Source organism: Methylibium rhizosphaerae (genome assembly GCF_006386545.1).
Lineage (GTDB): Bacteria > Pseudomonadota > Gammaproteobacteria > Burkholderiales > Burkholderiaceae_C > Pseudorivibacter > Pseudorivibacter rhizosphaerae.
This window is the reverse complement of sequence record NZ_SWAR01000025.1, coordinates 1-56,382: the sequence shown is the minus strand read 5'-3', so window position 1 is coordinate 56,382 and position 56,382 is coordinate 1. Positions and strand designations below refer to the sequence as shown.

50 protein-coding genes and 1 pseudogene (1 of these 51 only partly in view) are annotated in these 56,382 nt (G+C 69.0%); 13 read left to right on the top strand and 38 right to left on the bottom strand.

Going from position 1 to position 56,382, the window contains the following annotated elements:
• The 6 genes from E8D38_RS17885 to E8D38_RS17860 form a co-directional block, all read right to left on the bottom strand.
• A protein-coding gene (locus E8D38_RS17885) for a helix-turn-helix transcriptional regulator (protein WP_181179212.1) crosses the window boundary here: on the bottom strand, positions 1-200 show its beginning. Its footprint begins 622 nt before the window's first position; the window shows 200 of its 822 coding nt (coding positions 1-200); it begins with the start codon at positions 198-200; the stop codon falls past the left edge of the window.
• Between the two features lie 52 nt (positions 201-252).
• Positions 253-1,302 carry an ABC transporter ATP-binding protein gene (locus E8D38_RS17880; protein ID WP_140633974.1) on the bottom strand — a complete coding sequence of 350 codons (1,050 nt, stop codon included), beginning with the start codon at positions 1,300-1,302 and terminating at the stop codon, positions 253-255.
• A 26-nt stretch (positions 1,303-1,328) separates the two neighbouring features.
• Entirely contained in the window at positions 1,329-3,563 is a 2,235-nt protein-coding gene (locus tag E8D38_RS17875) for an ABC transporter permease (RefSeq protein ID WP_140633972.1), read from the bottom strand.
• A 150-nt stretch (positions 3,564-3,713) separates the two neighbouring features.
• The gene (locus E8D38_RS17870) at positions 3,714-4,748 is read right to left on the bottom strand and encodes an ABC transporter substrate-binding protein (RefSeq protein ID WP_140633970.1); all 1,035 of its coding nucleotides are present in this window, start codon (positions 4,746-4,748) and stop codon (positions 3,714-3,716) included.
• Positions 4,749-4,851: 103 nt separating this feature from the next.
• Positions 4,852-6,249: a sensor histidine kinase gene (locus E8D38_RS17865; RefSeq protein ID WP_140633968.1), complete on the bottom strand. Its 1,398-nt coding sequence runs from the start codon at positions 6,247-6,249 to the stop codon at positions 4,852-4,854.
• A complete protein-coding gene (locus E8D38_RS17860) occupies positions 6,249-6,935 on the bottom strand; it encodes a response regulator transcription factor (protein WP_140633966.1) in 687 nt (228 codons plus the stop codon). The genes E8D38_RS17865 and E8D38_RS17860 overlap by 1 nt, the downstream gene beginning before the upstream one ends.
• Before the next feature lie 238 nt (positions 6,936-7,173).
• On the opposite strand from E8D38_RS17860, the gene E8D38_RS17855 reads away from it, so the two are divergent.
• Positions 7,174-8,271, top strand: coding sequence for a porin (locus E8D38_RS17855; protein ID WP_181179211.1), 1,098 nt, complete (start codon positions 7,174-7,176; stop codon positions 8,269-8,271).
• Positions 8,272-8,359: 88 nt separating this feature from the next.
• Here the strand turns inward: E8D38_RS17855 and E8D38_RS17850 are convergent, their stop codons facing one another.
• The 14 genes from E8D38_RS17850 to sctV form a co-directional block, all read right to left on the bottom strand.
• Entirely contained in the window at positions 8,360-17,617 is a 9,258-nt protein-coding gene (locus tag E8D38_RS17850; protein WP_140633962.1) for a DUF4781 domain-containing protein, read from the bottom strand.
• Positions 17,618-17,661: 44 nt separating this feature from the next.
• Complete coding sequence (locus tag E8D38_RS17845) at positions 17,662-18,693, bottom strand: EscU/YscU/HrcU family type III secretion system export apparatus switch protein (RefSeq protein WP_140633960.1); 1,032 nt, start codon at positions 18,691-18,693, stop codon at positions 17,662-17,664.
• A 4-nt stretch (positions 18,694-18,697) separates the two neighbouring features.
• Positions 18,698-19,480, bottom strand: coding sequence for a type III secretion system export apparatus subunit SctT (sctT, locus tag E8D38_RS17840; RefSeq protein ID WP_425462790.1), 783 nt, complete (start codon positions 19,478-19,480; stop codon positions 18,698-18,700).
• Positions 19,481-19,496: 16 nt separating this feature from the next.
• A complete protein-coding gene (locus E8D38_RS17835) occupies positions 19,497-19,982 on the bottom strand; it encodes a serine kinase (protein WP_140633958.1) in 486 nt (161 codons plus the stop codon).
• Positions 19,983-19,985: 3 nt separating this feature from the next.
• Positions 19,986-21,317 carry a FliI/YscN family ATPase gene (locus E8D38_RS17830; RefSeq protein WP_140633956.1) on the bottom strand — a complete coding sequence of 444 codons (1,332 nt, stop codon included), beginning with the start codon at positions 21,315-21,317 and terminating at the stop codon, positions 19,986-19,988.
• Positions 21,314-21,937 carry a type III secretion system stator protein SctL gene (sctL, locus tag E8D38_RS17825; RefSeq protein ID WP_140633954.1) on the bottom strand — a complete coding sequence of 208 codons (624 nt, stop codon included), beginning with the start codon at positions 21,935-21,937 and terminating at the stop codon, positions 21,314-21,316. The genes E8D38_RS17830 and sctL overlap by 4 nt, the downstream gene beginning before the upstream one ends.
• A complete protein-coding gene (locus tag E8D38_RS17820) occupies positions 21,919-22,605 on the bottom strand; it encodes a SctK family type III secretion system sorting platform protein (RefSeq protein WP_246099548.1) in 687 nt (228 codons plus the stop codon). The genes sctL and E8D38_RS17820 overlap by 19 nt, the downstream gene beginning before the upstream one ends.
• Before the next feature lie 140 nt (positions 22,606-22,745).
• On the bottom strand, positions 22,746-23,525 hold the full coding sequence (sctJ, locus tag E8D38_RS17815; RefSeq protein WP_140633950.1) for a type III secretion system inner membrane ring lipoprotein SctJ: 780 nt from the start codon (positions 23,523-23,525) through the stop codon (positions 22,746-22,748).
• An 8-nt stretch (positions 23,526-23,533) separates the two neighbouring features.
• Positions 23,534-23,947, bottom strand: coding sequence for a hypothetical protein (locus E8D38_RS17810; RefSeq protein ID WP_140633948.1), 414 nt, complete (start codon positions 23,945-23,947; stop codon positions 23,534-23,536).
• A gap of 77 nt (positions 23,948-24,024) precedes the next feature.
• Positions 24,025-24,228 (bottom strand): hypothetical protein, encoded by a 204-nt coding sequence (locus E8D38_RS17805; protein ID WP_140633946.1) that lies wholly within the window; start codon positions 24,226-24,228, stop codon positions 24,025-24,027.
• 150 nt (positions 24,229-24,378) lie between these two features.
• Complete coding sequence (locus E8D38_RS17800; protein ID WP_246099547.1) at positions 24,379-25,533, bottom strand: FHA domain-containing protein; 1,155 nt, start codon at positions 25,531-25,533, stop codon at positions 24,379-24,381.
• 1 nt (position 25,534) lies between these two features.
• Positions 25,535-27,247, bottom strand: a complete 1,713-nt coding sequence (gene sctC, locus E8D38_RS17795; RefSeq protein ID WP_140633943.1) for a type III secretion system outer membrane ring subunit SctC — start codon at positions 27,245-27,247, stop codon at positions 25,535-25,537.
• Complete coding sequence (sctS, locus tag E8D38_RS17790) at positions 27,244-27,510, bottom strand: type III secretion system export apparatus subunit SctS (protein ID WP_140633942.1); 267 nt, start codon at positions 27,508-27,510, stop codon at positions 27,244-27,246. Before sctS ends, sctC begins: the two co-directional genes overlap by 4 nt.
• Positions 27,511-27,523: 13 nt before the next feature.
• On the bottom strand, positions 27,524-29,605 hold the full coding sequence (gene sctV, locus E8D38_RS17785; protein WP_140633941.1) for a type III secretion system export apparatus subunit SctV: 2,082 nt from the start codon (positions 29,603-29,605) through the stop codon (positions 27,524-27,526).
• A 246-nt stretch (positions 29,606-29,851) separates the two neighbouring features.
• On the opposite strand from sctV, the gene sctQ reads away from it, so the two are divergent.
• Together sctQ and sctR are read left to right on the top strand one after the other, a co-directional pair.
• Complete coding sequence (gene sctQ, locus E8D38_RS17780; RefSeq protein ID WP_140633940.1) at positions 29,852-30,922, top strand: type III secretion system cytoplasmic ring protein SctQ; 1,071 nt, start codon at positions 29,852-29,854, stop codon at positions 30,920-30,922.
• A gap of 40 nt (positions 30,923-30,962) precedes the next feature.
• Complete coding sequence (gene sctR / locus E8D38_RS17775) at positions 30,963-31,622, top strand: type III secretion system export apparatus subunit SctR (protein ID WP_140633939.1); 660 nt, start codon at positions 30,963-30,965, stop codon at positions 31,620-31,622.
• Between the two features lie 150 nt (positions 31,623-31,772).
• Here sctR and E8D38_RS17770 read toward each other — a convergent pair whose 3' ends face one another.
• From E8D38_RS17770 to mltG, 7 genes are all read right to left on the bottom strand, one after another.
• Positions 31,773-32,027, bottom strand: a complete 255-nt coding sequence (locus E8D38_RS17770; protein WP_140633938.1) for a hypothetical protein — start codon at positions 32,025-32,027, stop codon at positions 31,773-31,775.
• Between the two features lie 189 nt (positions 32,028-32,216).
• Positions 32,217-32,774 carry an ankyrin repeat domain-containing protein gene (locus E8D38_RS17765; protein WP_246099545.1) on the bottom strand — a complete coding sequence of 186 codons (558 nt, stop codon included), beginning with the start codon at positions 32,772-32,774 and terminating at the stop codon, positions 32,217-32,219.
• A 152-nt stretch (positions 32,775-32,926) separates the two neighbouring features.
• Positions 32,927-33,730, bottom strand: coding sequence for a TatD family hydrolase (locus E8D38_RS17760; RefSeq protein WP_140633936.1), 804 nt, complete (start codon positions 33,728-33,730; stop codon positions 32,927-32,929).
• A 51-nt stretch (positions 33,731-33,781) separates the two neighbouring features.
• The gene (locus tag E8D38_RS17755; RefSeq protein WP_140633935.1) at positions 33,782-34,174 is read right to left on the bottom strand and encodes a PilZ domain-containing protein; all 393 of its coding nucleotides are present in this window, start codon (positions 34,172-34,174) and stop codon (positions 33,782-33,784) included.
• The gene (locus E8D38_RS17750) at positions 34,171-35,196 is read right to left on the bottom strand and encodes a DNA polymerase III subunit delta' (protein WP_140633934.1); all 1,026 of its coding nucleotides are present in this window, start codon (positions 35,194-35,196) and stop codon (positions 34,171-34,173) included. Before E8D38_RS17750 ends, E8D38_RS17755 begins: the two co-directional genes overlap by 4 nt.
• Complete coding sequence (gene tmk, locus E8D38_RS17745; protein WP_425462789.1) at positions 35,190-35,852, bottom strand: dTMP kinase; 663 nt, start codon at positions 35,850-35,852, stop codon at positions 35,190-35,192. The genes E8D38_RS17750 and tmk overlap by 7 nt, the downstream gene beginning before the upstream one ends.
• Entirely contained in the window at positions 35,849-36,850 is a 1,002-nt protein-coding gene (mltG, locus tag E8D38_RS17740; protein ID WP_140633932.1) for an endolytic transglycosylase MltG, read from the bottom strand. The genes tmk and mltG overlap by 4 nt, the downstream gene beginning before the upstream one ends.
• 48 nt (positions 36,851-36,898) lie before the next feature.
• On the opposite strand from mltG, the gene ygfZ reads away from it, so the two are divergent.
• Genes ygfZ through E8D38_RS17725 form a run of 3 tightly spaced genes read left to right on the top strand, consistent with a single transcriptional unit; the run spans position 36,899 to position 39,137 of the window.
• On the top strand, positions 36,899-37,864 hold the full coding sequence (ygfZ, locus tag E8D38_RS17735) for a CAF17-like 4Fe-4S cluster assembly/insertion protein YgfZ (protein ID WP_140633930.1): 966 nt from the start codon (positions 36,899-36,901) through the stop codon (positions 37,862-37,864).
• 32 nt (positions 37,865-37,896) lie between these two features.
• Positions 37,897-38,190, top strand: coding sequence for a DUF4936 family protein (locus E8D38_RS17730; RefSeq protein ID WP_140633928.1), 294 nt, complete (start codon positions 37,897-37,899; stop codon positions 38,188-38,190).
• Positions 38,181-39,137, top strand: coding sequence for an NRDE family protein (locus E8D38_RS17725; protein ID WP_140633926.1), 957 nt, complete (start codon positions 38,181-38,183; stop codon positions 39,135-39,137). Before E8D38_RS17730 ends, E8D38_RS17725 begins: the two co-directional genes overlap by 10 nt.
• Before the next feature lie 12 nt (positions 39,138-39,149).
• Here the strand turns inward: E8D38_RS17725 and ispF are convergent, their stop codons facing one another.
• From ispF to ispD, 4 genes are read right to left on the bottom strand one after another with little or no spacing between them, the layout of a single operon-like run.
• On the bottom strand, positions 39,150-39,641 hold the full coding sequence (gene ispF / locus E8D38_RS17720; RefSeq protein ID WP_140633924.1) for a 2-C-methyl-D-erythritol 2,4-cyclodiphosphate synthase: 492 nt from the start codon (positions 39,639-39,641) through the stop codon (positions 39,150-39,152).
• Positions 39,638-39,940: a type II toxin-antitoxin system RelE/ParE family toxin gene (locus tag E8D38_RS29495; protein WP_140633922.1), complete on the bottom strand. Its 303-nt coding sequence runs from the start codon at positions 39,938-39,940 to the stop codon at positions 39,638-39,640. The genes ispF and E8D38_RS29495 overlap by 4 nt, the downstream gene beginning before the upstream one ends.
• Positions 39,941-40,165: an addiction module protein gene (locus tag E8D38_RS17710; protein ID WP_140633920.1), complete on the bottom strand. Its 225-nt coding sequence runs from the start codon at positions 40,163-40,165 to the stop codon at positions 39,941-39,943.
• Positions 40,162-40,914 (bottom strand): 2-C-methyl-D-erythritol 4-phosphate cytidylyltransferase, encoded by a 753-nt coding sequence (gene ispD, locus E8D38_RS17705; RefSeq protein ID WP_140633918.1) that lies wholly within the window; start codon positions 40,912-40,914, stop codon positions 40,162-40,164. The genes E8D38_RS17710 and ispD overlap by 4 nt, the downstream gene beginning before the upstream one ends.
• An 88-nt stretch (positions 40,915-41,002) precedes the next feature.
• Between ispD and mfd the strand changes: the two genes are divergently transcribed.
• Positions 41,003-44,434, top strand: coding sequence for a transcription-repair coupling factor (mfd, locus tag E8D38_RS17700; protein ID WP_140633915.1), 3,432 nt, complete (start codon positions 41,003-41,005; stop codon positions 44,432-44,434).
• 21 nt (positions 44,435-44,455) lie between these two features.
• Here mfd and E8D38_RS17695 read toward each other — a convergent pair whose 3' ends face one another.
• The gene (locus E8D38_RS17695; protein WP_140633913.1) at positions 44,456-45,892 is read right to left on the bottom strand and encodes a carotenoid oxygenase family protein; all 1,437 of its coding nucleotides are present in this window, start codon (positions 45,890-45,892) and stop codon (positions 44,456-44,458) included.
• 107 nt (positions 45,893-45,999) lie between these two features.
• Here E8D38_RS17695 and eat point away from each other — a divergent pair, with 107 nt between their 5' ends.
• Genes eat through serB form a run of 4 tightly spaced genes read left to right on the top strand, consistent with a single transcriptional unit; the run spans position 46,000 to position 50,319 of the window.
• The gene (gene eat / locus E8D38_RS17690; protein WP_140633911.1) at positions 46,000-47,379 is read left to right on the top strand and encodes an ethanolamine permease; all 1,380 of its coding nucleotides are present in this window, start codon (positions 46,000-46,002) and stop codon (positions 47,377-47,379) included.
• Between the two features lie 15 nt (positions 47,380-47,394).
• Entirely contained in the window at positions 47,395-48,789 is a 1,395-nt protein-coding gene (locus E8D38_RS17685; RefSeq protein WP_140633909.1) for an ethanolamine ammonia-lyase subunit EutB, read from the top strand.
• Positions 48,786-49,574, top strand: a complete 789-nt coding sequence (eutC, locus tag E8D38_RS17680) for an ethanolamine ammonia-lyase subunit EutC (RefSeq protein ID WP_140633907.1) — start codon at positions 48,786-48,788, stop codon at positions 49,572-49,574. Before E8D38_RS17685 ends, eutC begins: the two co-directional genes overlap by 4 nt.
• Before the next feature lie 37 nt (positions 49,575-49,611).
• Positions 49,612-50,319: a phosphoserine phosphatase SerB gene (gene serB / locus E8D38_RS17675; protein ID WP_140633906.1), complete on the top strand. Its 708-nt coding sequence runs from the start codon at positions 49,612-49,614 to the stop codon at positions 50,317-50,319.
• A gap of 20 nt (positions 50,320-50,339) precedes the next feature.
• Here the strand turns inward: serB and E8D38_RS17670 are convergent, their stop codons facing one another.
• The 3 genes from E8D38_RS17670 to E8D38_RS17660 form a co-directional block, all read right to left on the bottom strand.
• Entirely contained in the window at positions 50,340-52,025 is a 1,686-nt protein-coding gene (locus E8D38_RS17670) for a putative bifunctional diguanylate cyclase/phosphodiesterase (RefSeq protein WP_140633905.1), read from the bottom strand.
• A gap of 134 nt (positions 52,026-52,159) precedes the next feature.
• A complete protein-coding gene (gene rraA, locus E8D38_RS17665) occupies positions 52,160-52,663 on the bottom strand; it encodes a ribonuclease E activity regulator RraA (protein WP_140633904.1) in 504 nt (167 codons plus the stop codon).
• Between the two features lie 34 nt (positions 52,664-52,697).
• A complete protein-coding gene (locus E8D38_RS17660) occupies positions 52,698-53,189 on the bottom strand; it encodes an Lrp/AsnC family transcriptional regulator (protein WP_140633903.1) in 492 nt (163 codons plus the stop codon).
• A gap of 104 nt (positions 53,190-53,293) precedes the next feature.
• On the opposite strand from E8D38_RS17660, the gene E8D38_RS17655 reads away from it, so the two are divergent.
• Complete coding sequence (locus E8D38_RS17655) at positions 53,294-54,205, top strand: EamA family transporter (RefSeq protein WP_140633902.1); 912 nt, start codon at positions 53,294-53,296, stop codon at positions 54,203-54,205.
• 3 nt (positions 54,206-54,208) lie between these two features.
• On the opposite strand, the gene E8D38_RS17650 is transcribed toward E8D38_RS17655, so the two are convergent.
• Positions 54,209-54,880 (bottom strand): ABC transporter ATP-binding protein, encoded by a 672-nt coding sequence (locus E8D38_RS17650; protein ID WP_140633901.1) that lies wholly within the window; start codon positions 54,878-54,880, stop codon positions 54,209-54,211.
• A 31-nt stretch (positions 54,881-54,911) separates the two neighbouring features.
• Between E8D38_RS17650 and E8D38_RS17645 the strand changes: the two genes are divergently transcribed.
• Complete coding sequence (locus E8D38_RS17645) at positions 54,912-55,559, top strand: arylesterase (RefSeq protein ID WP_140633900.1); 648 nt, start codon at positions 54,912-54,914, stop codon at positions 55,557-55,559.
• A gap of 22 nt (positions 55,560-55,581) precedes the next feature.
• Here E8D38_RS17645 and phaR read toward each other — a convergent pair whose 3' ends face one another.
• Entirely contained in the window at positions 55,582-56,187 is a 606-nt protein-coding gene (phaR, locus tag E8D38_RS17640; protein WP_140633899.1) for a polyhydroxyalkanoate synthesis repressor PhaR, read from the bottom strand.
• A gap of 72 nt (positions 56,188-56,259) precedes the next feature.
• Positions 56,260-56,382, bottom strand: a pseudogene (locus E8D38_RS29020) (acyl-CoA dehydrogenase); the annotation flags it as partial.

The window sequence follows — 56,382 nt, the reverse complement described above, 5'->3', positions numbered from 1 at the left end:
ACCGTGCCGTAGCCCAGCCACTCGAAGCCGATGGCGTGGAGCATCGCGCGCACGAGGCGCTGCCGCTCCTCGCCGCTGCTGGCGCTCAGCAGGTCGTTCACCACGCTCGGCATGCGAGGCAGTTCGGTGCCGCCGGGCGGCGGCGACAACAGGTCCTGCTCCGCGTACAGCACCGGCGCCGCCGATGCGCAGAGGGTCATGTCTTCGCCATGCATGGCTGCCTGCCTTTCGGATGGTTCAGAAGAACAAGGTTCAGCTCCGCACCGCCACGACGGAGACGCCGTGGTCGGCAAGGTGGAGGCTCACCGGCGCGCCTCGCGACAGCGGCTGCTTCACATCCGGCGAGACGACGAAGATGTCGCCCAGCAGGCTGCCGAGGGTGTATTCCATGACGCTGCCCACGTAGGTCTGCTTGACGACCCGCGCCGCCAGACCGGAGTTGCTCACCGGCCCGATGACCCAGGCTTCGGGCCGCACCGCGATCTTCACCGGCCCGGGTTGCACCGGTGTGGCAGGCCTGATGGAGAGCGAGCCGAGCGACACCTGCCCGTCGGGCTGACATACGCCGTCGAACAGCATCGCCTCGCCCATGAAGCCGGCCACGAATTCGGACTGCGGCGACTCGTACAGCTCATGCGGTGTGCCCGACTGCGCGATGACGCCCTGGTCCATCACGATGATCTGGTCGCTCACCGCCAGGGCCTCGCTCTGGTCGTGGGTGACGTAGGCCACGGTGAGCGACAGGCGCTGCTGCAGCGAGCGGATCTCCTCGCGCATCGAGCGGCGCAGCCTGGCATCGAGGTTCGACAGCGGCTCGTCGAACAACAGCACCGCCGGCTCCAGGGCCAGCGCCCGGGCCAGTGCCACCCGCTGCTGCTGGCCGCCGGACAGCTCGCTCGGCATGCGGGCGTCGAGACCGCGCAGGCCCACTGTCTCGAGCATCACCGCGGCCTTGGCACGGGCCTGGTCCACCGCAAGGCCCGACATGCGCAGCCCGTACGACACGTTCTCGATGACGTTCATGTGCGGGAACAGCGCATAGCTCTGGAACACCAGGCTCACGTTGCGCTGCGCCGGTCCGAGGGTGGTGACGTCGCGGCCGTCGATGAAGATCTGCCCCGACGTGGGCGACTCCAGCCCCGCGATCATGCGCAGCGTGGTGGTCTTGCCGCAGCCCGACGGCCCGAGGATGGTGGTGAGGCTGCCCTTCTCCACACCGAAGCTGATGTTGCGAACGGCCAGTGGCGCATCCGCTGAGCTGCCGTAGCGTTTGGAGACGTTGCGGAATTCAATGCCGTACATCGTTGTCTTTCCTTCCTGGGAGTCAGTCAGAGTGCGCGCTGCGGCGCGAGCGCCGGCTGTGCCGGGGCGGTTTCGGCCGCCGCCGCCTCGCGCCGGCCGAGCTTGCGGTCGCCCACGATCCACTGGATGGCGGCCGTGGCCAGCGCCATCAGCACGATGAGCGCGGTGCTGTAGGCCAGCGCCACGCCGTAATCGCCCTGCCCGACGCGGCCGATGATGAAGGTGGTGGCCAGTTCGGTCTGCGCGGTGACCAGGAAGATCACCGCCGACACGGTGGTCATGGCCCGCACGAAGCTGTAGATCAGGGAGGCTGCCACTGCCGGCTTCAGCAGCGGCAGCACCACGTTCCACAGCGTGCGGGCGGTGGAGGCGCGCAGCATCAGCGAGGCCTCGTCGAGCGACTTGTCCAGCTGCCTGAAGGCGGCAGAACCCGCCCGCACGCCCACCGGCAGGTTGCGGAACATGAAGCACATCACGATGATGAGCCCGCTGCCGGTGAGCTCGAACGGCGGCACGTTGAAGGCGAGGATGTAGCTCACGCCCAGCACCGTGCCCGGAATGGCGAATGCCATCAGCGCCGAGAACTCGAAGGCGCCCTGCCCCCGAAACTGCAGACGCGCCAGCAGCCAGGCGATCAGGAGGCCCAGCCCGGCGGTCAACGGCGCTGCGGCAGCCGCCAGCTTCACCGTGGTGAACAGGGAGTCCCAGGCAATGCCCTGCCAGATGAGCGAGCCGCCCTCGACGGCGATGCCGAACGCGTTCTGGAAGTGCGCCAGCGTGGGCGAGTAGTTGCGCCCCCAGGTCTGCACGAAGCCGCCGCTGAAGGCGAACAGGTAGACCACCAGGGTGAAGGCCAGCCACGGGATGGCCACCGCCAGCGCCACGCGGCGCAGGCCGTCGGGCAGCCGCATCGAGATGCCCGCATCGCCCTTGCCCGACACGGTGGTGAAGTTGCGCTTGCCGAGCACGCCGCGCTGCAGCGCGAACACGCCCAGCGCGAACAGCGTGAGGATCCATGCGAGCGCCGCGGCACGCCCCTGGTCGAACTGCGCGCCCACGATGGCGAAGAAGATCTCGGTGGAAAGCACCGAGAACTGCCCGCCGGCCACGATGGGGTTGCCGAAGTCGGCAATGCTCTCGATGAAGCCCACCAGGAAGGCGTTGGCCAGCCCCGGCAGCATCAGCGGAAAGGTCACATGGCGGAACGTGCGCCACGGGCTCGCGCGCAGCGTCTGCGAGGCTTCCTCGAGCGAGGGGCTGATGCCCTGCACCACGCCGCGCACGATGAGGAAGGCAATGGGCGTGAAGGCGAACAGCTGCGCCAGCCACACGCCGAACCAGCCGTAGAACCAGCGCCCCGGCGTGATGCCGAAGGCCCATTCGAGGAACTGGTTCACCAGCCCGGCGCGGCCGAACAGCAGGATGAGCCCGAGGCCCACCACGAACGGCGGCGTGATGATGGGCAGCGGCGCGAGCAGGCGCAGCACGCGCCGCACGCGCGAGTCGCTGCGGTCTTCGATCAGCGCGAGCAAGGTGCCCAGCACCGTGGTGCTGGCGCCGGTGAGCACCGCCAGGAACAGCGTGTTCCAGGCCACGCCGCAGGCCGCGCCGGTGGTCACGCAGCCCAGGCCCCAGATGCGCTCGTTGGCGATGCGCGACCAGCCGGCGGTGAAGCTCCACTGGCCGCCCTCTTCGACAAACGCACCGGCCAGCGCGCGCATCACCGGGAAGGCCACGAACAGCAGCAGCAGGCTGCCGCTGGCGACCACCGCGCCCGAGACGAACAGGTCGCCGCGGAAGGCGCCCAGCCGCGCCAGGCCGAAGGCGATCTGCAGCAGCAGCGCGGCCAGCACCAGCGTGGCACCCCAGCCGAAGCCGGGTTGCGTGGCCGGCTCCGCCCCGGCGAACCAGGGGGCCAGCCAGGCGATGCCGCCGCTCTGCAGCCCGATGGCAAAGCCCTGGGCCAGCAAGGCGACCAGGCCCAGCACGCCGCTGGCCAGCAGCACCTGCCCCTGCATGCGGCCCGGCGCGAGCGCGGCCGCGGCCAGGCCGACGACCAGCGCCGCAGCGCCCCAGACCAGCCAGCCGCGCCGATGCAGCAGCACCTGGGCCAGTGCCGAGGAGGTGTCGTGGCCGCCCGCCAGCTCACCCGGGCGGAGGGCCAGCAGCCCCTCGGGCAGCTGGTACCAGGGCAGCAGCACAAAGGCGGCCAGGCCGAGCAGCGCCCAGACGACGATGGCCTTGTTGTTGCGAAAGTCCATGGCGTGATTGCCTTCTTCTCTCTGTCTCTGAGTTGCTGCGCCGCGTCCAGCGGCTGCAGCCCCGGCGGACGCCGCGGATCCGGCTTTGCCGGTCCGCTGGCGTCGCCCCCTTGAGGGGGAGCGGCGAAGCCGCTACGGGGGTGGTCTACATCACCGAGGCAGCGAGTTGACCTCGCGCTCCCAGCGCTCGATCAGGCGCTTGCGCTCGGCCGACTTGCCGTATTTCGCGTAGTCGTAGTGGATGAACTTGATGGTGCGGAAGTCGGGGATGCGGCTGTCCAGCGGCGTGTTCTTGTTCGACGGCAGCTGGAACTGCTTGGCCGCCACGCCGAGCTGCTGCGCATTCGGCGTGAGCGCCCATTCGTAGAACTTCTTCGCGTTGTCGAGGTTGCGCGCGCCCTTGATGATGGACATGGAGCCGATCTCGGCGCCGGTGCCTTCGCAGGGCGTGGAGGTGGCCACCGGAAAGCCCTGCATCTGCTCGCCGGGGGCGTCGTGCACGAAGCTGATCGACACCGTGGTCTCGCCGCGTGCCGCCGCCTTGATGGGGCCGGTGCCGGAGCGGGTGTATTGGCTGACGTTCCTGTGCAGGCCCTTGAGGTACTCGTAGGCCTTGTCCTCGCCCATGAGCTGCACGATGGTGGCGATCATCGTGTAGGCCGTGCCCGAGCTGGCCGGGTTGGCCACCTGCACCTCGCCCTTCAGCTCGGGGGCCAGCAGGTCCTTCCAGCACCTGGGCGCGGCGAGCTTCTTCTTGGCCAGCAGCTCGGTGTTGAAGCCGAAGCCCAGCGGCCCCGAATACACGCCCACGGTGCGCCAGCCCGACTGCTGCGCCTGGGCCTGCGCCCACGGGTGCAGCTGAGGCAGGCTGGGCGACTTGTACTCCAGCGTGAGGTCCTGCTCGGCGGCCTGCAGGTGCGGGTCGCCGGTGCCACCGAACCACAGGTCGGTCTTCGGGTTGGCCCGCTCGGCGATCAGCTGCGCGAGCGCTTCGCCGCTGCCGCGCTTGAGCACGTTGACCTTGATGCCCGAGCTGCGGGCGAAGGCCGAACTCATCATCGAGCACCATTCGTCCTGCACCGAGCAGACGACATTGAGCTGGCCGGAGCCTTGGGCCTGGGCCGCCGAGCCGGCGGCGAGCAGGGCGACTGCGGCCGCCGCCGCTCGATAGCTGCAGAGATTCATCGAACGTTCTCCTCGTGTACGGAATTCGAAGAAAGGCACGCCCCGCATGCGCCGCTTGCGGGCATGCATCGGGCTGCGAAACAGGAAACGGTGTGTCGTCGTGTCAGGGCCCCTGGCCCCAGGTGACCACCGCATCGACGCCGATGACCTTGTCACCGTCGATGCGGTTGAACAGCTCCATGGTGGCGCCCATCGCGTCGGCGATCTGGCGGCAGATCGACAGGCCCAGGCCCACGCCGCCCTTGGCCGACGAAAACGGCTGGAACAGGCGCGGGCGGATCTCGTCGTCGAGCCCCGGGCCTTCGTCCCACACCACCAGCTCGGTGACGGCTGCGTAGGTGCGCAGCAGCACGCCCAGCCGGCCGGCAGGCTGCGTGTGTGCAATGGCATTGGCCAGCAGGTTGCGCACCAGCTCGCCGAGCATCACCGCATCGGCCGGGGCCTGCGCGCCCTCTTCGCCCTCGAGCGCGAAGTCGAGCCGCTTGGCGGCGATGAGCGGCGACAGCTCCATCACCGCCTCGCGTGCGACGCCCCACAACCCTACCGGCTGCAGCTGCCCTGCCCGCTTGATCTGCTCGAGCTTGGTGAGGCTCAGCAGCTGGTTGGCCATGCCGCTGGCGCGGTCCACCGTGTGCAGCATCTGCGGCAGCACCTCGGCGGGGGGCACGTCGCCCGCAATGGCTGACTGCAGCTGCGTGCGCAGCACCGACATCGGCGTGCGCAGCTGATGCGAGGCATCGGCCAGGAAGCGGCGCTGCTGCCCGACCCATTCGCGCTGGCGGCGGTGCAGGCCGTGCATGCGCTCCACAGCCGGCAGCAGCTCGGCCGGCCCGTCGTAGGCCGCGGCATCGGTCTGCGGCGAGCCCAGCGCTTCGCGTGCGCGGTCGAGCCAGCGCAGCGCGAGTGCCACGCCGCTGGCCACCACCACGGTCATGGCCGCGGCCAGCGCATACACCCACAGCAGCGGCTCGCGCGGCAGGTCGCCCAGCGACGGAAAGCGCAGCGCCAGCGGCTCGGCCGACTGCACCATCACGCTGGCGGCGTCGTCCGGCGCCCGGCTCACATGGCGCACCGCGGCGGCCGCCCGCACCAGCTTGCCGTGCAGGTGGGTGACGTAGAGCTGCGGCGTGCCGGTGGACGCCAGCGAGGCGCTCCACGGGTAGACGGCAAGGCCTCGCTCGCCGGCGATCCATTCACCGTTCATGTCGCTCACCCGGTAGTGCGTGGACATGAAAGCAGGCTCGGCGCCCGACAGCACGCCCGACTGCGAAAGCACCGCATGCCGCGGCTCGGCCGCGCTGCCGCTGGAGCGGCTTTGCACCACCTCGGCAATCGCGGCGCGCAGCCGCTCGTCCTGCGCATCGGCCGCCTGCACCGCAGTGGCAAGGTAGAGCACGAGCGTGATACCGCCCACCAGCAGCCACAGGCCGCCCAGCAGCCACACCAGCAGGAAGCGCCGCAACGACCGGGCGCGCAGGAGCCAGGCGTGCCATGTGAGCATCACCTCGCAGCCTGCGCCACTGCGCTGGCGTCGTCGCACAGCAGATAGCCGACGCCGCGCAGCGTGAGGATCTCGACGCTGGCGCGCTGCAGCTTCTTGCGCAGGCGGTGCACGATCACCTCGATCGCGTCCACATGCGTCTCGTCGTTGTCGCCGAACACCGCGATGCGCAGCTCCTCCTTGGGCACAACGTGGTCCACCCGGGACATCAGGCTCCTGAGCAGGTCGCCCTCGCGCGGCGACAGGTCCAGCGGCACCTCGTTGTTGTAGAAGGCGTTGGAGGCCGGCTCGTAGCGCAGCTGGCCGCAGCGCAGCTCGCCGTCGCGGCCCAGCCGGCGCGTCAGCGCCCCCAGCCGCGCCACCAGCTCGTCGAGGTCGAACGGCTTGGCGAGGTAGTCGTCGGCCCCCGCATTGAGCCCGGCCACCCGCTCGCTCACCGCGCCGCGTGCGGTCAGCACGAGCACCGGCACCCGGCTGCCGTCGCTGCGCAGCCGCTGCAGCAGTTCCAGACCGTCGAGCCGCGGCAGCGTGAGGTCGAGCACCAGCACGTCGAACGGCTTCTTGCGTGCCGCGGCAAGCGCCTCGATGCCGTCGGCGCAGCACAGCACGTCGAAGCCCCGGGCGGCCAGGCTCTTGCCCAGCACACCGGAAAGATCGAAGTCGTCCTCAACCAGCAGCAGTTTCATGCCGTGCATCGTGCCACCGTGCATCCGGTTGCGAACCGGGACTTGCACCACGGGGGGTTGCAAGCCAGCCGAAAGCAACGCCGGGTGAAAGCCAGCTTGCAATTCGCTGGCGCCGGCGTAGCGGGTAGATCCGTTTGTTGGCCCTCGCGCATCCATGAAGCATTGCCGCGCGCCACACAACAGAGAGCGCGAACGGCAATCGCCCTGCCGCACAGCGGGGCCCATCCACGGAGACTTCATGAGAACCAGCCTCACCACCTTAGCACTGGCAGCCTGCGCGCTGCTTGCATCCCATGGCGCGCATGCGCAGTTCACCCTCTACGGCCGCGCCAACGTCGACTTCGAGAAGACCCGGCTCGGCGGCACGCCGGCGGCCGACGCCTTCGGCGGCAACCAGCGCGTGTCGAGCAACTCGTCGCGCTTCGGGCTGCGCGCGGCCACCGAGATCGAAGGCATCAAGGTGTTCGCCCAGCTCGAGTCCGGCGTGAGCTGGGACGCCGGCGGCGACACGCTGGCCGGGCGCGACACCTTCGTCGGGCTCGAGGGCGTGTTCGGCAAGTTCCGCCTCGGCAAGATGGACACGCCGATGAAGGACCTGGGCGGCCTCACCGACCGCTTCAAGGGCACCGGCATCCAGGACGACGGCTCCATCGCCGTGCTGGGCGGCTCGAACAACGGCTTCGGCCGGCGCCAGAGCAATTCGCTGCGCTACGACTCGCCCGATTTCGCCGGCTTCGGCGCCGCCCTGCAGTACGGCCTCGACAACGAGGACAAGGGCTCGGGCGAACAGAAGAAGCTCGTCAGCCTGTCGCTCACCTGGCGCATCGCCAGGCTCAAGGCGATGGCCGCATGGGAACAGCACCGCAACTTCAACGCCACCGGCTTCAAGGACGACGCCTGGCGGCTGGGGGCCAACTACGACTTCGGCTTCCTCAACATCGGCGCGGGCTTCAACAAGCTCAACTACGAGCTGCCGGTGGGCACCGCGAGCCGCAAGTACGCCACCGTGACCGCGGCCGTGCCGGTGGGCAAAGGCGCCTTCAGCCTGCGCTACGGCCAGGCCGGCGACGTGAGCGGCTCGGCCCCGGCCGGCACCACCGTGGTGGGCGCCGACGCGGCCGCGCTGTTCGTGGGGGCCGAGTCGGGTGCGCGCCAGATGACGTTCGGCTACGAGCACAACCTGTTCAAGGGCGCCCAGGCCTACGTCTACTGGACGAAGATCAGCAACGACACCAACGCCAACTACCGCTTCGGCGTGAACCCGCTGAACGTGGCGGCGGCCGGCGCGGGGGCGGATCCGTCGGGCTTCGTGATCGGCATGCTGTACGACTTCTGATCAACAGAGGCGCCGGCAGTGCGCTGCCGGCGCCTCTGTTGCAGCGCCTGCGTCACGCGGGCACGGATGCGGCATGCCCGGCGTCACTTCAGCCGCTCACCCGCGTCTCTCCCACCTTGACCTTCCAGCCCTCCATCAGCGTGTCGGGGTCGCCGGCGACGTTGCTGACGACGCCGTCCATCAACCGCTTGTCGAACCGCGGGTTGAGGTTGAACAGCTGCGACAGCGCCTCGTTCGCCACCCGGTTGCGGCCGCCCTCCTGCCTGGCCTTGTCGAGCTCAGGTCCCGCCAGCAGCGTGGCCGCGTTGTTCTCTGCGATGCCTCTCAGCGTGCCGGTCTTCGGGTCGCTGCCATCGACTGTGACGTAGATGGGCTTGAACACTGGCGGGTGCGGGTCGCGGCCAGGTGGCTTGTCGCCGGTGCCAGGGGTAGTGGCCGACGGGCTGGGCCTCACCGTCGGTGCTGTCGTCACCGAGGGGCTTTGGGTGGCCGACGGGCTGTTGGCCGGGCCGGGCACGGGCATTTGGTCGGCTGGCTGCTGCAGCCAGTCCTTCACCCCGCTGGCCGCCTGCTTCAGCCCCCAGACCGTCCACTCCACGAGGTTCTTGGCGTTGTCGTCCTTCTTCGGCGCGAAGAAGGCGTTGTAGACCGCCGGAGCGACCGGCACCAGTGCGATGGCCCCCACCGCGCTCCACTTCAGGATCTTGGTGGCGGTGGGCGCGGCGCCGTTGCGCAGCGCCGGAATCTGCTGGAGCCCCACCCATGCCACGGTCAGCCCGGCTTGCGTGTAGGAGGCGTATCCGAGCAGGGGGAGTCCCGCTTCCTGGAGGCCGACGCCCACCGCGACGGCTCGCCCAGCGCTGGCGAGGCCGAAGAAGTCTCGCCACTTGTTCCACTTGTCCTTGTCGATCTGCGCGTTTGTGAGCTCCTTGTCGAGATCCGGGTCCGCGGCGCGCGTCTGCTTCTCGTCGAGGCCGCTGGCCTTCATCGCAGCCTTGAGCTTGGCCTTCACGTTGTCCAGGTGGTCCACCTTGATGTTGTACTTGTAGTTGGCCCACAGCGAGCCGCCGGCCAGCAAGTCGGCAAAGTGCGCCACACCGGTCGTGACGGAGCTGATCCGCATGGGCTTGAAGAACCAGCCCACGAACACGTTGGTGCTTGCCACCAGCGTGGCGCGACGGCTGGTGAGGCCGAGCCGGGAACTCGGCGCGTTGGTGCTGCCGGCATTGCCTTCGGCGGCCTGAGCGCTCACGTATCCGGGCTTCTCGGGGTCGGCCGCCACCTCGAGCAGTGCCTTGTACAAGTCGCCATGCGCGCGACGCAGGTCCTGCCGCTCGTCGACCCGGCGTTCGAACGCCTTGCGCACCTGCGGGAACCGGCGCAGCAGCCGCGCCTCGGGCGAGTTGTCCTTCGACGCCGGATCGGCTGCCCGGGCCAGCTCGCTGCGGTCCATGTTGCTCAGGCGGCGGAGCAGCTCCTGGCGGACCACACGGGTCTTCTGGCCGAACATCCCGTCGCGCTGCCGGAAGCGAACCAGCTGGATGAAGTCGCCCACACCCGGCTCATCCAGATAGCGCTTTGGCGCGAGCGCCACCTCGTCTGGGTGCTGGATGGTGTCAAGCCGGAACCGGCTGGCGGAAGGGGCGTCGTCACCCATGGCGCCGAGCTTCTGCCTGAAGGTCTCAGCCACCTCTTGGACCTTCCAGATGCTGGTGTACAGCTCATCGATCTTCGAGCGCTCCATCAGGTTGTCGCCGCGCCAGCCGGAACCCCTGGTCACCTTGCCAATGAGCTTTTCCGCCAGGCCCAGGTTGCCCGTCGTGGCGGCGGCATACGCTTCCTTGCTCCGCTGAGAAGCAGTGAGGTAGGCGCCGCGCCCGAAGCTCGACAGCGGCTGCGTGGCGTAGCTTGCGCCGGGATGCTTGAGGGCGGCTGCGGGCCATGGCAGGAACGGCGCAACGCTCTCCGCGGCGATCCGGGCTCCCGCCGCCCCGTAGGTGAACACCTTCGCGCGGATCTGTTTTTTCTCGCCTGTTCTCCTGTGAGTCGGTGTGTGCGTCAACACGCCCTTCACGGCTTCCTTCCACGTCGCGGCCACCTCGGTCGAACGGCCGAGTTCAGTGCCGTGGCGCGTGTTCGGGATGCCGATCGGCAGCTGCGTGCCGTCGCGGCCCACGTGCACCGCGCCGACGATCTCCGAGCTGTCGAACTGCTGGCGCCTGCGCGGCAAACCCTTGGCCGCATCGGGCACCAGCCGGTGCACCCAACCGCCACCGTTTTCCTGGGCAGCCTTCGCGGCTGCCGCATAGGTCTCATAGAGTTTTCGACCCTTCACGCCAGCGCCGCTGAAGATGGTGTCGTGGGGGCCCACGTTCGAGACGACGAACTTCACGCGCGAGTTGATCTCCGGCTCGTCGGTGAGGCTCTTCAACACCGCGGCCTCGTCGGCGGAGGTCTTCAGTGGCGGCACCTTCGAGCCGGGCTGGGCCGCCAGCTGCTGGCGGTGGATGTATCCGTCCGCGCCTCGTGCCACATCGTCCCAGGTGCTGCGACGCCGGCCGAACGAGGTGGGTTGCAACGCATCGCCTTGCGCATCGAATCCGGGCTTGCCTGCATTGGAGGGCAGCCCTGAGACCCATCCCTGCGGCCCCTGCGCCGGCGCATCGTGCGGCGAAGTCGCAAGGAATCGCCGCAGCTGCGGCCCCGACATCACCGTCATGTCCACCGGCGGCCTGCCGCCCTGGTGCGTGACGATCACATGCACATCCGCTGCGTCGAAGCTCCTGACATGGCGACCGGCCTGCGCGTCGATCACGTCCACATCATCGCCACGCCGCACGAAGTTCACGATGTGCAGGTCGGCGCCGTCGCCACCGCCCATCGTGACGAAGCCGCGCGAGCCTTCAGGCAGCGTCGCGACATGTGCCAGTGCATCGCCAGAGTTGCCGAAGGCGGCGGTGGGGGCGTCGCCGTACAGCGCAAACACCTGCGCCAGCGTCTTGGCGCCAGAAGGCACGGCCTGCAGCAGCGTGCCAGGCGAACTCATCATCCGATCGAGCGTCACCGCGCTGTTGATGCAGTTGGTGTCCGAGCGCGTTGGGTTCACGCTGCGCGCCATGGCATGTTCATCGCCATGCGTGATGCGCCACGGCTTCGCGCCTTCACCGTGCGTTCCCGTGGCCCGCGGGCGCTCAAACGCCACGCGGCTGGCGCCGGGCATCCGGAGGGTGCGCTGGTACTGCAGCGGCGGATGGTACGGATCGGCGGCTGGGCGGAAATGAAGGTTGGTCGCGTCGGGGTAGCCCGCTTGGATGTGGCCATGCACCTGTTGCATCGAGTGCGCCGCGTTGATCTGGTGCGGGCCCACCAGCGTCGGAAATCCCTCGTGCCCTTCGCTGCTCAAGCCCAGCGCGCGTGCGAACTCGATCTGGTGGTAATAGGCGCGCGCTTCCAGGTCGCCGCCGAACACCTCACTGCCGCGCTGGTGCACGCCGCTGTCCACCACCTTGTCGCCGACGCGGATCTGGTAAGGGCGCCCGATGTCGAGCTGTGTCAGGTGATCCAGCGCATGCGTGCCTTCATGCACGGCATCGAGCAGCAGCGCCCATGGGTCGCTGTCGCGGTTCAAGAAGATGCGGTGGCCACGGGCGAACGCCAACGGCACGTCCGTATCCTGTGTGCTGCGCGCACGCTGGAATTCCGGCGCGCTCAGCAAGTTGAACTCGATGTCGCCGTTGTCGAGGGCCCGCGCGATACGCGTCGACTGCGGGGTGACGCCTCGCAGCGAGTTGGCGAAGTCGGCAACCGTGTCCAGCTGCGGCGGGCGCGACGGCCGGATCTGGTAGGTCTGCGGGCGCGGTGTGACCAGCGGCGTCCAGCCATTGATCTCCACCGGCGTCCCCGCATGTTCGAGCCGCCGCCAGGCGGCGAGCACCTGGCGCTGGAAGAGCTCCGGCATATGGGTGGAGGTCATGCGGACGCTCTGCGGTGTGCCATAGAGCGTCTCGACCGCTTCGAGGTGCTGTTGCGGCGTGGCTTGAGGCGCTTCTTCTCGCATCACGTGCAACAGCTCTTTCCGCATGGCCGGATGCAAGGCCGCGCGCAGCAGCGTGTCGTCAAACCAGCCGGGTTCGGATGGCGCCGCGTCGTTGCTGTCGCGCGCCCTGGCCGCGAGCGTGACTTCTTCTTGCCGCGATCGCCGACTTGGGCTGCGCACAGCAGCCCCAGGCTGGTTGGCTCCCGCAATCTGGTCGGTGTGGACGCGCGCATGCGGGTTGCGCAGGTCGCGGTGCGCGGAGATCGCGCGCACCGTACCTTCGCCGGCGAGCCGCCTGGACGATGGTCTATCGTTCGGCGGGCGGCCGTGATCTGTCGTGCGCTTGAGGCTTGTGGTGTTCAGATCTGAAAGCACGATCCTGCTGCCTTCATCCAGGGCGGCCGGCTTCACAACCTTGATGGATGAAGTCCCCTCTGGCGCCTGCTTCCACCAGGAAGGCCGCTCGCGCAGCGGGGCCAGCGGGTCGGGTGTATCGGATGGCTTGCCGGCAGGCAACTGCCCCGGCTTGCCCGAAGGCAACGTGTCGGTCGGCAGGCTGAAGTCGTCGCGGCCTCTTGCTGCAAGCGCAGGCACTGCTTCGGGTTCGCCCATGGCGCCATTGGCAATGGGGCGGCTGACCGGCGCCGTGGCCGAGGTGCTTGCCGGTGCGTCGCGAAACGCCCCCTTGACCGAGTTGTGTGCCTGCACGTAGCCCTTGGCAAACACCGGCGACGCAAAGCCCGCTGCATTGAGCCCCAGCATCGCGATCTGCTGGTTGCGCTCGCTGGGCGACATGTTGTCCCAGTTCTGGATCAGCTGGCGCACGCCCTCTTCCATGGCGACGCCGCTGCCCACGGCCAGCGGCTTGGCGGCGGCCTGCGCCGGCTTGCCCCAGGCCGCCGCACGCTGCGCATACGCGACGCCCTGCTGCAGGTCGGCGGCCTGCTGCGCCGTGAGCCTGGTGACGTCGGCCACATCGCCCACCCGGTCGAAGGCTGCCTTGGAGCGCAGCGCCAGCATCGTGGCGCGGCCTGAGGCGCCCACCACCGGGACGCTCAGCGCCGACAGCCCGAGGTTCAGCCAGTCCATGCGCGCCTGTGCGTTGGTGAAGGGGTTGACGCTCTGGCCGTGGTCGGCCTGGCGCTGGAGGCTCTGCGCCGAGGTGACCACGCCATAGGTACCGGCCGCCACCAGGCTCACCGAGGCGACTGCGATCGCCGCCCCCGGCACCGACAGCGTGCCCATCGATCCCACGGTGAGCACCACGCCCGCCACCAGCCCCACGCCGGCGACCACGTAGTCGATCTTGGAGACGCGGCGGAAGGTTTCCCAGCCGGTCTCGGTGCGCGCATCGGCCACCAGCAGCTTCACGTTGCCCTTGTCGTCGAGCGTGAACTTGCCGTCCTCGGGCATCACCAGCTTCACGTCTTCGACCGGCAGGCTGTTGTTGGCTCGGTAGTCGTCCAGGCTCTTGTATTCCCAGCCCTGTTCGTCAACGTACTTGACCTGTCCGTTGTCGCCCTCGACCTTGAAGATGGCGGTCTTGACGATGCCGCCGTTCTTCTCGTCGAGGCCGTAGACCACCGGCAGCACCGTGACCTTGGCGTCGTCGCCGCCGAGTTCGATGATCTTGTCGACCACGTTCCCGCGCAGCTCCTTCTGCTCCTTCACCAGGTTGCCGTAGAGGTCCTGCGTCTTCGTGAGCTGCTGGTTGTAGGCCGGGCTGTTCGGGTCGAGCTCCACGCTGGGCTGCCAGCCCAGCGCCTGCGACACCAGGTTGCCCAGGTGGGTGCGGCCCTGCATCGTGATGGCCTCGCCGCCGTACTGCACGTAGTGGTCGTTGATGACCGACTGCGCCATCACCTGCGGATTGCTGTCGAACAGCCTGTACAGCGCCTGCGGGTCGTTGTGCTCGCCGGGCTTGAGGTTGTGCGAGATGAAGGCCTGCTCGTCGGCGCGCGCGCCGGCGTTGGCCGCCTGGCCGCGCTTGACGAGGTCGTAGTCGCCCTTGGCCTGCTGCAGCGCCTTCCAGGTGTCGGAGCTCTTCTCGGAGCCGGCGAGCCAGGGGTTCTCGCGCTTCCAGGTGTCGTGCGCGGCCTGCGCCGTGTCGACCGTGCGCTGCGCCCGATCGGTGTGCAGCTTGTCGCGCGCGCCCTGCCAGTCCGTGATGGCCTTCAGGGCCAGGTCACGCTGGTCGTCGGCCTTCTCGCCGGGCGGCTTGGCGTAGCACATCGCATCGGGGCGGCCCGCGCGCTTGTTCGCGTCGTATTCCTGTCGTTCCCGGTTGCTCGACTGCCATAGAAGCACGGCGTCGACGGCCGCCTGCTCCTTGCGCGCGATGTCCTCGAGCGCAATCGCTTCGTCGAGCTTGGTCTTGAGCTCTGTGCGGTCGCCCGTGCCCTGGTCGTAGTTCTGCTGCGCCAGCTTGCGGGCGTCGGTGGCGTCGGTGAGTGCCTTGTCCACCTGGGGCTTGCGCTTGGCCAGGTCGTCGGTGAGCAGCAGGGTCGGCCTGGGCTTGCCGTCCAGGCCCAGCACCGGGGGCGGAGGCTCTGCAGGTGGCAGCGTCTGGCCCTTGAGCTTCAGGTCATCGAGGAACTTGGTGCGGCCGACGTCTGCCTCGTAGGCCAGGCGCTTGGTATCCCAAAGCTTCGCGGTCACGCCGTGCATCTCGAACTTGTCGCTGCGGGAGGCCACCATGCCGGCGCGGCCCGCGGCGACATAGGTCTTGAAGCTGACGTAGTACTTGCCGTCCTTGTGCTCGATCTGGGTGCCGTCCTTGAGCTCCCAGGTGCCGTCGGGCTTGATCTTCGTGCCGTCGCTCAGCACGCGGGTGCCGTCGTCCTCCTTCTTGGCAGTGCGCAGCAGTTCGTCATAGTTGGACGGCGGCTTCACGTCATAGGTGGGGTCGAAGCCGGCGGGCTGGTCCTCGAGGTTCGCAGCGAAGTTGTAGCCGCCCCGCGTGTAGCCTTCGTTGGGCTTCACGAAGCCGAAGTTGTCGTACTGGTTCTGTGCCGCGTCTGCGCGGTAGCGGGTGTCTGCCTGCTTGACGAGGCTCGCGTCATTGTCGACGGCCAGCTTGAGCTGGTCGTACTTGTCGAGCGCGGCCTGGTAGGTCTGGTCCTTCTTGACCTTGTCGTCGCCTTTGGCGTTCTGCCATTCGGTGCGGGCCGTCTCGACCGTCTGTTCCTGGGTCTTGAGCAGCTTCTGGTTGTCGCCGAGCCGGGTGCGCGCCGCCTTCACCTGCTCGGGTGAGAACTCGGGCGGCTTGAGCGCATTGGCGACGGCGGTACGCGCCTTGTCGCGCAGGTCGTTCACCCGCTGTTGCGCCTGAGCCTCGGTCATCGTCGGGCATCGGCTTGCCGAGCCCGGGTTCTGGATCTCGACCAGGTCGCGCTGCGCCTGCCGCAGCTCCTTGATGGCCTTCAGCGCGTCAGCCATGCCCTGGGCCTGACGCTGCAGCTGCAGCTTCCCCCCGAGGTCGGCTTCCAGTTCGGCGATCGTGTCTGCCGAGGCTCCGTACCTGCGCGCCGCGGTCAGCGCGCTCTGTGCCGCGGTCACGCCGTCGTTGGCATCGGTGAGCTTCTTGTTGATGTCGCCTTCGGCACCCAGCCAGGCCTGGCTGTCGAGCCGGCCGGGAGTCTGGCCGTCGCCGGTGCCGAACATGTCCTCGAGCGTGAGCTTGAGCTTGGCCTGCGCCTGGTCTGCAGCCAGCTGGGCGCCGCCCACCGTCTTGCCGTCCTTCTGCTCGCCGTTCACGCCTACGTGTGCTTCCCATAGCTGAGCAGTCACAGGGTTGAGCTCCTGCTTGCTCTGCGTGCCCCGCGGCCCGGACGTCACGTAGTACCACTTGCCGTCGATCTTCTGGACGTTCTTGCCGGCGTCGGTGCCCGGCGTGGCCCAGAAGGTCTTGTCATAGCCGTCGGGCGTGATGGTGCGGGTGGTCTTGGTGCCCCGGTGGTTGTACTCGACTTCCTTGAGCTGCGGCTGGTTGCCCTTCTCGGCTTCCCACGCGGCCGTTGCATCGGCCAGGTTGCCCTTGGCATCGAACAGCTTGAGCTTGGCCGAGGCATCGTCGCGCAGGTCGTGCGCGAGCGTCTGCTCGTCAATGGCGCCGTCGAGGAGCTTCTCGGCCTTGGCGATGGCATCCTTGTCCCCGCTCGCCTTCGCCTTGGCATAGCCGGCCTGCGCGTCGCGCACCTTGATGTCGGCGATGTCGGACTCGTACTGCGAGTCCGTCGCGTCGCCCTGGAGCTTCAGGCGATCGGCCTTGGCCTGCGCGTCGTCGGCTTCCTGTCGCAGGCGCTTGGCCTCGGCGCGCGCGTTCTCTCGCGCGGTGACCTGGGAATCGGTGGAAGCCGACTTGAAGTTCTTCGCATAGGCCTCTGCCGCGTCGGCCTTCTCGTCGGCGGTCTTGGCATCCTGGCGAGCCTTGTCATAGTCGGCCTGGGCGGTCTTGCGTGAGTCGTACTGCTCCATGCGCAACTGGCGCGCGGCCGGGCTTTCGCCCTTCACTTCGGACTTCGCCGCGTTCAGCGACTCATCGAATGCCTTGGGATCGAAGACGCCGCCGTCCTCGAGGCGCTTGCGGATGGCAGCCGCCTGCTCGTCGATGGCGGTGTTCACATCGCCCCCCTTGGCCTGGGCCGTGACCCCCGCCGTGCGCATCTCCTGCTGCGCGGCATCCAGCCACTCGCCTATGGCCTTGTTCGCCTTGTCCTCCTGCTCCTTCGTCGGCTGCTCGCCACGCATCAGCGCATCGAACGCGGGCTTGGCCGCCTCCTGCGCCTTGGTCTGCAGGTCCTTGGTGCGCGCCGAGGCACCGTCGAGCGCCTGATCGCCCTTCTGCTCGGGCGCCTCGTACAGCGCCACCACCTTCTTGGCCAGGCCGACTTCCTTTTCGGCGGCCTGCGTGCCTTCCGATGGAGCGGTCGGATTGCGACCCTGCTGCGCGTCCTGCAGCTTGCTGTCGAGCAGCAGCTTCTCCTTCTCGGCCAGGCTTGCCTTCGCCTCCTTCTTCAGCGCCTCGGTCTCCTTGGCCTGGGCCGCATCGCGCAACTGCTGGAGCTCCTTGTCGTCCTTCTTCTCTGCGCGCGCGGCATCGGCGGCGGCCTTCTTCGCCTGCTCGGCTTCGCGCCTGGCGGCCTCGGCCTGGCGGCGGGCTTCCTCTGCCTTGCGCCGCGCCTCCTCGGCCGCTCGCCGGGCAGCTTCTTCGGCACGACGACGAGCCTCCTCGGCAGCCCTCAGTGCGGCCAAGTGCTCCGCAGCGGCTTGCGACTCAGGGCTGGGCTTGCTGACGGTTCCGGGTCCCATGGTGTTCGTCCTCGATCGTGTTGGTCGGGTGCGCTCCAAGAGCGCTATTCCTGCCCCTGCGCCCAGCGCAGCAGCTTGGCCACCGGCGCGTACAGCGCGCGCGGAATGGCCTGGTCCTGCGGAACTTCCTCGTAGAGCCGCTCGGCGAGCTGCGGCTCGAATTCGGTGGGGATCAGCGCTTCGCTGGAGATGCGCCGGATCTGGGCGGCGATGTCGCCCTCGCCCCGAGCGATGACCCGCGGCAGGTCGTTTTCGCCGAGGTATTGCAGCGCCACTGCGGTGCGCGCGGAATGGATCACCGCCGAGGCCATGCGCACCCGGTCGGCCAGGGTGAAGTACACCGCCTCGAAGTGGGCCGAGCGGCGCCGCGAGCGGTTGATCGGGTCGCCCTCCACTTCCTTGTGCTCCTGGCGCAGGTCCTCGATCGACATGCGCTGCTGCTTCATGAATTCGTAGTGCTCGTGGGCGTAGTCGAGCAGCGCCATCACCACGTAGATCACGACGGCCCAGCCGAACATGGTGAGCACCATCTGCGCGCCGGCCGAGAGCATGGTCGCCGGCCTTGCATACCCGAGCTTCATCGCCGGGTCCACGTAGGCACGCACCACCACGTACATGAGCGCGGCCAGCAGCGTGGTCTTGAGCAGCATCTTCAGCAGATTGACCAGGCTGCGCGTCGAGAAGATGCGCTTGAGCCCTTCGCCCGGGTTCATGCGGTTCACGTCGGGCTTGATGCGTTCCCACGCGGCCACGCCGCCCACCTGGAACAGCGAGCCCAGGATGCCGGCCACTGCCACCACCGCCATGATGGGCAGCGTGCCCCACAGCAGCGTCTCGGTGGTGTGCAGCAGCAGCTCGCCGAAGCGGTCGTCCGGCCGGGTCAGCAGCGTGGTGCTGGTGGCATGCAGCCACAGCTCGCGCAGCAGCGTGAAGATGAGCCCGCCCCCCAGCCACAGCATGATCACCCCGACCGCGAACACCGTGGTGGAGGCGACGTCGGAACTGAACACGACCTCACCCTTCTTGCGCGCGTCGCGCAGGCGCTTGGGGGTCGGGTCCTGGTTCTTTTCTGCCATGGCGCTACAAGGTGGCCCGCAGGAAGTCGAGCACACCGTTCTCCGGCCGCAGGAACTGCTGCAGCGACTCGTAGACGAAGAACAGCAGCAGCACCATCATCAGCGTGGCCAGCAGGCTCTTGAGCGGCTGCGAGAACACGAAGACGTTGAGCTGCGGCGCCACCCGGCTGATGAGGCCCATGCCCAGCTCCACCAGCATGAGCACGAACACCACCGGCGCGGCCAGCTTCACGATCCACAGGAACAGCGTGTCGCCCTGGCGGATGGCGAACTGCTCCAGCACCGCGCCCACGCTCGGGAAGAACGAACCCACCGGCCAGATGCGATAGGAGTCGACCACCACCCCCAGCATCGCCAGCAGGCCGCCGGCCGAGACGAACAGCGTGATGACCGTCCAGCCGAGGAACTCCCCGGTCGGGCCGTTCTCGTGGCCGGCCACCGGGTCGAAGAACGACGCGTTGCTGGAGCCGGTTTGGAAGTCGATGAGGTCGCCCACGCTCTGGATGGCCCAGATGAAGATGCCGAATCCAAGGCCCAGCAGCAGGCCGATGAAGGCCTCCTTGCTGGCGATGAGCACCCAGGTGCCGATGTTCACCTCGGGCAGGTTGCCGGCCACCGGCGACATGAAGATCGCGAGCATCAGCAGCAGCCCGTTGCGCACGATGCCGGTGATCATGCTGCCCGACAGGAACGGCACCACCGCGAAGATCGCGAACAGCCGCGGCAGCGTCAGCACCACGGCCGAGAACATGCGTTCCAGCGCTTCGAGTTCGATGGTGGTTTCCACGGCGGCAGCCCCGGCGCTACGAAATCCGGCGCGACGACCAGGCCACCGACGCGACCTCCTCGGCCACGGCCTCCTGCCGCGCCTCCTGCAGGCGGCGCTGCTGCTGCAGCCTGCGCTGCTGCATCTGCCGCGCCTTCTCGACTTCGCCGGCGGCCGCGCGCATGCGCTGCCGGCTCTCCTGCAGCACCTGCTCGCGCTGCTGGTGCAGCCCTTGCGCCTGCGCAACGCCGGTGGCCGCGGTGGCGATGTGTGCGTCGAGCGCGCCGCTCCAGGCGCTGGCCTGGCGCAGCTGCGCCACGCTGCAGGCGCCGCCCGACAAAGCGCCGGTGGTGGCCTGCCAATGGGCGGCCTTGGCATCGATCTGCTGCTGCAGCTGCGCATGCGCCTGCTGCAGCGATGCCAGGCTTTCGTCTGCCGCGGCACGGTCGCGCGCCACCGCCTCCATGGCGGTGCGCTTCTGCCGTTCGCGCACTTCGATGAGGAGTTTCCAGTCCACCGCCATGGATCAACCTCCGAAACCTTGCAGTTGCGCCACCGTCGCGTCGAACGGTTGGGCCGACTCGGGCGCCTGCCGCAGGAAGTCGAGCATCGCCGCACGCATGCCGATGGCGCGGTCGGCCTGTGCGTCGCTGCCGGCGCGGTATTCGCCGATCTGCACCAGCAGCTCCATCTCCTGGAACTTCGCCAGCAGGCTGCGGAAGACTGCCGCCGTGTCGCGGTGCGCGCGCGACGCCACCAGCGGCATCACCCGGCTGATGCTGGCCAGCACGTCGATGGCCGGGTAGTGGTTGCCCGAAGCGAGCTTGCGCGACAGCACGATGTGCCCGTCGAGGATGGAGCGCACCTCCTCGGCGATCGGGTCGTTCTCCTCGTCGCCTTCGGTCAGCACCGAGTAGATCGCGGTGATGGAGCCGGCCTTGCCCTGCCCCGCCCGCTCGAGCAGCTGCGGCAGCATCGAGAAGATCGACGGCGGGTAGCTGCGCCGCGTCGGAGGCTCGCCGCTGGCCAGGCCGATCTCGCGCTGGGCCCGGGCAAAGCGGGTGAGCGAATCCACCAGCAGTAGGACCTTCTTTCCCTGGTCGCGAAAGTGCTCGGCGATGGTCGTGGCCACGTAGGCCGACTTGATGCGCTCCATCGGCGGGCGGTCGGAGGTGGACACCACCAGCACCGATTTCGCCAGGCCCTGCGGCCCCAGGCTGTGCTCGATGAACTCCTTCACCTCGCGGCCGCGTTCGCCGATCAGCGCGATCACGTTCACGTCGGCCTGCGATCCGCGCGCCAGCATGCCCAGCAGCGTGCTCTTGCCGACACCCGGCGGCGAGAACACGCCCACCCGCTGGCCTTCGCCCAGCGTGAGCAGGCCGTCGATGGCGCGGATGCCGGTGGCCAGCGGCGCGTCGATCATGCGGCGTGCCAGCGGGCTCACCGGGTCGCGGTGCACCGGCATCTGCGCCAGCGTGGCAAGCGGGCCGTGCTCGTCGATCGGTTCGCCCAGGGCATTGAGCACCCGACCGAGCAGCCCGACCCCGACGGGGCACACATGGCCGCGGCCGGTGGGCACCACCTCGGTCAGCGCCGAGATGCCGGTGGTGGGCCCGAGCGGCGTGAGGATGGCTGTGTTGTGGTGGAACCCCACCACTTCGGCCAGCAGCGGCGGCTCGCCGGGCGTGACCAGCTCGCAGAGTTCGCCCACGTGGGCCTGGATGCCGGAGGCGTCGATCAGCATGCCGACCGCCTTGCTCACCCGCCCGCGCATGCCCACCGGCGTGATGCGGCCGAAGGCCTGCTCCAGGTCGGCAACGATGTTCAGTGCGGCATCGGAGATGGGCTGGTTCATGCAGACTCCAGTCCCGAGCGCTGGACGGCGCGGCGGAAGGCTTCCAGCTGGGCGTCGATGCCCAGTTCGAGGGTGCCTGAGGCCGTGTGCACCACGCAGCTGCCCTCGGCCAGCGTCGCATCCGGCTGCACGGCCACGTTCATCTGCCAGTTGGCCTCGTCGCGCAGGCGGGCCAGCACCTGCTGCATGGCCTGCTCCTGCGCGGGCGCCACCCGCACGGTGATGAAGGGCTCGGTGCGCACCAGCGTGTCGACGCGGCGCAGCGCGGCCTCGAACAGCCTCGCGGGTTCGGCCTCGGCGATGAACTGGCCGACCGCCCGCACGACGATCTGCGCCATCGACGCCCGCAGCGCATGCAGCTGCCGCTCGGACGCCAGGGTTTCGGACACCAGCCGCTGCGCGTATTCGACGCGTGCGCGCTCGAGCCCTTCTTCGTAGCCCTGGCGACGGCTCGCTTCGGCCTGCTGCGCCGCCTGCTGCACGATGCGCCTGGCCTCGCCGCGCGCCGTTTCGACGACCGCGGTGGCGTCGAGCAGCGCCGCGTATTCGGCCTCCTTGAGCACCTTGCGCTCCGAGAGCAGCTGCAGGTTCTCGGTGGTGATCAGAAAAGCCAGTCCCATTGCGGCAATCTTTCCGGAACGATGCACGAGAGCACCAGCTCGCCGAGCTGGCGCTGCTGGCGCGATTCGAGCGCCGGCACGCGGTAGGTGGACACGCGGCGCGGCAGCTTGTGCTGCACCCGCTGCAGGACGGGTTCGCCTTCTGCGGCCATGAGGCCCAGCAGCAGGCGGTAGCCGCGGGTGGCGACCACATGGCCGGCGCCTGCCGGCCGGTCCTTCAGGACCTTGGCATCCATGCGGATCTCGGTGAGCTCGGGCACCCGCTCGAGCACGAAATCGAGGGCGTCGTCGCCCAGGCGGCGGGCCTGGCGGCGCAGCTGCGAACTCAAGGCGCCGCGCTGCCGCAGCAGCGGCAGGTGGGCGCACAGGCCGCAGTACAACGCCAGCCGTCGCAGCGAGCCGGCATCCAGCAAGGCCAGGCGCTTGCCGCGCGAGTCGAAGTTGAAGTCGCCGGGGGCGCCGCTCGCTGAAGACCGCATCAGCAGCTGCGACAGCACCGCGCGACCGCGCTGGCCCAGTCTCGCCGGCACGCGGTGGCGCGCCGGCCAGTCGGCCGGCAGCCAGCTCGGGTGCAGGTCGGCCTCGGGATGCAGGTTGAAATGCGTCACCAGCCGCACCAGGTCCATCGGGCCCGGTCCGCTGGCGTGGGCTGCCGACGGATCAGTCACCACCGCGCACCTCGCTTCTCCCTCTCCCTCTCCCGCGAGCGGGAGAGGGCTGGGGTGAGGGTACGGTTGGCCAGCCCTCATCCCCCGCCTTCTCCCGCGAGCGGGAGAAGGAGCCCAGGCGCTGCAGTCTCGCTTTCATCTCACCGCCGCAGCACCTGGCGGCGTGCCCAGGTGCGCCAATCCAGCCCCTGCCGGCGCAGCAGCGCGGGCAGCACCATGAGGCACACCGCGGCCAGCAGCAGCAGACCCAGCAGCACCGCCGCCGCGCCGGGCGACAGCATGCCGAGGATCATCTGGCCGCCGTTGCGGCCGTCGGCCTCGCCGCTGGCGGCGGTCGCGCGGCGCGCCTCGAACAGCGACAGCGACACCTGGTCGTGGGTGAGCCCTTCGATGCTGTGGGCCACCATGTCCTTCACGGCCGGCGCCAGCAGGCGCAGGTCCACGTCGGGCCGGTGCTTGATGAACACCGCCGCTGACGAGGGGCGGATGCGATCGCTCAGCGGGTCGTTGGCCGGGATGACGACGTGCACCCGCGCGGCGACTACGCCGTCGACGGTGCGCAGCGTCTGCGACAGCTCCTGCGACACCGCATAGATGTAGCGCATGCGCTCCTCGGAGGGCGTGGAAACCAGGCCCTGCTTCTGGAACACGTCGCCCATGCTGGCGTAGCGGTCGTGCGGCAGCCCCTGGGCCCGCAGCACGTCGAGTGCGGCGCCGAGTCGGGCTTCGTCCACCTGGACCTGCCAGTTGCTGCCTTCGATGCGTTCCTTCGCGGCGTCGATGCCTTCGGCCGACAGCGCCGCGACGATCTCGTTGGCTTCCTGTTCGTTGAGGCCGGAATACAGGCCCACCTTGCAGCCCGCCAGCGCAAGCGCCAGCGACAGTGCGAGAAGCGGCTTCAGCCAGCTGCGTGCGTTCATGGCGGACCTCACTGCTGGTTCTTCAGCAAGGTGCCGAACAGGCCGGTCGCAGCGCTGGCGAGGCCGGTGGAAATGTGGAGCTTGGCGAACATCGTGTGCGCCTCCATCGAATGGTCGGTCAGCGCAAACATGGTCTTGATCGGGTCCGACAGGTCCATCGACTCCAGCATGCTCCGGCGCATCTCGTCATACGAGCGCACGTTGCCCGACAGCTGCGCGGCGAGCGCCTTGGCGGCGTCTCCCAGCGTGCTGGGGCCGCCCGTCACCGAAGCCGGGGGCACCTGCATGCCCTGCATCATGTTGGCGAACAGCTTGGTGTCGGCCGCATCGAAACGCTGCGAAGCCGCTGCCGACTGCGGCTGCTGTTGCGTCGCTGAGATCTCTGCCGGCTTGGCGGCGGCCAGTGCAACGGGGTCGGTCATGGTTCACCTCTTCACTGCGCTTCACTGCTTTGAAAAAAGGCGGCGGGCGCCCGGACCGGGCGCCGCCGCTGCACGCGTCAGGACGACTTGGCGGCCTGGCGGATGTCGTTGCCGGTGGACTTGGCCACTTCGCCGCCGGCGGCGGCGGCACCGTTGACCGTGTGTGCCGTGGATGCAGCGCCCTGGATGCTGGTGGACGCAGCCATGCTGGCGGCCATCAGGCGGGCGTTGTCGGCCGCGGCCTTGTTCATTTGCTCGATGGATGTGTCGACGCTTGCCATGTGTTTCTCCTAGCGATGTTGATTGGGTGAGTGCCTGAGGGTCTCCCTGCCGGCTCGTGGCGAGCCGCCGGGGAATTCCACGCGGCGGAGGCACCGCCGCATGAAACGGGGGAGCAGGCTGGTGCGGAGGGGCTGTGCTGCTGCATGCCGTCACCTCGCCTGCTGCTGTTGTTGTGCCTGTGGCTGCTGCTGCGCCTGCTTCGCATCGGGCGCGCCGCTCACCACCAGCCCGTCGGGGTCGATGCGCTTGAGCTCGGCTCCCGAGCGCAGCACCGAGCCTTCGTAGTAGCGGCTGCCGTTGGACAGCTGGATGTGCCGCAGGCCGTTGCCGTCGTCGGTGATGCTCACCATGCGCCCCGGCAGCACGCTCTGCCAGGCGCCCCATTGCGCCTGCAGGTCGGTGCTGCGTTCGCCTTCGGGCTTGGGCCGGTAGACGACCTTGTCCGACACCAGCACCGCCGGGTGCAGGTCTTCGCCCAGGCGGCGGATCTTCTGCCGCACGGTTTCGTCTTCGACCGTGCCCGACAGGACGAGCCGCCCCTGGCCCGCATAGGTGACCGCCACGCCGGGGTCGCTCACATAGCGGCGGGCATGCTCGACCATCTCTTCGGCGGCATGCACGTTGACGCTGACCTTGCGGCCGAACGGCGTCATGGCCTGCTGCAGCGCCTGGCGCCGCTGGCGTGATTCGACATAGCCCTTCACCGAGAGCTGCCCGCCCGGTGCCGCCAGCACCTCGACCTCGGGATACGGCGCCAGCGCCTTCTCCACCTCGGCCAGGTTCACGCTGCCCGAGCCGTTGCCCGACGGGCTGCCCGCGCCCACCGCCACCGCGGCCAGCCCGGCCAGGGCCAGCGCCGCCAGTGCGCCGCCGGCCCAGTAGCGGTACCTGGGCGTCGATGCGAGGGGCTGCGGCGCCTGCACCTCGGTACCCGGCAGCACGCTTTCCGGGCCGGCGAACATGCGGTCGTCCGGCTCGGCGGCAGCGGCATAGGTGCGGTCGAGCTGGAAGTCGATGCTGCCCAGCGAGACGATGTCGCCGGCCACCACGCTCTTGCGCTGCTGCTTCATCTCCTCGCCATTGAGGCGCGCCGATGCCGTGCCGACCTTCTGCATCGTGACCACGAGTTCGCCCACGGTGAACACGAGGTGGCGCGGCAGCACGTCGCCGCCGGGCAGCATCACTTCGCATTCGCCGCCCGAGCCGAGCACGTTGGCGCCTGGCTTGAGTGCGATGGTGCGGCCCTTGACCGCGCCGCTCAGGAAGCGCAGGCACCAGCCCGGGTTTGCTTGCGGTTGGTCCACGTCAGCCTCCCGGGGTGGGCTTGGCAGCCAGCGATGCGGGCGTCACCAGCCGGGGCGTCAGCAGGTAGAAGCGCTCCATGTTGACCCGCTTCTTCTCGCTGTACTTGAACAGGTTGCCGACGATCGGGATGCTCGACAGCACCGGCACGCCCGACGTGGCGTTGCTCTTCTCTTCGGACGAGTAGCCGGCGATCAGCAGGCTCGTGCCCTCGTCCACCAGCGCCTGGGTGTTCACCGTGCGGCGCCGCACGATGGGAATGCGGTCGACCGCCTGCTGGCTCAGGTCGCCGTCGACGATGTCGATGGACATCATCACGCCACGCGAGGGCTGCTCGTCGATGATGAGCGGCGTGACCCGCACCGAGGTGCCGGCCGTTACGCTGAACAGGCCCGCGTCCTGGAAACCGTCGACCCGAACGTAGAACTCCGACAGGTTCTCGAGGATCGCCTCGGTGTTGTCCAGCGTCATCACCTTGGGACGCGCCACGAAGTTGGCGTCGCCCTTCTCGGCCAGCGCACTCACCCGGGCCAGCAGGTAGTTGCGGATGTCGTTGCCGATGGCCGCGGTGAACACCATGCCCAGCGGTGTGGTCGCGCCGGTGGTGCCGCCTTCGGTGGTGGCGCCGTTCCAGGTGAGCGGTCCGCGGTCGCCGCGGCCGGTCTGCAGGTCGCCGTGGCGGCCATGCCAGCGCCAGTCCACGCCCAGGCTGTCGAGCGTGTCGGTGCTGATGTCCATGATGGTCACCTCCACCTCGATGAGGCGCGGCCGCACGTCCATCGACTCGATGAGCTTTTCGTACTGGCGCATGCGGTCCGGCAGGTCGCGCACCAGCACCGCGTTCAGCCGGGTGTCGGCCTGGAACTGCGGCAGCTCGTTGCTGCCGAAGCTCGGCCCGCCGCCTTCGTCGGCGCTCCCCGACCCGGCGGCCGGCACCTCGACCTTGGGCGCGTTGATGGTCTCCCCGGTGCGCAGCTTGAGCTGGCGGGTGGGACCCACGTAGAACGGTGCGTTGGCCGCGCGGCCGTTGCTGCCGCCGTTGGCGCCGCCCTTGCCGTACAGGCTGCGCAGCACGTTGGCCACGCCCGGGATCACCGTTTCCTTGCCCGAGCGATTGATCTTGAAGTCGGCCGCCCAGGCGTACTTCAGCGGGAACAGGCGGATCTCGGCGCCGTCGGCCAGGGCCGCGCGCTGGTCCACCAGCCGCACCGCCTGGCGCACCATCTCGACATAGCGGCGCGGACCGGACACATAGACGCTGCCTTCCCTTTCGCTGATGGTGAGCGGGTAGCGGTTGTCGGAGATCTTCAGCCGCGCCAGCGTCTCGGCAATGCCTCGGGCACTGCCGGTGGCGATGGGGAGCACGTCGCTTTTCGCATCGCTGGCGAGGTCCACGAACAGAAAGGCGCCGTCGTAGTACCAGGTGAGGCCGTTGGTGGCGCACACGCTGTTCAGGATGCTCTCGGCCGAGCCGTTGAACTTGCCGCTGATGACGCCGCCGATCTTGCCGTCGACCACCGCGGTGGTGCCCTGCGAGGCGGCCAGTTCGCGCAGGAAGTCAGGCAGCGCCTTTTCGTTGGCGATGATCTGGAACGGCCGGCCGCGCCACTGCAGCTCGGCCCCGGTCGCAGCCGGCGTGCCGGCGATGCACAGCGCCGCGGCGCACAACCACAGGAAGGTTCGCAAACGGGAGAAACGCGCGGGCACGGCCATCATGGAAGCTGGGTCAAGGTGTGGAAAGCGCGTTCGGCGAAGCGCATCACGTCGCGGCCCATCCATCCGGCGGTGGCGATGATGGCGAGCATCACCGTGATGAGCCGGATCGACTGGCCGATGCTCTGGTCCTGGATCTGCGTGACGGCCTGCACCACCGCCACCAGCAGCGCGGTCAGCGTGGCCACCGCCACCACCGGCAGCGAGATCCACAGCACGATGAGCAGGCCTTCGCGGGTGATGTCGAGGATGTTCTGGGGGGTCATGTCAGCACCCTCCTCATTGCGCCTGCGGGTTGGTGACCCACCCGACGGGCTGCAATGCGACGTCCTCGTCGACCTCCTGGTACGACAGCACCGGCAGTTGCGGCGCCACGGGCTCCAGCAGGGTCTTCACATAGCGGCGCACGTCCGACGACACGATGGTCACCACGCGCCCGGCGGTGGAGCCCAGGATGCGGCGCACCTGCTCGCGGATGTCCTGCGTGACCGCCGGGCTCAGCAGCAGCAGGTTGCCGCGCGGCGAGCGCTCGATGGCGTTCTGCACCCGGTCGATCAGACTCGACTCGAACAGGATGGCCTCCAGCTGCCGGTTCGCGCCGACGTAGCGGCTGGTGATGTAGCGGCCCATGTCGATGCGCACCAGCTCGGTCAGCGCAATCGCGTCCTGCTCCTTCGGCGCCCAGATCGCCAGGCTTTCGAAGATGGCGTGCAGGTTGCGGATCGGGATGCCTTCCTGCAGCAGGCGGCGCAGCACCTCGGCGATGCGCTGCGCGGAGGCCACGCGCGACACCTCGGCGGCGAGCTCGGGCGCGTCGCGCTGCACCGCGTGCAGCAGCTTCTGCACTTCCTGCAGGCCGATGAGCTGGCGCACATTGCGACGCACCGTGTGGTCCACGTGCAGCGCCACCACCTCTTCGTTGTTCCAGGCCTTCACGCCGGCTTCGGCGCTGCGCACCCACACCACGCGCGGGAACGGGCCGAACGGCTCCGCCACCTCGGCATTGGCCGGCGGCGCCGCCGCTTCCTGCGGATCGAGCAGCAGCCAGCCGGGCCTGAGCGCGGCTTCGGACACGGCCACGTCGTGCACGAGCACCTGGTAGCGGTCGCCTTCGAGCTTGTCGGCATAGGTGACCTGCAGGCGCGGGAACACCGGGCCGAGGTCAGCCTCCACCGTGGTCTTCACGCGGGCGAGGTGCTGGTCGAGGACATAGCGGTCGACGGCGCCGCGCAGGCTGGCCGACAGCTTCACCGCCAGCGGCGCAGCGATGGCGTGGTCGTTGCCGCCCTGCTCGGCCTCGTCGTCCTCTTCGCCGGTTTCCCGGTGGGAGATCCAGGCCGGCGTGCGACGGCGCTCGCGCATCCTGCGCACTGCAAAGGCGGTGAGCAGGATGCCGCCGGCGAGCAGGCCGAACACCCACTTGGGGAAGCCCGGCACGACGAGAAAGCTGGCCACTGCAAGGCCGGCGATCATCAGCGCGCGCGGGTGGGCCAGCAGCTGGGTGCCGATCTGGCGGGCCAGCTGGGTGTCGCGGCGGTCGCCGGTGGACACGCGGGTGATCACGATGCCGGCGGCGATCGACACCAGCAGCGACGGGATCTGCGACACCATGCCGTCGCCCACGGTGAGGATGGCATAGCGCTGCAGCGCGCCGCCCACGCTCATGTCGTGCATCAGCGTGCCGATGGCCACGCCCGCCAGGATGTTGACCAGCGCGATGATGATGCCGGCGATGGCGTCGCCCTTGACGAACTTCATCGCGCCGTCCATCGCGCCGTGCAGCTGGCACTCCTGCTCGAGCATCTCGCGGCGCTTCTGCGCCTGCGTGGACGACAGCACGCCGGCGCGCACGTCGGCATCGATGCTCATCTGCTTGCCGGGCATCGCATCGAGCGCGAACCGCGCCGCCACTTCGGCCACACGCTCCGAACCCTTTGCGATCACGATGAACTGGACGATCGCGATGATGAGGAACACCACGCCGCCCACCACCACGTTGTTGCCGACGATCAGCTTGCCGAAGGTGTCGATGATGTGGCCGGCATTGGCCTGCAGCAGGATCAGCTTGGTGGACGCGATGTTCAGCGCGAGCCGGAACAGCGTGGTGAACAGCAGCAGCGACGGGAAGGTGGACAGCGACAGCGCCGACGGCACGTACATCGCCACGATGAGCAGCACCAGGCTGATGGCGAGGTTGCTTGCGATCAGCAGGTCGAGCAGCGGCGTCGGCAGCGGCAGCACGAACAGCGCCACGATCGCCACCAGCAGACCCGCGAGCAGCAGGTCGTTGTGCCGGCCTGCAGTGCCCAGCAGGTCGCGCAAGCCACCGCTGTATTGAAAGGACCTCGCCTGCGTTGCCATCGTCTTGTGTTTCGTTGCGGCTCAGATGACGAGACACCGGCGTGCGGCACGCACCATGCGCACCGGGCCGCTGCCCGTTCGTCGATGCGGCGGACTCTAAGACTCGCGATGTAAGGGCATCAACCACGAGTTCTCGTAGGTCGGCAGGCCGATGCGGCACCGGGCCACTACGGTTTTGCGTACTTCCTCGTGCGCGGTCCTTTCGTTACGCTGCCCGCGGCCATCACACCGTCCAAGACGTGCCGAATGCAGCAGCCACAAGACTCCGTGATCGAACTCGGTGAATCGAGCGCGCTGCAACGCGCCGATGTCGCAGCGGTGCGCGCGCTCAACCGTCTGTATGGCAGCGCGCCTTCTTTCGAATTTGCAGCGCGTAGCAAGAGTTACCGTCTGCATTGGGGCTGCGAGGCCGACCGCGATGGCGGCGCCTGCGACCTGTATCGCTTCCGGCTCGGCACGCATGCCGGCCGCATCGGGCTCGATGCCCCCAGCGTCGAGGCGCTGCTCGGCGAGCGCCGGGCCGACCTGCTGCCGCGCGACCTGCGCTACATCCTGCTGGCCGATGCACTGCAGGCGCCGATCGATGCGCTGGAGAAGGCCTTGCGCCTCCACTTCGAATGGGCGCCTCCGGAAGCCGAGCCAACGCCTGCACTCCTGCAGCCGCTGCACAGCGCGTTCTTCACCGCTTCGGCCGCCGACGGTGCGCAGCCGCTGCAGGGCTTCGTGGAGTTCGAGAACCCCGCATCGCTCGATGCCCTGCTCCCCGCGCTGGCGCCGCGCGCCGCGGCCGCACCCCCCACCTTCGACCAGCTGCGCCTGCCGGTGAACTTCCTGCTCGGCAGCACACAGATCCGCCTGGGCGAGGTCAGCAGCATCCGCCCGGGCGACATCATCGGCATCGAGAGCTGGGGCTCTTCCGGGTCCGCGCTGGTGGTCACCGCCGACCTGGGCGGGACCGCGGGAGTGCAGCTCACGGGCCTGGCCGAAGGTTCACGCATCACGCTGCAGTCATCGAAAGACAGTTCCATGAACCGAGACACGCCCCCGGCATTGGCCTCCGATGCCGACGCCAACCTGCCGATCGACCGCCTCGACGCGCTCGAGGTGAACCTGCGGTTCGAGGTCGGCGACCTGTCGCTGTCGCTGCGCGAGCTGCGCAACATCCGCGCGGGCCATGTATTCGACCTGGCGCAGCCGCTCAACCGCTGCCCGGTGCGCATCGTGGCCCACGGCAACGTGCTCGGAAAGGGCCACCTCGTCGCCGTGGGCGACCGGCTCGGCGTGCGCGTGTCCGAGTTCGCCCCGAGCGAGATATGAGGTACTCCCCGTGCCTGCGCCCCTTGTGCGAGGGGCTGTCATGAATGCGTCGCTGCCCGAGCCGATCACCCTCGTTGCGCTCATCGTCGCCTTCGGCGTGGCGCCGTTCGTGGCGCTCATGGTCACGAGCTACACCAAGCTCGTGATCGTGTTCGGCCTGCTGCGCACCGCGCTGGGCCTGCAGCAGACGCCGCCGAACATGGTGCTCAACGGCATTGCCATCGTGCTGACCGTCTACATCATGGCGCCGGTGGGCATGGACGTATCCGACGCGCTGCGCAACCGCCAGTTCGGGGCCAAGGGCGAAGGGCTCAACGACATCATGGCGGTGATCGATGCGGCCAAGGCACCGGTGAAGGAATTCCTGCAGAAGCACACGCAGGAGCGCGAGCGGCAGTTCTTCCTGAAGTCGGCCTCGAACATCTGGCCCAGGGAGCGTGCCGAGAAGCTGCAACCTGACGACTTCATGGTGCTGGTGCCCAGCTTCACCTTGAGCGAGCTGACCCGGGCCTTCCAGATCGGCTTCATCATCTACCTGGTGTTCGTGGTGGTGGACCTCATCGTGGCCACCGTGCTGCTCGCGCTGGGCATGTCGATGATCGCGCCCACCACCATCTCGCTGCCGTTCAAGCTGCTGCTGTTCGTGATGCTCGACGGCTGGACGCGGCTGGTGCACGGCCTCGTGCTGTCGTACCGCTGAGGTTCGCGAGGCACAAAGAAAAACGGCTGCCATTCGCATGGCAGCCGCCTGAAAGGACGCGGTTCCCAACGACGTCCATCGCTTGTCTCTCGCCCCCTCAACGGGCGTCCCTCCCATCAACCCGGCGCTCGTCCGCCGGGCAAGCAACTCTTATTCAGCGAAATTGTCCTGTGCGTCGTCATCCATGCCGGGGTCGGCATCCACCGCCGAGTCGTAGCGCACGATGTCGGCGTTCGAAGCGGAAAGCTTCGGGATGATCGGCTTGTCCAGCGGGCGGCAGATGCGACGCTGCAGCCGGCCCAGCCGGTCGGAGCGCTCCATGGCCTGGAAGACTGCTTGCGGATTCATCATCAGCGCAAACGGGTCTGCTACAACGACTTGAGACTGCTCCAGCGTCTGGTCCATGTTGTCCTCCAAGGGGTTGGGCCTGCCGATGGAGAGAACTGTAGGCGCGGGCCTCTAGACCCGGTAGTCAGGGGCCCGCCAAAGCGCGTGTACGAATTCGCCTGACAAAGCGTCGGTCGGACGAGCGGTCGCCCGTCAGCCTCGAATGCTCGCCGCGCTGTGGCGCGGCCGTGGATTCAGCGCCTGGAATCAGCGCTTGGAAGGCGGCGGCGACAGGCGCTTCACCAGGTAGGCGCGCCCCACCTGCTCGGCATGGTCGGCCGCGGTGAGGCCGACATTGCTGCGCGCGGTCAGGCTGGCGCCGCGTGCGAGCAGCAGGTCCACCGTGGCCTCGGTGTCGAAGCGCACGGCCATCATCAGCGGCGTGGCGCCGTTGGGCGCCCGCGCATCGATGCGGGCGCCTGCGGCCAGCAGCAGGGCCGTGACCGTTTCGCCGCCACCACTGGCCGCGTAGTGCAGCGGCGTCCAGCCTTCGCGGTCGAGCGCGGCGCCGCGGTCCATGAGGCGCTTGCACAGGTCGATGCGGCCGCGCAGGGCGGCCATCATGAGCGCCGTCTCGCCGGCCTCGTTGACCGCATCGACATCGAGCTTCGGGTGCGCGGCCAGCACATCGGCCACGTCGTAGGACTCCGCCTTCAGCGCGACGTAGAGCGCGGTCTGCCCCTTCTCGCGCAGGTTCGGATCGGCGCCTGCGGCCAGCAGCTTCGTCACTGCCGGGGCGTCGTCTCGCATGACGGCCCTGAACATGTCCACGGACACGTCCGCCCTTGCGACAGAAAGTCCAATTGCGACAAATAGATAGAGTAGAAATCTAAAGTTTTTCATCGCATCGGTTCAGGCGTTGTTCAGAGCGCCTTCGGGGAACTTCAAGTGCTTCATGAAGTTCGTTCAGGCGCCGTTCAGCCGGCTGTCGGGGCCGGCGCCACCTTGAACAGCCGCTCGAAATTGCGGCTGGTTGCCTCGGCGACCGCCTCAACCGAGCAGCCCTTCAGCTCGGCCAACTGGTGCGCAACATGCGGCACGTAGGACGGGTTGTTGGTCTTGCCGCGGTACGGCACCGGGGCCAGGTAGGGGCTGTCGGTTTCGATCAGGCAGCGCTCCAGCGGCACCTCCTTGGCGACCTCGCGCAGCTCCAGCGCGTTCTTGAAGGTCAGGATGCCGGAGAACGAGATGTGAAAGCCCAGCGCCAGCGCGGCGCGTGCCACCTCGCGGGTCTCGGTGAAGCAATGGAAGACGCCGCCCGCCGCCCCCGGGCCGCCCTCGCCTTCCTGCTGGAGGATGGCGATGGTGTCCTCGCTGGCGCTGCGGGTGTGGATCACCAGGGGCTTGCGGGTCGCCCGCGCCGCGCGGATGTGCGTGCGAAAGCGCTCACGCTGCCACTCCATGTCGGCGACGCTGCGGCCGTTGAGGCGGTAGTAGTCCAGGCCGGTTTCGCCGATGGCCACCACCCGCGGCAGGCTCGCCAGCTCGATGAGCCCTTCGAGCGTGGGTTCGGTCACGCCTTCGTTGTCCGGGTGCACGCCGGCGGTGGCCCAGAAGTTGTCGTAGGCCATGGCCAGCCCGTGCACCTCGGGAAACTCTTCCAGGGTCGTGCTGATGCACAGGGCACGGTCGACCCGGGCGGCCGCCATGGCCTCGCGGATCTCGGGGAGCCGGGCCTTCAGCTCGGGGAAGGTCAGGTGGCAGTGGGAATCGACGAACATGGCCGCAACGCTATCAGCCTTGCGGCAGGGGAGCCGCCGGGCGCGGGGAGGTCAGATGGTCTGCGTGGGCTTGGACGACGAGATCGAGGTGCCCAGGATCTCTTCGATCCGCACGCGCAGCAGGCGGGTCTTCTCGTCGGTGGGAAACCTCACGCCCACCCCCTGGGTGCGGCCGCCGGAGGCATTGGGCGGCGTGAGCCAGGCCACCTTGCCGGCGACCGGGTAGCGCTGTGGGTCTTCGGGCAGCGACAGCAGCAGGTAGATGTCCTCGCCCAGCTTGTAGTCGCGCGTGGTCGGCACGAACAGCCCACCCTCGGTGAACAGCGGGATGTAGGCGGCGTAGAGTGCGCCCTTCTCACGAAAGACCAGCTGGATGACGCTGGGCCGCGACGCGGTCGCAGCGGGGGCGGCGCCAGTGCTGGGGCGGGCTGTGATTTCGCTCATGCGGTCGAGTGTAACTTTGGCGATGTCCGGGACAGGGCCTGTTGTCCGCGCAGGATTAACGCTTCCAGCTTGAGTCCTGCGTTCCACGGATGTTCCGCATGGCGTGCGGCCTGGCGCAGCTCGGCGGCCCATTGCGTGAGCTCTGCCACGTTGTGTCCGGCGCCGACGCTGCCTGCCGGGAAGTAGCGCGGTGCCGCGCCGTGCGCCGCCAGCAGCGCGTCGTGGCAGAGCTTCTGCAGCGACTCCACCACCAGCGGGAGGGGCCAGCCCGAAAGCGCCGAGGCCTCGCCTCGCGTCACCAGTGAAGGCAGCTTCTTCCAGACGGCGGCGTCCAGCCCCAGCGCGGCCCGGTCGACGACCGACAGGGGCTGCCCGCCGGCAGCAGCCAGCATCAGCTCGGGCTCGGCGACGGACTGCTCAGCCAGCCAGGCCAGTGCCAGGGCCGGTTCGGGCAGGGCAAGGCGCACCGACTGGCAACGGCTGCGGATGGTCGGCAGCAGGCCTTCGGCGTCACCGCAGCTCAGCACGAAGCGGGCAATGCCGGGCGGCTCTTCGAGCGTCTTGAGCAGGGTGTTGGCCGAGATGGCATTCATGCGCTCGGCCGGATGCAGCACCACCACCTTGGCCAGGCCGCGGGCGCTGGTCTGCTGCGAAAAGGCCACCGCAGCGCGCAGCGCGTCGACCTTGATCTCCTTGCTGGGCTTGGCCTTCCTGCCTTCGCCGTCGGTGGCGGGCTCATCGGACTGGCCGAGCCCGAGCGCATCACGCAGCGCCTCGGGCACCAGCACCAGCAGGTCCGGGTGGCCGTGGGTGTCCACCAGGTGGCAACTCGGGCAGGCGTCGCAGGCGACGGCGTCGCTGCGCCGGTCCGCCGGGGTTTCGCACAGCCATGCCTTGGCCAGCGCCATGGCGAACTCGAACTGGCCCACGCCTTCGGGGCCGTGCACCAGCAGGGCGTGGCCGCGCTGCGTGCGCAGCGCATCGGCCAGCGGCTGCTTCAACCAGGGCAGCGCCATCACCATCCCCGCTGCGCCAGCACGCGCTCGATCTGCGCCGCCACCGCCTCGACCGGCTGGCTGGAGTCGATGCGGGCGAATCGCGCCGGTTCGGCCTCGCTGCGGGCCCGGTAGCCTTCGATCACGCGCTGGAAGAAGGCTTCGTCCTGGCGCTCGAAGCGATCGGGCGCGCGGGCCTGCACCAGGCGTTGCGCCGCCACCGCAGCCGGCAGGTCGAACCACAGCGTGAGGTCCGGCTGCCGCAGTCCCGACGGGCCCTGCTGCACCCAGCGTTCCAGCACCGCCAGCAGCCCGAGATCGAAGCCGCGGCCATGGCCCTGGTAGGCGAAGGTGGCGTCGGTGAATCGGTCGCACAGCACCACCGCGCCACGCGCCAGCGCCGGTTCGATGACCTGCTGCAGGTGGTCGCGGCGGGCGGCGAAGATCAGCAGCGCCTCGGTCAGCGGATCCATCGGCTCGTGCAGCACCATCTCGCGCAGGCGCTCGGCCAGCGGCGTGCCGCCCGGTTCGCGGGTGCGCACCACTTCCAGCCCGGCTCGCTGCCAGCGCTGCGCCACCGCGTCGATGTGGGTCGACTTGCCGGCGCCGTCGATGCCCTCGAAGCTCACGAAACGGGACACCCCGCTCGCCCGGTGCGGCGCGCCGTTCGTTGCGTCGCTCACTTGCCCTGCCCTCGCTGGTACTTGTTGACGGCGCGATTATGGGCATCGAGCGTTTCGCTGAATTCGCTGCTGCCGTCCCCCCGCGCCACGAAGTACAGCGCCTTGCTGGGCGCCGGCCGCACCGCGGCCAGCAGCGAGGCCTTGCCCGGCATGGAGATCGGCGTGGGCGGCAGCCCGGGCCGCAGGTAGGTGTTGTAGGGGCCGTCGGCCTGCAGGTCGCGCTTGCGCAGGTTGCCGTCGAAGCGCTCGCCCAGCCCGTAGATCACCGTCGGGTCGGTTTGCAGCGGCATGCCGATGCGCAAGCGGTTGGTGAACACCGCCCCCACCAGTGCCCGGTCGGCCTCGCGGCCGGTTTCCTTCTCGACGATGGAGGCGAGCGTGAGCGCGTCGTCGGCCGCCTTGAGCGGCGTGTCGGGCGTGCGCTGCTCCCAGGCCTCGGCCAGGCGCTGCTGCATCGCGTGCATCGCACGGCGCAGCACGGCGATGTCGGTGCTGCCCTTGCTGTAGGCATAGGTGTCCGGATAGAAGCGGCCCTCGGGGTGCACGTCGGGCAGGCCGAGCGCCGCCATGATCTGGGCATCGCTCATGGCGGCCGTGGTGGGCCTGAGGGCGTCGGCGCGCGCCAGCTCGACACGGAACTGGCGGAAGGTCCAGCCCTCCAGCAGCCTCACCGTCGCCAGCGACTCGTCGCCCTGCACCATCTTCAGCAGCAGCATGCGCGGCGTGGTGCCCTCGGTGATCTCGTAGCTGCCCGCGCGGATCTTGCGAGCCTGGCCGGACCATCGGAACCAGTGGTACAGCAGCGGCGCCGGCGTCTGCACGCCGGCGGCCACCCAGCCGCGGGCGATGTCGCGCGGCAGCTCGCCAGGCTCGATGGACAGCTCGACGGTCGGCGTGGCCAGCGGCAGCGGCCGGTTGAGCCACCACCAGGCGGCGCTGCCGGCTGCCACCACGGCGGCCAGCAGCAGGATCACCAACGACATGAATGCTTTGCGCATTGCCCTCTTCTCGAACGGGACGGATGGGGCCTGATGATAATGAGCCCCATGAATCCCCCCCTGATCCTCGACGGCGCGGTGCGCCTTTCGCACTGGGGCGTGATCCGCGCCCAGGGTGACGATGCTGCGTCCTTCCTGCATGGCCAGCTCAGCAACGACTTCGCGCTGCTCGGCCTGTCGCAGGCCCGGCTGGCCGCCTACTGCTCGCCCAAGGGGCGCATGCTGGCGAGCTTCGTGGCGTTCAAGCGCAGCGCCTCGGAGCTCTGGCTGGCCTGCGACGCCCAGGTGCTGCCCACCGCGTTGAAACGGCTTTCGATGTTCGTGCTGCGGGCCAAGGCGAAGCTCACCGATGCCGGCGCAGAGCTCGCGGCGGTCGGCCTGACCGGCCCGGGGGCCGAAGCCTGGCTGGGCGACAACGCACAACTCGCGGTGTGGGGCAAGAACGACGCGGGCGAAGCCAGCATCGTGCGCCTGCCCGACGCCGCCCTGCCGGACGGCCGCCTGCAGCGACGCTTCGTCTGGGTCGGACCGGCCGCGGCTGCGGCCACGGTGGAGTCCGCGCTGCCCGCCTTGCCGCTCGCTCGATGGCAGTGGCTCGAAGTGATGAGCGGCGTGGCCGCCATCCTTGCGGCGACGGTCGAGCAGTTCGTGCCGCAGATGCTCAACTACGAACTGGTCGGCGGCGTCGATTTCAAGAAAGGTTGCTATCCCGGCCAGGAGATCGTCGCGCGCAGCCAGTACCGCGGCACCATCAAGCGCCGCGCGGCCATCGTGCATGCGACCGAAGAGCTCTCAGCCGGCATGGAGGTCTTCGCCAGCAACGACCCGGGCCAGCCGGCCGGGCTGGTGGCGCAGGCGGCCCCTCATCCGCTGGGCGGATACAGCGCCATCGTCGAGCTCAAGCTCACGGCGCTGGAGGCGGGCAGCCTGCACCTGCGCGGCGCGGAAGGGCCGGTGCTGAGCGTGGGCCGGCTGCCCTACAGCGTGCCGGTGGACAGCACCGCGGCGGCCTGACCCCTCTTCGATACCGGGCCTGCGGAGGCTCCTTGCGCGAGCTCTACATCTACTACCGCGTGAACCCGCGCGATGAAGGCGCGGCGCTGCAGGCCGCGGCTGCCATGCAGCATGGGCTCGTCGAGCGCCACGCCGGCCTGCAGGCGCGGCTGCTGAGGCGGCCCGACGCGGCGGCCGGCGGCCAGCAAACGTGGATGGAAACCTACGCGCTGCCCGGCCAGGGTGTGAATTCCGCACTCGAACACGAGATCGAGCAGGCCGCGTCTGCCTGGGCGGCATACATTAGCGGACCTCGACACTGCGAGGTTTTTGTTCCATGTGTCTAGTGGCCCTGGCGATCGACCAGCACCGGCGGTTCCCGCTGGTGATTGCCGCCAATCGCGACGAATTCTTCGCCCGCCCGGCTGCCCGCCTGGCCTGGTGGTCGCAGGAGCCCGGCCTTCCAGAGGTGCTGAGCGGACGCGACCTCGAATCCGGCGGCACCTGGCTGGGCCTCACGGCCGCCGGCCGCCTGGCCCTGCTCACCAACGTGCGCAATCCGGCCAGCAACGATCCCAAGGCGCCCTCGCGCGGTGCCATCGTGCCGACCTGGCTGCGCGGCGACGTGGCGATGGACAAGTTCTGGATGCGCACGGCGCTGTCCGGCTACAACGGCTTCAACCTCATCGCCGCCGATTTCGCGCGCGGCGAGTGCTTCTGGGCGAGCAACACCCACGGCTTGCCGGTGCGGCTGGAACGCGGCGTGTACGGCCTGTCGAACGGCGCCCTCGACACGCCCTGGCCCAAGGTCACCCAGCTCAAGAGCCGGCTGCAGGCCGCCGTCGAAGGCAGCGATTCGGTAGACGCGCTGGCCGACCGCCTGTTCGCCGCACTGGCCGATCGCACGCTGGCCGCCGACACCGAACTGCCCGCCACCGGCATCCCGCTCGAACTCGAGCGGTACCTGTCGGCCGCCTTCATCCGCACGCCCGACCATCGCTATGGCACCCGCTGCTCCACGCTGGTGATCACCGAGCGGGTCAACAAGCGGCTGGTGACGCATGTGCTCGAGCGCACCTTCAACCCGGGCCCGGGGCTGGCGTTGCTGCGCCGTTCCACGCTCAGGGACTGGCCGCCGCGCTACACCGAAGGCCTGAAGGCGGCGGCGGCCGAGGTGGAGGCGGTGTCGGAGTCCACCGTCGAAGACGGCGGCGGAGGCAGCGCCACGCCCCCCGTGCCGGTGAAGGCCCAGCGTGCCCGCGGGCTGCTGCGGCCCATAAAGCCGCGGCGCTGAGCGCGCGAGCTTTCAGGCCTTGAGCAGCAGGCACACGGCCCGCGTCTCGATGGCGCGGCCTTCGCCCACCGGGCCCATCTTCTCGGCCGTCTTGGCCTTCACGTTCACCTGATCGACCGCGAGCCCCAGCACGGCGGCGATGCGCTCGCGCATCGCGCCGATGTGCGGCGCCATCTTGGGTGCCTGGGCCACGATGGTCGAGTCCACGTTGCCGATCTGCCAGCCGGCGGCGCGCACCGCGCTCGCCGCCTCGGCCAGCAGCACCGCAGAGTCGGCGCCCTTGAAGCGCGGGTCGGTATCGGGAAAGTGCTTGCCGATGTCGCCCAGGCTCGCCGCACCCAGCAGCGCGTCGGTGATCGCATGCAGCAGCGCGTCGGCATCGGAATGGCCCAGCAGGCCATGGGTGTGCGGGATGGTGATGCCGCCCAGGATCAGCGGCCGGCCGGTGACGAGGGCATGGGTGTCCCAGCCTTCGCCGATGCGGATGTGGGGGATGGGGGTCATGGTGTCTTTTGGGTTCTGGCCTGCCAGGCTTGCGGTGCTCTGCGGTGGTGAAACACCGCGATCACCAGTAGATGCTCTTCCACCGCGCGGTAGATCAGAACGTATGGAAAGCGTCGAAGGAGAACCCTGCGACAGTTGAACGGGACGGCCTTGAAGGACTCCGGAGATCGAGCAGCAGAATCCACTGCTGTTTCGAGCGCTCTCGCAAACTCGAACCCCAGGCCCGGTGAACGCTGCTCATACCATGCCTGGGCTTCCAGAGCATCGGCTTGTGCCTCCGGGCGGAACGAAACGAGCACTCAGGATTTCCGCTGAAACAGCGCGTCGCGAACTTCGGACCAAGGCACGGCCTCAGGGGCGACGTCATGCGCGGCAAGGCGCCGTTGCAGTTCGGCTTCCTGCTCTGGTGTCAGTCGATACGCTTCCGACGCCTGATCAACGGCCACGCTGTCCCACAGGTCTTCCGCCAGCTGGATCCGTTCCGCGATGGAGAGCTTCTTCAGTTCGGCAATGGTGATCGTCATGCGCGACCTCCGGACGAGACGATGCCCTGATTGTCTCGCAGCAGCCGCTGCGCCAGCTCGAAGTCCGCCGGCCAGGTGAGCTTGAAGTTCTCGTAGGAGCCGACCACCAGCTTCGGCCGGTGGCCCAGGGCTTCGATGGCGCTGGCTTCGTCGGTGACCGCCTCGCCCGCATGCGCCAGCGCCGGCTTGAGCAGGCCGATGCGGAACATCTGCGGCGTCTGGGCGGCCCACTTGCCGGTGCGGTCCACCGTGTGGTCCACGCGGCCCGCGGTTTCGTGCTTCAGGGTGTCGGGCAGCGGCAGCGCGAGCAGGCCGCCGACCTCGTCATCCATGCAGCCGTCGATCAGGCGATCGACCCACTCGGGCCGGATGAGGCAGCGCGCCGCGTCGTGCACCAGCACCCAGTCGTGAGGCTGTGCGCCACGCGCGAGAAGTTCGTCCAGCCCGTTGGCCACCGTTTCCGCCCGGGTGGCGCCGCCCGCCCGGGCCACCCAATCGGCGGCAAAGCCGCTCACGTGCTGCTCGAACTGCGCATCGTCGGGCGACAGCACCACGAGGGTGGCTTCGAGCCTTGCCACCTTCGACAAGGCGGCCAGCGTGTGCGCCACGACGGCGCGGCCGGCCACCAGGTGGTATTGCTTGGGTCCGTGGGTGCCGGCACGCTGGCCTACGCCGGCGCAGGGCACGAGGGCAAAGCAGCGGGGCCGGGTGCCGATGGCGTAGCTCGGCTCGGTGTCGTGAGGGGTCATCGCCGCGATTCTAGAATTGGCCCCAATCACACGCCCCTCGGCACGCGCCGCGGGGCGCTCTGTATTTGTGCCGCCGCTTCATCACTCCATGCAGTTGCCCACCATCGCCCCCGGCAAGCGCTTCACGCTGCCCCGCCCGATCGGCTCGGCCGATGCCCTGTTGCTGGCTCGCTTCGCGCAGGCACGCGCGGCCGACCGGCAGCTCACCGCCGTCGTGACCGCGGAGCCGGCCGAAACGCAGCGGCTGCAGGACGAGCTGGCGTTTTTCGGACCGAACCTGCGGGTGGCCGTGTTCCCCGACTGGGAGACGCTGCCCTACGACACCTTCTCGCCGCACCAGGACCTGATCTCCGAGCGCCTGGCCACGCTGTGGCGCATCCGGCAGGGCGAGGTCGACGTGGTCCTGCTGCCGGCCACCACCGCCCTCACCCGCCTCGCGCCGCCGTCGTTCCTGGCGGCCTACACCTTCAACTTCAGGCAGAAGCAGAAGCTCGACGAAGCGGCGCTCAAGGCGCAGCTCACGCTGGCCGGCTACCAGCATGTGAGCCAGGTGGTCTCGCCGGGCGAATACGCGGTGCGCGGCGGCCTCATCGACCTCTTCCCGATGGGCTCGCCGGTGCCCTACCGGGTGGACCTGTTCGGCGACGAGGTCGACTCCATCCGCACCTTCGACCCCGACTCGCAGCGCAGCCTCTATCCGGTGCCCGAGGTGCGCCTGCTGCCCGGCCGCGAGTTCCCGATGGACGAGGCGGCACGCGCGGCCTTCAGAGCCCGCTGGCGCGAGAAGATGGAAGGCGATCCGACCAAGGCGCGCATCTACAAGGACATCGGCACCGGCATCGCCACTGCCGGCATCGAGTACTACCTGCCGCTGTTCTTCGACGAGACGGCCACCGTCTTCAGCTACTTCGGCGAACGCGCAGTCATCGCGCTGCATGGCGAGATCGACGAAGCGCTCAAGCGCTTCTGGGCCGACACGCGTGAGCGCCACAAATTCCTGCAGCACGACCCGGAGCGGCCGGTGCTGCCGCCCGAAGACATCTACCTGCGGCCCGAAGACTTCTTCACGCTGTGCAACGCCCATGCGCAGCTCGCGGTGCGCGGCAGCGAGCCGGTCGAGTGGGCCCGCCCGCTGCCCGATCTGGCCGTCGAGCGCGGTGCACAGGAGCCGCTGCGCAAGCTCGAGGCGCACCTGGGCAAGACCGAACACCGGGTGCTCCTGGTGGCCGAAAGCGCGGGCCGGCGCGAGAGCCTGCTGGAGCTGCTGCGCGACCACCGGATCGAGCCGCCCAGCGTCGACAGCCTCGACGCCTTCCTCAAGAGCGACCACCGCTACGCCATCACCGTGGCGCCGTTCGCCGGCGGATTCTTCTGGGCCGAAGAAGGCGTGCAGCTGGTCACCGAGACCGAGCTGTTCGATGCGGCCCCCACCACCCGCCGGCGCCGCAAGCAGGAAGCGACCAGCGACGTCGATGCGCTGATCAAGGACCTGTCGGAGCTGAAGGTTGGCGACCCGGTGGTGCATGCCAACCATGGCATCGGCCGCTACGTCGGCCTCATCAACATCGACATAGGCGACGGGCCCAGCGAGTTCCTGCACCTGGAATACGCCGACAAGGCCACGCTGTACGTGCCGGTTGCACAGCTGCATCTCATCAGCCGCTACACCGGCGTGAGCGCCGAAGAGGCGCCGCTGCACAAGCTCGGCTCCAACCAGTGGGACAAGGCCAGGCGCAAGGCGGCCGAGCAGGTGCGCGACACCGCCGCGGAGCTCCTCAACCTCTATGCCCGCCGCGCCGCCCGGGAGGGTTTCGCCTTCCGCTTCTCGGCGCAGGACTACGAGGCCTTCGCCGCGAGCTTCGGCTTCGAGGAAACGCCGGACCAGAACGCGGCGATCCACGCGGTGATCCAGGACATGATCAGCCCCAAGCCGATGGATCGCCTGGTGTGCGGCGACGTGGGGTTCGGCAAGACCGAGGTGGCGCTGCGGGCCGCCTTCGTGGCCGTCACCGGCGGCAAGCAGGTCGCGCTGCTGGCCCCCACCACGCTGCTGGCCGAGCAGCACTACCAGAACATCGCCGACCGGTTTGCGCAATGGCCGGTGAAGGTGGCCGAGATGTCGCGCTTCCGCTCGGCCAAGGAAGTGAAGGCCGCGCAGGAAGGCATTGCCGACGGCAGCATCGACATCGTGGTCGGCACCCACAAGCTGCTCAGCCCCGACACCAGGTTCAAGAACCTGGGCCTGCTCATCATCGACGAGGAGCACCGCTTCGGCGTACGCCACAAGGAGGCGATGAAGGCGCTGCGCGCCGAGGTGGACGTGCTGACGCTCACCGCCACGCCCATCCCGCGGACGCTGGGCATGGCGCTCGAGGGCCTGCGCGACCTCTCCGTGATCGCCACCGCGCCGCAGCGCCGCCTGGCCATCAAGACCTTCGTGCGCAACGAAAGCACCGGCACCATCCGCGAGGCGGTGCTGCGCGAGCTCAAGCGAGGCGGCCAGGTCTACTTCCTGCACAACGAGGTCGAGACCATCGAGAACCGGCGTCAGAAGCTCGAGGAGCTGCTGCCGGAGGCCCGCATTGCGGTGGCCCACGGCCAGATGCCGGAGCGCGAGCTGGAGCGGGTGATGCGCGAGTTCGTGGGCCAGAAGCACAACCTGCTCCTGTGCTCCACCATCATCGAGACCGGCATCGACGTGCCCACGGCCAACACCATCGTCATCAGCCGGGCCGACAAGTTCGGCCTCGCGCAGCTGCACCAGCTGCGCGGACGCGTAGGACGTTCGCACCACCAGGCCTATGCCTACCTCCTGGTGCCGGACGTGGAAGGCCTCACCAAGCAGGCCGCGCAGCGGCTGGAGGCCATCCAGAACATGGAGGAGCTGGGCTCGGGTTTCTACCTCGCCATGCACGACCTGGAGATCCGCGGCGCCGGCGAGGTGCTGGGCGAGAACCAGAGCGGCAACATGATGGAAGTGGGCTTCCAGCTCTACAACGAGATGCTGTCCCAGGCGGTGCGCGACCTGAAGGCCGGCCGGGAGCCCGACCTGCTGAACCCGGTGAACAGCGCCACCGAGATCAACCTGCATGCGCCTGCCCTGCTGCCCGACAGCTATTGCGGCGACGTGCACACGCGGCTGTCGCTCTACAAGCGCCTGGCCACCACCGACAAGATCGACAAGATCGATGCCATGCTGGAAGAGATCGTCGACCGCTTCGGCAAGCTGCCGCCGCAGGCGCAGACGCTGTTCGACACGCACCGCCTGCGCGTGCTGGCCCGGCCCTACGGTGTCGTGAAGATCGACGCGGCGCCGCACATCATCAACATCACCTTCCGGCCCAAGGCGCCGGTCGATCCGATGCGCATCATCGAGCTGGTGCAGAAGAACCGCCACATCAAGCTGGCCGGCAACGACAAGCTGCGCATCGACAAGTCCACTCCCGAAGCCAAGGACCGGGCGCAGTTCGTGCGCGACGTGTTGCGCTCGCTCGGCAGCCCGGTCGCCGAGGCGGGCTGAACGGCCTGCGGCAGCGCCCTGCTATGCCGCCCAGGCGGCATGGAAGCCGAACGGCACCACCTGGGGCGCCTGCAGCAGGGCCAGGCACTGCATGCTGCGCGCATCGATCACGCCCAGCTGCGTGGCGGTGTCGCCGTCGGCCAGAGTCGGCACCAGCAGCACGCCGTCGTCCTCCGCCGTGCCGCCCGGCCTGGGCACGAACAGCGGCTCCAGCTGCACCGCATCGCCGCGGCACCATTCGCGCCACTCGCCCGACTCCAGGTCGAGCCGCACCGTGCGGTCGAAAAGCGCCGGCCGGGTCGCGTCGGTGCCCGCCCCCCAGGTGACCGAGGCCCGGGCCCTGCCGTCGCGCTGGGGGTGGACCTGCGGCAGCTCCAGCGCGGAGCCGAAGACCTCGGCTTCGGCGGTCTGGCGCCCCGGCTTCATGCGGTACCGCAGGAGCCTGGGCACGCAAGGGCCTTGCCCCTGCCGCAGGGCGTCCAGGCGCAGGTCCTCCAGGACGCGGGCATCGTCGAACACCGGCATCTCGAGGACGATGTCCTGCCCGTCGTTCCAGGCCTGGATGGCGTGGAAGCCCAGCATCGGGGCAATGTCCCAGCTGCGCACCGAACCGTCGTCCAGCGATATCGCATGCAGTCGAGAGCCGCTTGCGGGCTCCCAGCGGAAGTTCCGGATGTAGGCCCGCCCGGTGAACAGGAACGACAGCGGCATCGCGCGCAGGGCCGTTTCCCAGATCACCGCATGGCTGGGCGTCATGGCGAAGGCATGCGTGTAGCCGGCCCGGCGCACTTCGAGACTGCCGATCACTTCACGCCGCCGGGTGCCGGCACGCATGCGTATGAGCTTGTAGGTGCATTTGGGGCCGAGGTGGATGCCGACGTTCCAGTAGTCGCCGCGCTCGTCGGTGCGGCCATGCGCAGACATCAGCTGCATCTGCACGCCGTCGTCGAACCGCAGGCGGCCCATGGTGGCCAGCGTGTCGGGGTCGAAACTGGTGAGGTGCGGCGTTTCGGTGTTGGCCACCCAGCGGTCGCCGATGTGCGACATCACCACCGCGGGGTTGTCGGTGATCGGCGGGTTCTTCAGGTGCAGCATGCGCCTGAAGAATCCCATCGGGTTGCGCGTATCGAAGGCGCCGAAGGCCGGGCGCCCGGCAGCCATGCTGCGGGTGTAGTCCTCGCTGCGAGCGAAGCGGCTGCGGTAGCGCACGCGGCCCGGCCCGATCTCGATGCGGTGGAACATCGCCAGCCCGTCGAACCAGTGTTCGTAGCCGCCCTGGGGCAGGCTCCACAGCGCCGGGCCGTTGAGCAGCAGCCGGCCCCGCAGCCAGTCAGGCAGCCGGCCCTCGACGTGCAGGTCGCTGTCGTCGATTTCGCGGGCGGTGGAGGCAAAACCGCGCAGCCGCCCGGACGCATCCGCGGGCCTCTGCGCAACGGCAGGTTTCAGGACGGCAGCCATCAGATTCTCCCTTTGCCTTTTGTTGCTTCGTCATGCACCTTGCCGGGTCGGCCCGATGGCACGAAGCTTGATACGGCTTCGCACATCCTCACCAAAGGGAGTCGCACATGTCAACCGGTCATCTGCAACCGCGCCTGAACGCCTGGCACCTGTGGGGCCTCGCCGTCGGCCTCGTGATCTCGGGCGAGTATTTCGGATGGAGCTACGGCTGGGCCAGCGCCGGCACGCTGGGCTTCCTGGTCGTGGCGGTGCTGGTGGCGGTGATGTACACCACCTTCATCTTCAGCTTCACCGAGCTCACCACCGCCATTCCGCATGCCGGCGGGCCCTACGCCTATGCCCGCCGGGCCTTCGGGCCGAAGGCCGGCTTCCTGGCCGGCTTCGCCACACTGGTGGAATTCGTCTTCGCGCCACCGGCCATCGCCATGGCGATCGGCGCCTACCTCGCGGTGCAGTTCCCGGGCGTGAACCAGAAGGCCATGGCCTGCGGCGCCTATGTCGTCTTCATGGCGCTCAACATCGTGGGCGTTCGGACCGCGGCCACCTTCGAGCTGTTGGTCACCGTGCTGGCCATCTTCGAGCTGCTGGTGTTCATGGGCGTGGTGGCGCCCGGGTTTTCGCTGGCCAACTTCGCAGCCCACGGCTGGGCCGGCCAGGACAGCTTCTCCGGGGCGGCGGTGGCCGGCATGTTTGCTGCCATTCCCTTCGCCATCTGGTTCTTCCTCGCCATCGAAGGCGTCGCCATGGCGGCCGAAGAGGCCAAGGACCCGAAACGCACCATCCCGGTGGCCTACATCGCCGGCATCCTCACCCTGGTGGTGCTGGCGCTCGGCGTGATGCTGTTCGCGGGCGGCGTTGGCGACTGGCGCACGCTGTCGAACATCAACGACCCGCTGCCGCAGGCGATGAAGGCCGTGGTCGGCGCCGACAGCGGCTGGCTGCACATGCTGGTGTGGATCGGGCTGTTCGGCCTGGTGGCCTCGTTCCACGGGATCATCCTCGGCTACTCGCGCCAGATCTTCGCGCTGGCGCGCGACGGCTACCTGCCCGGCTGGCTGGCGGAGATCCACCCCCGCTTCGGCACGCCCTACCGGGCGGTGCTCGCCGGCGGCGTGGTGGGCATCGCCGCCATCTTCAGCGACGAATGGGTGAGCTTCGGCGGGCAGACGCTCACCGCCAACATCGTGACCATGTCGGTGTTCGGCGCCATCGTGATGTACATCGTGTCGATGGCAAGCCTGTTCGCCCTGCGCCGCAGGGAGCCCGGGTTGGCTCGCCCCTTTCCCGCCATCGGCTACCCGGTGTTCCCGGCCATCGCGCTGGTATTGGCGCTGGTGTGCCTGGGCACCATGGTTTGGTTCAACCCGCTGCTGGCCGCGGTGTTTGCCGGCCTGCTCGGCCTGGCTTACCTTTACTTCCTGTCCACCGCCCGCCAGCGGCTCACGGCGAGCGATCCGCTGCCGGTCGAAGAGGCGGTGATCCCCTAGCTGCGGAAGGAAGCCATGCGCTACCAGCACACGATCGGCCCGGCCACCTGGCAGTTCAAGGACCTGAAGGAGGTGATGGCGAAGGCCACCCCCTTGCGTTCGGGCGACCAGCTGGCCGGCATCGCCGCCGCCACGGCTGCCGAACGCATGGCCGCGCGCATGTGCCTGGCCGAGCTGCCGCTCGCGCGCTTTCTCGAAGAGGCCCTGGTGCCTTATGAAGACGACGAGGTCACGCGGCTCGTCATCGACGGGCACGATGCCGCCGCCTTCGCGCCCGTGGCCCACCTGACGGTGGGTGACTTCCGCGACTGGCTGCTGTCCGACCAGGCCGACGCCGCAGCGCTCTCGGCCCTGGCCCCGGGCCTCACCCCGGAGATGGCGGCCGCGGTGAGCAAGCTCATGCGCAACCAGGACCTCATCCTCGTGGCGCGCAAATGCCGCGTCGTCAGCCGGTTTCGCAACACCATCGGCCTGCCGGGGCGCCTGTCGGTGCGCCTGCAGCCCAACCACCCGACCGACAGCCCGCGCGGCATCGCCGCCTCCATGCTCGACGGCCTGCTCTACGGCGCCGGCGATGCGGTGATCGGCATCAACCCGGTGAGCGACAGCCTGCCCTCGCTGGTGGAACTGCTGCGCCTGCTCGACGAGGTGATCCGGCGGTTCGAGATCCCCACGCAAAGCTGCGTGCTGACCCACGTGACCAACACGGTGCAGGCCATCGAGATGGGCGCCCCGGTCGACCTGGTGTTCCAGTCGGTCGCCGGCACCGAGGCGGCCAACGCGAGCTTCGGCATTTCGCTGTCGCTGCTGCGCGAGGCGCGCGAGGCCGCGCTGTCGCTCAGGCGCGGCACGGTCGGCGACAACGTGATGTATTTCGAGACCGGCCAGGGCAGCGCGCTGTCGGCCAATGCCCACCACGGGGTGGACCAGCAGACCCTGGAAGCCCGTGCGCATGCGGTGGCGCGGGCCTTCTCGCCGCTGCTCGCCAACACGGTGGTGGGCTTCATCGGCCCCGAATACCTCTACGACGGCAAGCAGATCATCCGCGCCGGCCTCGAGGACCACTTCTGCGGCAAGCTGCTGGGCGTGCCGCTGGGCTGCGACGTCTGCTACACCAACCATGCCGAGGCGGACTCCGACGACATGGACACGCTGATGACGCTGCTGGCCGGCGCGGGGCTGCCCTTCCTGATGGGCGTGCCCGGCGCCGACGACGTGATGCTCAACTACCAGAGCACGTCCTTCCATGACGCGCTCTACCTGCGGCGCCTGTTCGGCCTGCGGCGCGCGCCGGAGTTCGAGGTCTGGCTGGAGCGCATGCAGATCGCCGACCCGCAAGGCGAGCTGTGCCCCGTCGAGGCCGGCCACCCCCTGCTGCAGCAGATCAACGCCCTGAGGCTCGCGGCATGACGGCACACAAGCCGCCGGTCACTCGCGACCCATGGGCCGCGCTGCGGGCCCACACGCCGGCGCGCATCGCACTCGGCCGCGCGGGTGCCAGCCTGCCCACAGGCGAAGTGCTGCGCTTCGGCCAGGCCCATGCGCTGGCGCGCGACGCGGTGCACCTGGCGCTGGACGTGCCGGCACTCGAAGAGGCCTTGCGCAGCGAAGGTTTCGCCACCTGCCGGGTGGCAAGCGCGGCACCCGACCGCGCCACCTACCTGCTGCGGCCCGACCTCGGCCGCCGGCTGGACGAGAGCAGCGCGGTGCGTCTGCAGGAACTGCAGGCGGGCGATGCACTGCAGGGCTGCGACCTGCTGCTGGTGGCGGCCGACGGCCTTTCTTCGCTGGCGGTGCAGCGACATGTCCTGCCGCTGGCCAGGGAAGTCCGTGCACGGGCGCCCGCAGGCTGGCGCATCGGCCCGGTGGTCATCGCCACCCAGGCCCGCGTCGCGCTGGGCGACGACATCGGCGCGCTGCTGCGGCCGCGCCTGGTGGCCATGCTCATCGGCGAACGGCCCGGCCTGAGCTCGCCCGACAGCTTGGGCATCTACCTCACCTGGGCTCCGCAGCGCGGTCGCACCGACGCACAACGCAACTGCATCTCGAACGTGCGGCCCGAAGGGCTGGCCTACGACAAGGCCGCTGCGAAGCTCTGGTGGCTTTGCACCGAGGCGCAGCGGCTGCAGGCCACCGGCGTGGCACTCAAGGACATGAGCGATGCCCCGGCCCTCGCGGCCGGCGACGCCCCGTAAAATCCGCGCCGCCATTTCCCGCAGCGCCCTTCCGTCCATGACCCTGTCCCTCCGCCCCGGCCTCGTGCTCCAGGGCTTCACGCCGCCCCTTCCGCTGAGCGACTTCAGGCTCGTCGCGTTCGACATGGACTCCACGCTCATCAACATCGAATGCGTGGACGAGATCGCCGACGCCGCCGGCCGCAAGGCCGAGGTGGCCGCCATCACCGAAGCCGCGATGCGCGGCGAGATCACCGACTACAAGGAAAGCCTGCGCCGTCGCGTGGCCCTGCTCAAGGGCGTGCCGGTGTCCGCCATGCAGCAGGTCTTCGACCAGCGCCTGCAGCTCAACCCCGGCGCCGAAACCCTGGTGCGGGCGCTGCAGGCCGCCGGCCTGAAGACGCTGCTCGTCTCCGGCGGCTTCACCTTCTTCACCGACCGCATCCGCGACCGCCTGCGCCTGGACTACACCCGCAGCAACGTGCTCGAGAGCGCCGACGGTGTGCTGACCGGCCGCATGCTCGACCAGCCCTGGGGCGACATCTGCGACGGCGAAGAGAAGAAGCGCATGCTGCTGTCCACCTGCGAGCAGCTGGGCATCTCGCCGCTGCAGGCCATCGCGGTGGGCGACGGCGCCAACGACCTGCTGATGATGGGCGCGGCCGGCCTGTCGGTGGCCTACCACGCCAAGCCCAAGGTGCGCGAGCAGGCCATGGTGGCCATCAACGACGGCGGACTCGACCGGCTGCTCGAAGTCCTGGAATAGCGCCCGCCGCGCAGGCGCCGCTACACCAGCGCCGGCATGGGCCTGCCGAAGTACCAGCCCTGTCCGATGTCCACCCCCAGCTCCCGCAGCTTCAGGTACTGCTCGGCGCTTTCCACGCCTTCGGCCACGCAGGCGATGCCGAAGCTGCGCGCGATCGACACGATGGCGGTGACGATGGAGCAGCCGGCTTCGCCATCGATGCGCCGCACGAAGCTCTGGTCGATCTTCACCGCGTCCACCTGCAGCCGGTGCAGGTAGGCAAGCGATGAATAGCCGGTGCCGAAGTCGTCGATCGCGATGCGCACGCCCAGTGCGCGCAGGGCGCCGAGCGCGGCTTCCAGCCGCTGGGCATCGGCCGCGAACACGCTTTCGGTCACTTCGACCTCCAGCCGGTGGGCCGAAAGCCCGCTGGACTGCAGCGCAGCCGACACGTCGCCCGGGAAGTCGCTGCGCAGCATCTGCACCACTGACACGTTCACGCTGACGATGGGCGCCACCTCGCCCGGCCATCCCGCCGCGGCGGCGCAGGCCTGTCCGAGCACCCAGCGGCCGAGCCCGATGATCGCGCCCGATTCCTCGGCAATGGGAATGAACTCGGCCGGCGCCACCGTCCCGAGCGAACGGCTGTTCCATCGCAGGAGCGTCTCCATCGCATGCAGCCGCCCGTCCCGCAGCGAGGTGAGCGGCTGGAATTCGAGGCGGAACTCGCGATCCGGATTGGCGCTGCGCAGCGCCTGCGCGATCTCGTAGCGGCGCTGCGAGCGCTCCGCCAGCGCGGCCTCGAAGGGCCGCACGCAGCCACGGCCATCATTCTTGGCGGCGTACACGGCCATGTCGGCGCTGCGGACCAGCGCCTGCGCGTCGTCGCCGTGCTCGGGGTAGCGCGCCACGCCCACGCAGGCGTCGATGCGCACGCTCTGCCCGCCCACGTTGAGCGGTGCGCTCACGGCCTGGCGAAGACCTTGCGCCAGCATGAGCAGCGCGGCATCGTCCGGCGCCCCGGCGACCACCGCCACGAACTCGTCGCCGCCCCAGCGACCCACCAGGCCCTGCGTGCCGAGTGCCGACTTCAGCCGCTTGGACACCTGCCGCAGCACCACGTCGCCCGAGAAATGGCCCATCGCGTCGTTCACTTCCTTGAAGCGATCGAGGTCGATGAACAGCACGCAAGGTCGCCCGCCCGCGGTGATGGCCGACTCCAGCTGCTGCAGGATGGCGTCCCGGTTCACCAGCCGGGTCACCGCATCCTGGGTGGCCAGCTCTGCCAGCCGCGCCGTGGCGCGTTCGCGCTCCTGCAGCAGCTGTTCGAGCTGCAGCACCCGCTCGCGCGCCTGCAGGGCCCGCGACCTCGCATCGAGCAGACTGGCGTTGGCGGCGTCCAGCCGGCGCCGCAGCTTGTCGTACCGGGCCTGGACCTTCTGCGCATTGCGGTGCGTGAGCGCGTGTCTGCGAGCCAGTCGCCGTTCGAGCGCGGCACGACGCAACCATTGCCGCTGCCACAGGAAGGTGGCCGCCAGCAGGCACAGCAACCAGGCCAGCCACACAAGACGTGCCTCTTGTTCGCGCCAGGGCTGCAGCCACAAGCTCACGGCCGCTGCTCCGCAGGCGCCTGTGATCCACACGGGCGACGCCCGCTCGCCGGGCGGCGTGCCCGGCCCCATGCCGGGCTGGCGGGTGGATTTCGGGATGTCGCTGCGGTGGGTCACTTCGGCGGCCGGGCGGCCTCCTTGCCTGGGCCCGGCCACTATCACCCGACACGCTTCCCTGCAGCAATGGCCTCCCCCATCGGCAGGCGACCATGCCGGTACTTGTTGGCGCTCGCCGCGGCCGTGCGGGCGGATCAGAGCACGCTGGGCGCCACCACCATGCCGTCCGCGTCGGCGTACAGCCAGTCGCCCGGGCGCACCCACACCCCCTGGACCTGCACCGGCACATCACGCTGGCCGGTGTTGCGCTTTTCGGTGGGCAACGGCATCAGCGCCAGCGCGCGGATGCCGACGTCGGCCGACGAGATCTCGGCGACGTCGCGCACGCAGCCGTCGACCACCAGGCCGACCCAGCCATTTTTCGCCGCCGAGGCGGCCAGGTTGCCGCCCACCAGCGCACGGCGCAGCGAGCCGCCGGCATCGACCACCAGCACCCGGCCGCGGCCCGGCTCCTCGACGGCGGCCTTGACCAGGGAGTTGTCTTCATGGCACTTGATGGTGCTCACCGGACCCGCGAACTTGCTGCGCCCGCCGAAGTCGCGAAACACCGGCGGCAGCACGCGGAAGGCGCCGCTGCCGTCGTTCTTGTGCAGGTCGCACAGGTCGCAGGTCGAGAAATCGTCGGTCGCTTGTGTCATGGGAGGCTTTCGTTCAGGGGGCCGCAAGGCCGGGTCAGGCGTTCTCGATCTTCTTGATCGGCGGCTTCACGTCCTCCAGCCGCGGGGGCAGCATCACCTGGTGCTCGCGGGCCGCGTTGAGGATGATCGAGGTGGAGGTTTCGGTGAGGATGCAGAACTTGGTCACCACCGCATCGAGGTGGGCCACGTCGATGACGGCGATCTCGAAGATCCAGCTGTCCTCGCCGGTCACGTTGTACGCATTCACGACCTCGGGGGTCTGCTGCAGCAGCTTGATCACTCGTGCATAGTCGGCCCGCCCCACCCTCATGAGCGCGCGGATGCCATAGCCCAGCGCCGCGAGATTCACCGTGGCCCGGTAGCCTGTGATGACACCCGCCGCCTCGAGCTTGCGCACCCGCTCGGTCACCGCCGGCTGGCTCAGGTGCACGCGGCGGCCGAGTTCGGCCATCGAGAGGCGGGCATCGGCCTGCAGTTCGGCCAGGATGCGGGTGTCGTAATGGTCGAGGGTGGAGGCGCCGTTCATGCTCAAAGCCTAGCACCCGGATTGCCGTTGATTTCAAACTGTTTTCGCATGACATCCTTGAGTCTTCTATCGCTGGACGAGCGCTTGTTTTTTAGGATGCCGGCATGAATTCCGTCGCTTCCGCCGTCATCGCGCCCCGCAGCGGGCTGTCGCCGCTCGTCATCGCCTGCCTCGCCGCCACCTGGCTGGTCTGGGGCTCCACCTACCTGGCCATCAAGTTCGCGCTGGTGAGCTTTCCGCCCTTCGTGCAGATGGGCACCCGCTTCCTGGTGGCCGGGGTCCTGCTCATGGCCTGGATGCGGTGGCGCGGCGCACCGTGGCCGACCGCTGCGCAGTGGCGCAACGCCCTGCTGGTGGGCGCCCTGATGCTGGGCGGCGGCATGGGCGGCACCGCCTATGCCGAACAGACGGTGGGCTCCGGCCTGGTGGTGGCCTTCATCGCCATCGTGCCGGTGATGATGGCCGCCGGCCAGATGCTGTGGGGCGTGTATCCCAGCCGGCTCGAAGCCGCCGGCATTGCCGTCGGCCTGATGGGCGTGCTGCTGCTCACCCAGGGCGCCGGCTTCCAGGCATCGACTGCCGGCCTCGTGGCCATCGCCGTGGCCTGCCTCACCTGGTGCACCGGCAGCCTCATGAGCCAGCGCGGCTTCGCGCTCGCGCCGGGGGCGGTCGGTTTCGCCAGCGAGATGATCTGCGGCGGCCTGGTGCTCATGGGGCTGGCCGCCATCGACGGCGAATACCCGGTGCTGGCGGCGCAATGGCCGCCCGAGCCGAGCGCGGTGCTCGCCTGGCTCTACCTCGTGGTGTTCGGCTCGCTGATCGCCTTCAACGCCTACATGGTGCTGCTGGCGCGGGCCTCCGCGGGCCTCGCGTCCAGCTACTGCTTCGTCAATCCGGTGATCGCCATGCTGCTGGGCGTGAGCCTGGGCGGCGAGGTCGTCACCGGTTTCGAATGGCTGGCCGCCGGCGTGGTGCTGGTCGGCGTGGTGCTGCTGCTGGCGGGCCGGGCGCGATGAGCGTCAGGTGACGATGCGGCCGGCCTCGATCCGCACCTGCCGGTCGCAGCGCGCCGCGATGCTGCGGTCGTGCGTCACCAGCACGAGCGTGGCGCCCTCCTCGCGGTTGAGCTGGAACATCAGCGCCATCACCGTTTCGCCGGTGGCGAAGTCCAGGCTGCCGGTCGGCTCGTCGGCCAGCAGCACGGCCGGCTTCACCACGAACGCACGCGCGAGGGCCACACGCTGCTGCTCGCCGCCCGACAGCACCTTCGGGTAGTGGTTGAGCCGCTCGCCCAGGCCCACCCGCTGCAGCATCTCGGTGGCCTGCTTGCGTGCGTCGTTGCGGCCCTGAAGTTCGAGCGGCAACATCACGTTCTCGAGCGCGGTGAGGTTGCCCAGCAGCTGGAAGCTCTGGAACACGAACCCAACCCGCTCGGCCCGCACCGCGGCACGCGCGTCCTCGTCGAGGGCGAAGATGTCGGTGCCGCCCAGGCGCACCGTGCCGGTGGTGGGCGTGTCGAGCCCGGCGATGATGGACAGCAAGGTGCTCTTGCCCGAGCCCGAGGCGCCCACGATGGCCACCGATTCCTGCGGTGCCAGCGAAAAGTCGATATCGTGCAGGATCGTCAACACCCCGGTGGAGTCGCGCACCTGCTTGGTGACTCGCTCCACGGCAATGATCGGTTCACTCATGTCGTCTGCTTCTCTTTCGTCGGCTCGGCGGATGCGCCGGCACTTTATCCTGGGCGTTTTAGCCGCGGGTTATGCCGCTGCGCTGCCGTCAGCGGCCGTCGCCGCGCAGGCCGGTGCCGGGCGCACGTTGCTGGTCGTGGGTGACAGCCTGTCGGCCGAATACGGCCTCAAGCGCGGCACCGGCTGGGTGGCGCTCATGGAGCAGCGCCTGGCGCGCGGCAAGCAGGCCGTCACCGTGGTCAACGCCAGCGTCAGCGGCGACACCACCTCGGGCGGGCGCTCTCGGCTGCCCGCGCTGCTGAAGCAGCACCGGCCGAGCCACGTGATCATCGAACTGGGCGGAAACGACGCGCTGCGCGGCCTGCCGCTGTCGATGACCGAGGCCAACCTCACCGAGATGGCGCGTGCCGCCAAGGCCGCCGGGGCGAAGGTCATGCTGGTGGGCATGCAGCTGCCGCCCAACTACGGCCGCCAGTACGGCGAGGACTTCATGGCGCTGTTCGCCAAGGTGGCCAAGGCCGAAGGCACGGCGCTGGTGCCCTTCCTGCTCAAGGGCCTGGCCGACGCGCCGGACTCGACCGACAAATGGTTCCAGCCGGACCGCATCCACCCGCGCGAAGAGGCGCATCCGGTGATGCTGGACAACGTGTGGCCAGTGCTGTTGCCCTGGCTCAAGTGACGCGCACACCCGCGCGGCGGGTTCAGCGCTTCGGGCCCGGCGGCACGAACGGGAACATGTTCTCGGCCTGCTTCTGCATCTGCTCCTGCATCTGCACGAACAGGTTCTTCGACTGGTCGAGGTAGTTGCTCATCAGCCCCTGCATCATCGGCGCCTGCAGGTTCATGAACTGCGCCCATGACTCGGGGCTGAAGCCCTTGCCGCCCACCAGGCCGCCGGACTGTTCGGCGAAGCGGTTCTGCATGTCGATGAAGGCCTGCAGGTTCTTCTCGAGGTAGGAACCCATCAGGCCCTGCATCGTGTGGCCGTAGAAGCGGATGATCTGCGCCAGCATGTTGGTCGAGAACATCGGCACGCCGCCGGTTTCTTCTTCCAGGATGATCTGCAGCAGGATGCTGCGCGTCAGGTCCTCGTTGCTCTTGGCGTCGCGCACCACGAAGTCGCTGCCGTCGAGCACCATCTGCTTCACGTCGGCCAGCGTGATGTAGCTGCTGGTCTTGGTGTCGTAGAGGCGCCGGTTGGGGTACTTCTTCAGCGTGCGCTGCACGGTGCCGGCGCTCTTGGCGTCGGCACCGGCGGCGGGCTCGGCGTCGGAACGGCGTTTGGCCTGGGACCTGGCCTGCGTCATGCAATGGCTCCTGTAGGAAGAGCCCGCATTCTAGGTAGCGCTACGCGGTGCGGCGCGAGGGGTTTTCCCCCGTCAGAACGCCGCGATGCCGGTGATGGCGCGCCCGAGGATGAGCGCATGCACGTCATGGGTGCCCTCGTAGGTGTTGACCACCTCCAGGTTCACCAGGTGGCGCGCCACGCCGAACTCGTCGGA

Bases quoted from the DNA above. Each gene is read 5' to 3' on its own strand.
- E8D38_RS17880 (WP_140633974.1), bottom strand. From the start codon at position 1,302: ATGTACGGCATTGAATTCCGCAACGTCTCCAAACGCTACGGCAGCTCA.
- E8D38_RS17875 (WP_140633972.1), bottom strand. From the start codon at position 3,563: ATGGACTTTCGCAACAACAAGGCCATCGTCGTCTGGGCGCTGCTCGGC.
- E8D38_RS17870 (WP_140633970.1), bottom strand. From the start codon at position 4,748: ATGAATCTCTGCAGCTATCGAGCGGCGGCGGCCGCAGTCGCCCTGCTC.
- E8D38_RS17865 (WP_140633968.1), bottom strand. From the start codon at position 6,249: ATGCTCACATGGCACGCCTGGCTCCTGCGCGCCCGGTCGTTGCGGCGC.
- E8D38_RS17860 (WP_140633966.1), bottom strand. From the start codon at position 6,935: ATGAAACTGCTGCTGGTTGAGGACGACTTCGATCTTTCCGGTGTGCTG.
- E8D38_RS17855 (WP_181179211.1), top strand. From the start codon at position 7,174: ATGAGAACCAGCCTCACCACCTTAGCACTGGCAGCCTGCGCGCTGCTT.
- E8D38_RS17850 (WP_140633962.1), bottom strand. From the start codon at position 17,617: ATGGGACCCGGAACCGTCAGCAAGCCCAGCCCTGAGTCGCAAGCCGCT.
- E8D38_RS17845 (WP_140633960.1), bottom strand. From the start codon at position 18,693: ATGGCAGAAAAGAACCAGGACCCGACCCCCAAGCGCCTGCGCGACGCG.
- E8D38_RS17835 (WP_140633958.1), bottom strand. From the start codon at position 19,982: ATGGCGGTGGACTGGAAACTCCTCATCGAAGTGCGCGAACGGCAGAAG.
- E8D38_RS17830 (WP_140633956.1), bottom strand. From the start codon at position 21,317: ATGAACCAGCCCATCTCCGATGCCGCACTGAACATCGTTGCCGACCTG.
- sctL (WP_140633954.1), bottom strand. From the start codon at position 21,937: ATGGGACTGGCTTTTCTGATCACCACCGAGAACCTGCAGCTGCTCTCG.
- sctJ (WP_140633950.1), bottom strand. From the start codon at position 23,525: ATGAACGCACGCAGCTGGCTGAAGCCGCTTCTCGCACTGTCGCTGGCG.
- E8D38_RS17810 (WP_140633948.1), bottom strand. From the start codon at position 23,947: ATGACCGACCCCGTTGCACTGGCCGCCGCCAAGCCGGCAGAGATCTCA.
- E8D38_RS17805 (WP_140633946.1), bottom strand. From the start codon at position 24,228: ATGGCAAGCGTCGACACATCCATCGAGCAAATGAACAAGGCCGCGGCC.
- sctC (WP_140633943.1), bottom strand. From the start codon at position 27,247: ATGATGGCCGTGCCCGCGCGTTTCTCCCGTTTGCGAACCTTCCTGTGG.
- sctS (WP_140633942.1), bottom strand. From the start codon at position 27,510: ATGACCCCCCAGAACATCCTCGACATCACCCGCGAAGGCCTGCTCATC.
- sctV (WP_140633941.1), bottom strand. From the start codon at position 29,605: ATGGCAACGCAGGCGAGGTCCTTTCAATACAGCGGTGGCTTGCGCGAC.
- sctQ (WP_140633940.1), top strand. From the start codon at position 29,852: ATGCAGCAGCCACAAGACTCCGTGATCGAACTCGGTGAATCGAGCGCG.
- sctR (WP_140633939.1), top strand. From the start codon at position 30,963: ATGAATGCGTCGCTGCCCGAGCCGATCACCCTCGTTGCGCTCATCGTC.
- E8D38_RS17770 (WP_140633938.1), bottom strand. From the start codon at position 32,027: ATGGACCAGACGCTGGAGCAGTCTCAAGTCGTTGTAGCAGACCCGTTT.
- E8D38_RS17765 (WP_246099545.1), bottom strand. From the start codon at position 32,774: ATGTTCAGGGCCGTCATGCGAGACGACGCCCCGGCAGTGACGAAGCTG.
- E8D38_RS17760 (WP_140633936.1), bottom strand. From the start codon at position 33,730: ATGTTCGTCGATTCCCACTGCCACCTGACCTTCCCCGAGCTGAAGGCC.
- E8D38_RS17755 (WP_140633935.1), bottom strand. From the start codon at position 34,174: ATGAGCGAAATCACAGCCCGCCCCAGCACTGGCGCCGCCCCCGCTGCG.
- E8D38_RS17750 (WP_140633934.1), bottom strand. From the start codon at position 35,196: ATGGTGATGGCGCTGCCCTGGTTGAAGCAGCCGCTGGCCGATGCGCTG.
- mltG (WP_140633932.1), bottom strand. From the start codon at position 36,850: ATGCGCAAAGCATTCATGTCGTTGGTGATCCTGCTGCTGGCCGCCGTG.
- ygfZ (WP_140633930.1), top strand. From the start codon at position 36,899: ATGAATCCCCCCCTGATCCTCGACGGCGCGGTGCGCCTTTCGCACTGG.
- E8D38_RS17725 (WP_140633926.1), top strand. From the start codon at position 38,181: ATGTGTCTAGTGGCCCTGGCGATCGACCAGCACCGGCGGTTCCCGCTG.
- ispF (WP_140633924.1), bottom strand. From the start codon at position 39,641: ATGACCCCCATCCCCCACATCCGCATCGGCGAAGGCTGGGACACCCAT.
- E8D38_RS17710 (WP_140633920.1), bottom strand. From the start codon at position 40,165: ATGACGATCACCATTGCCGAACTGAAGAAGCTCTCCATCGCGGAACGG.
- ispD (WP_140633918.1), bottom strand. From the start codon at position 40,914: ATGACCCCTCACGACACCGAGCCGAGCTACGCCATCGGCACCCGGCCC.
- mfd (WP_140633915.1), top strand. From the start codon at position 41,003: ATGCAGTTGCCCACCATCGCCCCCGGCAAGCGCTTCACGCTGCCCCGC.
- E8D38_RS17695 (WP_140633913.1), bottom strand. From the start codon at position 45,892: ATGGCTGCCGTCCTGAAACCTGCCGTTGCGCAGAGGCCCGCGGATGCG.
- eat (WP_140633911.1), top strand. From the start codon at position 46,000: ATGTCAACCGGTCATCTGCAACCGCGCCTGAACGCCTGGCACCTGTGG.
- E8D38_RS17685 (WP_140633909.1), top strand. From the start codon at position 47,395: ATGCGCTACCAGCACACGATCGGCCCGGCCACCTGGCAGTTCAAGGAC.
- eutC (WP_140633907.1), top strand. From the start codon at position 48,786: ATGACGGCACACAAGCCGCCGGTCACTCGCGACCCATGGGCCGCGCTG.
- serB (WP_140633906.1), top strand. From the start codon at position 49,612: ATGACCCTGTCCCTCCGCCCCGGCCTCGTGCTCCAGGGCTTCACGCCG.
- rraA (WP_140633904.1), bottom strand. From the start codon at position 52,663: ATGACACAAGCGACCGACGATTTCTCGACCTGCGACCTGTGCGACCTG.
- E8D38_RS17660 (WP_140633903.1), bottom strand. From the start codon at position 53,189: ATGAACGGCGCCTCCACCCTCGACCATTACGACACCCGCATCCTGGCC.
- E8D38_RS17655 (WP_140633902.1), top strand. From the start codon at position 53,294: ATGAATTCCGTCGCTTCCGCCGTCATCGCGCCCCGCAGCGGGCTGTCG.
- E8D38_RS17650 (WP_140633901.1), bottom strand. From the start codon at position 54,880: ATGAGTGAACCGATCATTGCCGTGGAGCGAGTCACCAAGCAGGTGCGC.
- E8D38_RS17645 (WP_140633900.1), top strand. From the start codon at position 54,912: ATGCGCCGGCACTTTATCCTGGGCGTTTTAGCCGCGGGTTATGCCGCT.
- phaR (WP_140633899.1), bottom strand. From the start codon at position 56,187: ATGACGCAGGCCAGGTCCCAGGCCAAACGCCGTTCCGACGCCGAGCCC.